The following is a 55,575-nucleotide window of genomic DNA, read 5'->3' on the forward strand; positions in this document are numbered from 1 at the left end:
ACACCACCGACAAGGGCCGGACCCCACCACAAGGGGCCCGGCCCTTCCGGCATCTCCCGCCCCGAACCTGAGCAGATCTTGGACAGTTTCCGTTAGCAGCTAACGGAAACTGTCCAAGATCTGCGGGCTCAGTTGCGCGGTTGGCCGGCGCGGGTCGGCTCCGCGGACGGCAGCGGCTCCGTAGACGGCAGCGCCTCGGCAGGCGGTGTCGGCTCGTCGGCGCTCAGGCGGTGGGCACGTCGACGCAGCCACCACGTGCTGGCCAGGCCGGCGAGCACCGCGAGGACCAGGCCGGCCCAGGAGATGTCCTTGAGCCAGTGTTCGGCGGCCCGGCCAACGGTGAAGAGCAGGTACGTCGTGCCGAACGCCCAGACGAGCCCGCCGGCGGCGTTGGCCAGCAGGAACCGCCGGTACGGCACACGCAGGGCTCCGGCGAGAGGACCGGCCAGGATCCGCAGCAGCGCCACGAACCGACCGAAGAACACCGCCCAGACACCGTGCCGGGCGAAGCTCTGCTCGGCGCGGGCAAGTTGGGCGGGGCCGAGATGGCGTGGGAAGCGTCGGCCCAGCCGGGCGAGCAGTGGACGGCCACCGCGACGACCCACGGCGTACCCGATGGAGTCCCCCACTATCGCTCCGGTGGCGGCGGCTGTCGCCACCCACTCCGGCTCCACCACTCCGGTGGCCGCGAGCAGGGCGGAGCTGACCAGGACGATCTCACCGGGCAGGGGTACGCCCATGCTCTCCACGCCGATCACCCCGGCCACCAGCAGGTAGACCGCGATCGGCGGCAGCGACACGAGCCAGTGCTGGACGTCGAACACGGATGACCCTCCTCCGACCGGGCCTCGAACCCTACCTGTGGCGGGCGTCCGTGACCTGCCTTGCCGGCGCTCACACCCTGTAGCGCGTCCTAGGAGGCTAGGGATAAGGCGGAAGGCGGACCCCGGCCGGGTTGCGGAAATAGCAAGACGGACGTACGGTTTTGTTGAGAGCGGAATCGGCGGTAAGTGTCACCTAACCTCGGCGGCACCCCAGCCGGTGCGACAGACTGCTCAGGACTACTCACGGTCGCTGGTGTGAAGGAGTACGACGTGGCGAGCCTCGACACCTTCGGTGCGAAGACCCAGCTACGCGTCGGAGACGCGAGCTACGAGATTTTCAGGATCGACAAGGTGGACGGCCACGACCGGCTGCCGTACAGCCTGAAGATCCTGCTGGAGAACCTGCTGCGGACCGAGGACGGCGCGAACATCACCGCCGACCACATCCAGCAGCTCGGCGGGTGGGACCCCACCGCCGACCCGAGCGTGGAGATCCAGTTCACCCCGGCGCGGGTGCTCATGCAGGACTTCACCGGTGTCCCCTGCGTGGTCGACCTGGCCACCATGCGCGAGGCCGTGCGTGACCTGGGCGGCGACGCCACCAAGGTCAACCCTCTCGCCCCCGCCGAGCTGGTCATCGACCACTCGGTCATCGCCGACCTGTTCGGCCGCGAGGACGCGTTCGCCCGCAACGTGGAGCTGGAGTACGAGCGCAACAGGGAGCGCTACCAGTTCCTGCGCTGGGGCCAGACCGCGTTCAACGAGTTCAAGGTCGTCCCGCCGGGCACCGGCATCGTGCACCAGGTCAACATCGAGTACCTGGCTCGTACGATCATGGAGCGTAACGGCCAGGCGTACCCGGACACCGTCGTCGGCACCGACTCGCACACCACTATGGTCAACGGCCTGGGCGTGCTGGGCTGGGGCGTCGGCGGCATCGAGGCCGAGGCCGCGATGCTCGGCCAGCCGGTCAGCATGCTGATCCCCCGCGTCGTCGGCTTCAAGCTCTCCGGCGAGATGCCGGCCGGCACCACCGCCACCGACCTCGTGCTGACCATCACCGAGATGCTGCGCAAGCACGGCGTGGTCAGCAAGTTCGTCGAGTTCTACGGCCCCGGCGTGAGCGCCGTGCCGCTGGCCAACCGGGCCACCATCGGCAACATGTCCCCGGAGTACGGCTCCACCGTGGCGATCTTCCCGATCGACGCCGAGACCATCCGCTACCTGGAGCTGACCGGCCGGGACGCCGCGCAGGTCGCGCTCGTCGAGGCGTACGCCAAGGAGCAGGGCCTCTGGCACGACCCGGCGGCCGAGCCGTCGTACTCGGAGCGCCTGGAGCTTGACCTGGGCACCATCGAGCCGTCGCTCGCCGGCCCGAAGCGCCCCCAGGACCGGGTGCCGCTGGGCAGCGCCAAGACGCTGTTCCGCTCGGCGCTTACCGACTACGTCGCCGACGACTCCACCGACGGGGGTGACCTCAAGCCGAGCGTGGCCCGCGAGGAGCTTCCGCGCGGCGCGAACGGCCCGGCCGACGAGGCCAGCGCCGAGTCGTTCCCGGCCAGCGACCCGCCGGCCAACGAGTTCAGCGACCCGGCCGACGAGCCGCGCGACCTGGAGACCGCCGCCGCGGGTGCCGGCGGCCGGGCCAGCAACCCGATCCGGGTCACCGGCACCGACGGCGCTGAGTACGAGCTGGACCACGGCGCCGTGGTGATCGCCGCGATCACCTCCTGCACCAACACGTCCAACCCGCAGGTGATGATCGGGGCGGCTCTGCTGGCCCGCAACGCGGTCGAGAAGGGCCTGACCCGTAAGCCGTGGGTGAAGACCACGCTGGCCCCGGGCTCGAAGGTCGTCATGGACTACTACGAGCGGGCCGGTCTCACGCCGTACCTGGACAAGCTCGGCTTCAACCTGGTCGGCTACGGCTGCACGACCTGCATCGGCAACTCGGGCCCGCTGCCCGAGGAGGTATCGGCCGCGGTCAACGAGCACGACCTGTCGGTCGTCTCGGTGCTCTCCGGCAACCGGAACTTCGAGGGCCGGATCAACCCGGACGTCAAGATGAACTACCTGGCGTCCCCGCCCCTGGTCGTCGCGTACGCCCTCGCCGGCACGATGGACATCGACCTGGCGAACGAGCCGATCGGTGAGGACACCGACGGCAACCCGGTCTACCTGCGGGAGATCTGGCCGAACAGCGCCGAGATCCAGGACGTCATCGCCCAGGCGATCGGTGCGACCGGCTTCAGCGCCGCGTACGCCGACGTCTTCGCCGGTGACGAGCGCTGGCAGTCGCTGCCCACCCCGACCGGCGACACCTTCGCCTGGGCCAGCGACTCGACCTACGTGCGCAAGCCCCCGTACTTCGAGGGCATGCAGCCGGAGCCGAGCCCGGTCGTCGACATCTCCGGCGCGCGGGTGCTGGCCAAGCTGGGTGACTCGGTGACCACCGACCACATCTCGCCGGCCGGCTCGATCAAGGCCGACTCCCCCGCCGGCGCGTACCTCGCCGAGCACGGGGTGCCGCGTCACGAGTTCAACTCGTACGGCTCGCGCCGGGGCAACCACGAGGTGATGATCCGGGGCACCTTCGCCAACATCCGGCTGCGTAACCAGCTGGTGCCCGGGGTGGAGGGCGGCTTCACCGTCAACCACCTCACCGGCGAGCAGACCTCGATCTACGACGCGTCGACGGCCTACCAGGAGGCCGGCATCCCGCTGGTCATCCTGGCCGGCAAGGAGTACGGGTCGGGCTCGTCGCGGGACTGGGCGGCCAAGGGCACCATGCTGCTGGGCGTCCGGGCGGTCATCGCCGAGTCGTACGAGCGGATCCACCGCTCCAACCTCATCGGCATGGGCGTGCTGCCGCTGCAGTTCCCGGTCGACGTCACCGCCGAGTCGCTGGGCCTGACCGGCACCGAGATGTTCACCATCACCGGTGTGACCGCCCTGAACGACGGCGACACCCCGCGCACGGTGACGGTCACGACCGACACGGGCGTGGAGTTCGAGGCCGTCGTGCGGATCGACACCCCGGGTGAGGCCGACTACTACCGGCACGGCGGCATCCTGCAGTACGTGCTGCGCCGCATGATCGCCAACTGACGTCGTACTCCTCAGAAGGGCCGCTTCCCGCGCTGGCGGGGAGCGGCCCTTCCACGTCGCTGCCTTGCCGTGCCCCGGGTAGCTGTCGCGCGCCCTTTGCTCTGCTTCACACGGCGCAACACTGACCGTGCGGTGCCGTTGCGCCCGTTGAAGCAGAGCGAAGGGCAAGAACGGGGTACGGCCAGCGAAGGATCCGGACCAGGTCCCGCTCAGCGCAGCCGCAGCGCGACGGTACGGGGGTGCAGTGGCCCGATCGTGCGGGGAGGGCTCGGTCGAGGCGGCGTTCCGGACAGCCTTCCCGGAAAAATTTCGGTCAGTCTCCGCTGGCGCCGCGGCGACGAGCCTCGCGGGTCTTCATGGCGTGCTCCATCAGGGTCACGAGCACCTCCTTGCTGGACTCGCGCTGACGCGCGTCGCAGAGCAGCACCGGTACGCCCGGGTCGAGGTTCAGCGCGGTCTGCACCTCGTCGAGCCGGTACTGGCGGGAACCCTCGAAGCAGTTCACGGCCACGACGAACGGGGTGCCCCGGCCCTCGAAGTAGTCGATCGACGGGAAACAGTCGGCCAGGCGACGGGTGTCGGCCAGGACCACCGCGCCGATCGCGCCGAGCGCCAGCTCGTCCCAGACGAACCAGAACCGGTCCTGCCCGGGCGTGCCGAACAGGTAGAGCACCAGGTCGTCGCTGATGGTGATCCGACCGAAGTCCATCGCCACGGTGGTGGTGGTCTTACCCTCCACCCCGGACAGATCGTCGATGCCGACGCCGGTCTCGGTCAGCACCTCCTCGGTGCGCAACGGCCGGGTCTCGCTCACTGCTCCGACCATGGTGGTCTTACCCACGCCGAAGCCACCGGCGACCAGGATCTTGATCGCGGTGGGCAGTGGCGTCGCTCCCGCCGGCCGGTCAGAGTGCCCGTAGTCCATTGATTACCGCCTCGAAGATGCTGTTGTCGGGAAGACCGGCCGTGGTCTGGGGTTCGCGTACCTGCACGAGGTTGCGGGCCGCCAGGTCGCCGAGGAGCACCCGGATGGTCCCCACCGGCAGGTCGAGGTGGGCGGCGATCTCGGCGACGGACTGTATTCGCTGGCACAGACCGACGATCGCCAGGTGCTCGGGACCGAGACCGACCTCCGGCGTCACGTCGGCGCGGGTCGCGGTGACCAGGGAGATCAGGTCGAACGTGCCGGTGATCGGGCGGGCGCGCCCACGTGTCACCGCGTACGGGCGCACCACCGGGCCCGCATGGTCATCCACCCACTGATGCTCTGCGGACTCCCCCTGCACCGTCATGGCCGTTACCTCTCGCCAGCCGACTGTTCGGTGCCCCGCGATGGGGAGGCCACGTACTTGCCGACGCGGGTGACGAGCATCGCCATCTCGTACGCGATGAGACCGACGTCGGCGTCCTCGGTGGCGAGGACCGCCAGGCAGGCGTTGCGGCCGGCGGCGGTGACGAACAGAAACGACGACTGCATCTCGATGATGGTCTGCTGCACCTGCCCGCCGCCGAAGCGCTTGCCGGCGCCCCGGGCCAGGCTCTGGATGCCGGCAGCCATCGCCGCGAGGTGCTCGCCGTCGTCCCGGCTCAGCCCCTGCGAGGAAGCCATCAACAACCCGTCGGTGGAGAGCGCCACCGCATGCTCGGCCTGCTTCACCCGGCCCACCAGATCATCCAGCAACCACGTCAGGTCGGCACTCGAAGCCGTCTTCTGGGCCACTTCGTCGTCCTCTTCTCGCCCGGCAGTTGCGCCGTATTCGTCTTGGGCTTGACCGTCACACCGCGCGGAAACCCGCAGCGCCGGCGCTCGGTCAGGTGGCTTGTGGTTCCTCGTCGGTCGGCTCGGGCGTCGCGCCCGACGGGCCGCCGAGCAGCCGCGCCGCGTCGGTCCTACCGCGCCGGGTGCCGGTCTGATAGGAGCTCATCATCCGGCGTACCTGCTCGGGGGGCCGTACCACGTCCTCCTCGTCGGACTCGGTCGCCGCCGGGTCGTCGCGCAGCTCGGGCACGATGTTCGCCTGGCGGACCCGGACCGGCAGGCCGGAGCCGGTCTGGTCCGTCTCGGTCCGTGCCGGAACCGGCCCGCCGCCGGTGCCCGGCTCGCTGCCGCCGCCCGTTCCGGCCCGGTCCACCGCGGGCAGGCCGGTGGGCACCGTCGGCCCCTCCAGGGCCGGCTGGCCCAGGACACGACGCGCCCGGGTGGGCAGGTCCGCGGCTGCGGTGCCCGCCGCCGTCCGCTTGCGGGTGGGGAGTACGACCTCCTTGTCGCTCCCGTCCGTCTGCTCGGTGGTGGTGCTGTTCCCGGTCAGCGCCGAGGCGACCGGGGTCACCGGCTGCGGCGCGCCTGCGGCGCTGGTCTCCGTTGCCGTGGTGGCCACCGCGACCGTCGAGAGGCCGGCGGGACGACCGCCCTCGACGGGACCGACGGTCGTCGGACCGGCGGGCAGCGCGATGGCTGGCGGGCCGGCCGGGATCGCGCCGGAGTTCTCCGGGTCGGTGCCGTTGGCCGTGATCAGCTCCGTCGGGATGAGGACGACGGCGGTGGTGCCGCCGTACGCGGACTCCTTGAGCCGGACCCGGACGCCGTGCCGCTCGGTCAGCCGGCTCACCACGTAGAGGCCGAGCCGGGCGGCGTTGGCGAGGTTCAGCTCGGACCGGTCGACGATGCGGTGGTTCGCGGCGGCCAGGTCCTCCTCGCTCATGCCGAGGCCCCGGTCCTCGATCTCGATGGCGAACCCGTTCGCCACGAGCTGGCCGCGGACCTCGACAGTGGTGTGCGGCGGCGAGAACGACAGGCCGTTCTCGATCAGCTCGGCGAGCAGGTGGATGATGTCGCCGACCGCCCGGCCGGCGAGCGAGACGGCTCCCAGCGGCAGCACGTTCACGCGGGTGTAGTCCTCCACCTCGGCGACCGCGCCGCGCACCACGTCGACCATGGGGACGTTGCGCCGCCAGGCCCGACCCGGGGTGGAGCCGGAGAGCACGATCAGGTTCTCCGCGTTGCGCCGCATCCGGGTGGCCAGGTGGTCGACCCGGAACAGGTCCTCCAGCTCCTCCGCGTCGTGCTCCCGCCGCTCCATCGCGTCGAGCAGGGTGAGCTGGCGGTGTACCAGCGCCTGCGTACGCCGGGCCAGGCTGAGGAAGACCTCGCGGACGTTGCGACGCAGCTCGGCCTGCTCGACGGCGGTCCGCAGAGCGGTCTCCTGGACGGCGTTGAACGCCTTGCCGACCTGGCCGATCTCGTCGGTGCCGAACTCCAGCGGGGGCGCCTCGGTGGCGACGTCGACCTCCTCGCCGCGGCCGAGCCGGTCGACCACGCGGGGCAGCCGCTCGTCGGCGAGCTTCCAGGCGGCCAGTCGCAGCCGGTCCAGCTGGCGCAGGAGGGTACGGGCCGTGGTGATCGAGACGACGACCGAGGCGATGACGGCGAGCAGACCCAGACCGGTGGCCAGGACGAGCCGGACGACGACCATCACGGCCACACCGGTGGCCCGGCCGACGATGCCCTCGCCGCCGTCGACGACGGTGTCGTTCACCTCGGCCAGGGCCGGCTCGACGGTGCCGCGCCACTGTTCGGCGCTGACCGGGAGCTGGGTCGCCGGGCGGCCCTCGCGGATGATGCTGTCCTGTACGGTGCGCAGCCGGGTGAACGCCTCGCCCTCGACGAGCTGCCGGTAGCGGCGCTGGTCGGCGTCGGCGAGCCGGGCCTGGGTCTCCTCGCCGAGGAACCGCTCGGCGCCGACCAGGCTGACGTAGCGGGCGTACTCCGGACCGCTGATCCGGCCCGTGCCGAAGAGGCCGCTGAGCAGCGCGTCCTCCTGCGAGATCAGCTCCTTCATCCGGTTGAGCTGGATCAGGGCCGCCGCGTCGGCGGCGATCTCCTTGTCGTCCAGGCTGCCGGTGACGTCGTAGATCCGGAAGATCGATTCGATGGCGTTCGTGTAGGCGTCGGCGGCGGAGACCCGGTCGACCTTGCGACCGAGCACGTCCGCGCGGGTCTGCTGGAGCCCGTTGACCTGCGCGATCGTGGCGTCCAGCTGGGCGTCGAGGGCCGAGCTGCCGGCCATGTCGACCTGCCAGTTGCGGACCGAGCCGGCGAAGTCGTCCGCCAGCTGGGCTGCCTTGCGCTGCTCGATCTCCAGCGCCGCACGCTGAGCGGCGTCGGGGTCGCTCAGGTACGCCTGGGTCAACCGCCGCTCGAGCTGCAACTCCTGCAACAGCGGCTCGCTGGGCGCGTAGACCTTGCTGTTGAGCAGCTGGACACCGAGCAGGTTGAAGCCGTCCCGCAGGGTGACCCATGCCGCGAACATCCAGAGCGCGACCAGGGAGAGCAGCAGGGCGACAACCTTGGTGCGGATACTCGTACCGCGAGAACGCATTGAACCGTCCCAGGCCGGGCGTTGACTCAGCTCATCAACGGGTGATCATGGAAGACGACGTCCCGCCATGGCGGGGCATCGGGGCTGAGGCTCTGCGTACGCTAGCAGTGTCCACACAACCCCTCAAGTCGCTGTTTTTGTTGTCTGGTAACCACAATCCACCACCGAACGGTCGACCCCCGTCAGATGTACCGAGGCGAGACGACAGGCGGCCAGGACCGCCGCGCGAACGATCGCGGTAGGACAGTACAGCTCTTTGCCGTACCACAGTGGAGGGTCCGTTCGGCCGGACGGTTGGTGCAGGTAGGCGTGGCCGCGCGCCACCGCGTCGTCGACCTGCGGCGCTCCGGTCGGCGCGGCCAACAGCACCTGTAGGGCGTACGCGGTCTCCTCGACCGTGCCATCCCACCGCCCCCACGAACCGTCGGGGCGCTGGCTGTCCAGCACCCAGCGGGCCGCCCGGTCGATCGACTCGGCCGCCGTGCCGCCGCGACCGAACTCCGCCAGGGCCAGCACGCAGCAGGCCGTGGCGTAGTACGGCGAGGCGTGCCACCGGTCCTGCCAGAGGCCGTCGGCGTGCTGGTGTGCGGGCAGGACGGCGCTGAGCCGGTCGACCGTCCGGTGGTACCGCGCGTCCGCGTCGGGGTGCGCCGCCACGTGCTGGCCGAACGCGTCCAGCACGTGCGCGTTGGTGGTGACCGAGAAGCCGTCCTCGCTCCCCGGCCAGGTGCAGAAGCCCTCGGCCGTCTCGTACGCCCACAGGCTGGCCGGGTCGGCGGGGTGGCCGAGCCGGGCCAGCGCGTCCAGTGTGACCGAGGTGGTGTCGGCGTCGGTGGGCAGGCCCTCGCCGGTGGCGACGCCCTCGGCGGCGGTGGCGGTGGCCAGGGTGCGCAGCACGGTGGCCGGTGGGTCGACGGCGACACCGGCGCGGCACAGCCCGCCGAGCACCCACGCCCGCTCGAACACGGTGATCGGCGTCGGACAGGGCACCGGACCGTCACCGTCACGGATCAGGTGCCGTAGGAAGGCGTGGGCGGCGGGGCCGGCGTCCGGGCCGGCGGCGCTCAGCCAGGCGGCGGTCGCCGCAGGTGACGCGCCGACGGCGGTGAGGGTCGGTCCGGCGTCGGCCGGCGTCGCGTCCAGCACCTCGTAGAAGTGGGCCAGCTTCGGTGGCAGCGTCACCCCGGCGGCGACCGCGGCGCGTACCGCGCGCAGCCGGTCCGGGCGGAGCCCCGCGGGCAGCTCCAGCGGGAGGCGGGGCAGCCGGTCGCCGGTCGTCCGGTCCAGCCGGGACAGGCGATCGTTGATCGACTCGACCAACGCGGGGACGATGAGATCCAGCGCCGGGGTGTCCGGCAGGGCCCGCGCGTGCGTGGCGAGCAGCCGGCCGGCGAGCGCGTGCAGCCCACGCCCCGCCGGTGCGAGCAGGTCCGCATCGGCCGATCCAGCCGCGAGCAGTGCGTCGGTGGCACTCAGCGTGGGCACCAGCGCGTACCCCTCGGGTGGGCCCCACGCTCCGTCCGGGCGCTGCTCGCGCAGCAGAAACCCGATCCGCTGGTGGTGTCCCGGCAGCCAGGGCGCGTCGGCGACCAGCCGAGCGCTCTCGTACACCGAGGGGGCGACCTGCCCCCACGGTCGCAGCGCAAGGCCGGCGATCAGCTCGCGCGCGGCGTCGGTGGCCGGTTCGGCCAGTACGTGCCCCGGGGTCTCACTCATCGCGTGCTCCCCAGAAGTCCGACAGCTGGTAGAAGCCACCCGTGAAGGAGATCTGCCGGTGCAGGTAGTCCGCCTGGCGCGGACACCGCTCGGCGAGCGCGGCCAGGTCGCCACGGGCACGGTTGGTCAGCTCGGTGAGCCGGGCGTGCACCCGCGCCGGGTCGTCGACCAGCAGCAGGGCGTTGAGATCACCCCACTCGGCGTCCCGCTCGTGCGTGGCGAGGTCGTTGACCAGCCGCAGCACCCGCTGCACGCCACGTCCGGTATCGAGCAGGTCGGTCAACTGGGCGAGGGTCCTGTCGTCGCCGGTGGCGATCCAGTGCGTGACGTTGACGAAGGAGCAGGCCAGGTTGTCGGCGTTGTCCAGGTAGCGGTCGAGGTCTGGCAGACGCTTGCCGGTGGTCGGGTCGGTGGGCAGGTTCTTCCAGTCCCACTCGCGCGACACGGCGGCGAGCATCCGGGCCAGCTCGTCACGCCAGATCGGGCGCAGCCGGAGGAACGCCGGCACGGTCGTCAGTTCGTCGCGCAGGTCGGCCAGCAGCCGCGCGAGGTGCCGGCCGGGCGGAGGCGCGCCCCCGTCGGCGACCGCCAGGCAGTCGGTCACGATCGTCCGGACGTCGTCGGCGGACCGGGCGAGGTAGTCGACCTGCCAGTCGGCGGCGAAGACCCAGAGCAGGGTACGGGTGGTGATCCGCAGTTCGGCGGCGGTGTGCCACGGCGCGGTGAACGCGATGGCGGTGGCCACCGAGCTGAGCAGCGCGGCGTCGAACGGCGCGGCGTCGAAGAGTTCCGGGTGGGCGGCGGTGACGCCCTGCAGGTCGCGGACACCCCGTACGGCGAGCGCGCACACCCGGCCCTGCTCGGCGACGGCGTCGGGCCCGGCCTGCACCGGCCACGGAGCGCCGGTCACGAGGCGACCGGACGCTCGACCGGAGTGACGATCAGCTCGGCCCGCTGCTTGGGTTGCAGCGAGGCGCCGAGCCGGGGTGTCAGGCCGACGGGCTCCCGCAGCCGGAAGCGGTAGCGGCTCAGCACGGTGCTGACGATGAGCTGCGCCTCCAGCAGGAACAGGTACTGCCCGAGGCACTGGTGCGGGCCGCCGCCGAAGGGGAAGTACGAGTAGCGGTAGCGCCGGCGGGGCTTCTCCGGCGCGAAGCGCTCCGGGTCGAACAGCGTCGGGTCGTCCCAGAAGGTCGACATCCGCTGGGTGACGTACGGGCTGACCAGCACGGTGCCACCCGCCTTGATCCGCACACCGCCCAGCACGTCGTCGTCCACGGCGGTGCGGGGGATCATCCAGCCGGCCGGGTAGAGCCGCAGCATCTCGTCGAGCACCATGCGGCCGTAGCGCAGCTGCGGCAGATGCTCGCGGCCGACCCGCTCGGCACCGACCACCCGCTCGATCTCGTCGGTCATCAGCTCGGCCACGTCGGGCCGGGACGCCAGCACCGGCCACAGCCAGGAGAGCAGGGCGATCGTGGTCTCGGTGGCGGTGGAGAACATGGCCACCACGTCGCCGCGGATGGCGTACTCGTCGGGCTCACTGCCGTCGGCGCGCGGGCGGCAGAGAGTGGAGATGATGTCGTCGCCGTCGCCTGGCCGCGCGCGGGCCTCCCGGATGATCGGCAGCACCACCTCGTCGATGGTCCGCACCGCCTCGCGGAAGGGCCGGTCGCCGGGCATCGGCACCGCGTACGGCACGAAGGGCACCAGCAGGCGTGGAAGCATGGCGGTGGTGACGGTGTCCAGCGCGGCGCTGATCCGCAGCGCGTCCGGCACCGAGATGCGGTCGGCGAAGAGCACCCGCATGGTGGTCCGCAGCACGATGCGGGTCAGCTCGGCGCCGCCGTCGATCGGGCGGCCGTCGAGGGCCGGCTCCAGCCACTCGTCGACGGCCTCGTTGATCGCGTCGGCCATCCGGTCGACGAGCGTCTCGGCCCGCTTGGCGGTGAACAGCGGTTGCAGCGCGCCCCGGCTGGACTCCCAGATCTCGCCCTCGGCGACCAGGATGGCGTCGCCGACGATCCGGCGGACCGGCCGCCACAACAGACCCTCGCCGTCGCGCGTGTAGTTGGCAACGTTGTCCCTCAGCACTCGTTGCAGATGCTCGGGATGACTCACGAGGTACGGGCGGAACGAGCCGAGGTTCAGCCGGACCACCTCGCCTGCGGCGGCCTCCGCGAAGCCGACGAGCGCGCCGAGCGGGTCGCGGACCAGCGCGGGCAGGGCACGACGGAGTGGGATCATCCGGGGTTCGGTGCTGACGGGGGCGGGGCCGGCATCGGACACCTGGGACATGCAACGTCTCCTCGTCGTCCCACCGGCCATGTCGGTCCACTTCGGCCGGTCGAGACTGTGAAATCTTCACCTTCTGGGCGTCGGAAGCATCTCACCAATTGCAAGCCACCTCTAGACCTGTGACCGGTGAGATTCCACCCACGCCCCAGACGAACATCGATGCCCCTGGCAGGCTCAAGTCCTGAGTGCATAGTCAGGATGAGGCACCCGCGCAGGTCGCACCCGTACACGCGGGGGGCGCCGCCGCCGACCGGCCCGGACGGCGGCGGACCGTCGACCCGGTCGAGCGCCGGACCGCCCGCCGGCTCACGTCCGTGCGATCCCAGAAGCCGGGCAACGCAGTGAGCAAGGACGCACCGGTCCCTGCGAATCCGGGCGATGGCGGGCACCCTGTGCCAGGCTCTGTGGCATGGACGACAAGACCATCCTGAACCGGATCTCCGAACTGGTCGACGAGGAGCACCGGCTGCGCGCGGACGCCCAGGCCCACGAGTCCGGCACCGAGGGCGAGGCCAGCGAGCGGCTACGCGCCCTGGAGGAATCCCTCGACCAGTGCTGGGACCTGCTACGCCGCCGCCGGGCCGCCCGTGCCACCCACGGCGACCCCGACTCGCAGGGCGAACGCCCCAAGCCGGAGGTGGAACGCTACCTCCAGTGACAGGCACGGGCGGGTCGGGCAGCGCTCAGGCCACCCGACCCGCTCCGCTCCGCTCCGGTCAGCGGATGCCCGCCTCGCGCAGCAGCTCCCCGGTCAGGGCACCGGGGTCGGCCTGTTCGGCGCTCAGTCCCCGGGCCACGAACCAGGCGCCGACCACCCGCACGTCGCGGGCCAGGAACTCGGGCCCCTGCGGGTTCGCCACCACGTCGACCACCTGCGGCAGGTCGATCACAACCAGCCGCCCGGAGTGCACGAGCAGGTTGTACGGCGACAGGTCACCGTGGGCGTAGCCGGCCCGGGCCAGGACGCGCAGCGCCTCGACCAGTTGGTCCCACAGGTCGCGCAGCTCGACCGGGCCGGGCCGTAGCTGGGCCAGCCGGGACGCCGCCAGGCCCGACTCGGCGTCGCCGACGAACTCCAGCATCAGCTCGGTGCCCCGCAACTGCACGGGGTACGGCACGGCGATCCGGTCGTTGCCAGCGCCGATCTCCCAGAGTCGCGCCAGCGCGGCGAACTCGGCCGCCGCCCACTGCCCGGCGATCATCTGGCGGCCGAAGGCCGTCCGGCCGGCCATCGCCCTCATCTCCCGGGAGCGCCGCACCCGGCGACCCTCCAGGTAGCCGGCGTCGCGGTGGAACAACCGGTGCTCCGGGTCCCGGTATCGCTTGACCGCCAACAGGCAGGACCGGTCCGTGTCCGGTACCGCGCGGCGGACCAGGTGGACGTCCGCCTCCTTGCCGGTCTTCAGCACACCCAGCTCGGTGTCCTTGGCGGCCAGCTCGGTGACCAGCCAGCCCGGGTGCGGGTGTGGCCCGTGCACCGCGTCGTCCCACGACGACCAGCGTTCGCCGGTGTCGGGGTCGGGTTGGGTGTCGGGGTCGGCGGGCGGCTCGGTGGGCCGGGCCCGCCTCAGGAACTGCGGTTCGTCGTCGTCGAAGCGGCGCTTGCCGCGGGTCCGGCGCTCCAGCGCCGGAAGGTCATGATCGCGCACTGTGGTGAGATTCCCTTGATCGAGGCTGAGATAGGCAGCTGGTAGCGACCTGCGAAGACGGCCACGGCCGACCTCCTCTCCTCGATCGGGCGGTACGCCCGGTGCACGATGCGCCGCCCATCCTCGCGGCAGCCCTGAGCACGGGTCAACCGAATTACGGCAGGGACGCGACGGGCGCGCACGCCTCAGCTCGCGAGCACCGTGGCGACAGCGGCGATCAGCCCGTCCACGGTGCGGCTGGGCGCGAAACGGACGTCCGACCAGGTCCGGCCCCGGTGCAGCCAGACGCTGGGCAGCCCGACCGCGGCGGCGCCGCCGATGTCCGCCTCCGGGCTGTCGCCGACCACCCAGGCACCCCGCAGCGGCATCCGCACCCGCTGCGCGGCGAGCGCGAAGATCCGCGGGTTGGGTTTGCTGACCCCGGCCTCCTCGGAGATCACCCAGTCGGCGACGTAGCGGTCCAGGCCGGTACGACGGATCTTGGCGTCCTCCAGGCGTACCGTGCCGTTGCACACCACCACGGGCACCCAGCCCGCGTCGTCGGCGATGCGCAGCGCGCAGGCGGTCAGCGGATCGAGCCGGGTCTGCGCCACCACCCCGTCGTGCAGCTCCTCCACCAGGTCGATCGAGGGGATACGCAGCTCGTAGCGGTCCCGGATCGCGTCGGCCAGGTCCCAGCGGTCGGTCAACCCGTCCGCGTCGATCGAGATCAGCCAGTCGATGTCGGTGGGGGGCGCGCCGATGCCGTCCAGGAAGCGCTCACCCCAGCGTCGGAACGGCCCGGCCCGATCCAGCAGGGTGTTGTCCAGGTCCAGCAGGAGCAGTGGCACTCGGGCACCCTACGGGACCGACGTGTCCGCCAACAGACCACGCGTGCTTCGACCTGGCGGTGGGCTCAACCGGTCAGCGACGTCCGCGGGCCGCCCTGGCTCGGCAGCAGATCGGCGAGCATCGAATGGGCCGACCGGGTAGCCGTGAGCGCGGCCGGATCGAGCGTCGCCACCAGCACGTCCGTGCCCTCGTCGACGCCCCGGACGAGCGGCCGTCCCTCCGGGTCGTAGATCGCCGCGCCGCCGTTGAACCGCCACGGGTCGCTGCCGCCGACGGCGTTGGCGAAGACCACGAACATGGTGTTGTCCAGGGCTCGCGCCGCGTAGTACAGGTCCCGGCGGTGCTCCGAGCCGGCCAGGTAGCCACTGGGGCACAGGTAGGCGTGCGCACCGTCGAGGGCGGCGGCGCGGCCGTGCTCGGGGAAGCAGCCGTCGTAGCAGATGCCCAGCCCGAGCCGCCAGTCGTCGACGAGCAGCGTGGCACCCCGGCCGCCGGGGCTGAACAGCTCGCGTTCGTCGCCCCACAACTGCTGCTTGTCGTACCCGACCCGGACGGCACCGGTGCGGTCCACGACCAGCGCGGCGATGGTCCGCCGCTCGTCCGGGTGCCGGACCGCCGCGCCGACCACGACGGTGACCCCGGCGGTCCGCGCCGCGGCGCGCAGCGGGTCGAGCCGACCGTCGGCGACCATCCCGGCCGGGTCGGCCTCCACGTGGGTGCCGACCGGATCGGCGGCGAGGGTCGGCGGGTGGTAGGCGCACAGGTACAGCTCGGGGAGGACGATCACCCGGGCGCCCTGGCCGGCGGCAAGCCGGACCAGCTCGGCGGCTGCCGCCGCGTTGCCGGCGACGTCACCCGGCGTGGGGGTGGCCTGGACGGTGGCGACGGTCAGCGGGCCGGACGGCGCGGGGTGGGGGCGGATCACCGGGGGATCGTAAACGGTACGTTACCAAGCCGTACGTACGGTTTGCACGGCTCGGGGTGACCTGCGACGATCCAGGTGTGCCCAGAGTAAGTCAGGACCAGCTCGACGCGCGCCGGCAGGAGATCCTTGCCGCGGCTCGGGCGTGTTTCGCCCGGCTCGGCTACGAGGGGGCGACGGTACGCCGCCTCGAGGAGGCCACCGGGCTCTCCCGGGGCGCCATCTTCCACCACTTCCGCGACAAGGACTCGCTGTTCCTCGCCGTCGCGGAGGACGACGCCGCCGCCATGGTCGAGACGGTCGCCCGCAACGGTCTGGTGCAGGTGATGCGCGATCTGCTGGCCCGCGCCGTCTCGCCGGACACCACCGGCTGGCTGGGCAGCCAACTGGAGGTCTCCCGCCGGCTGCGCACCGATCCGGCGTTCGCCAAGCGCTGGGCCGAGCGGTCGGCCGCGATCGCCGAGGCGACCCGGGACCGGCTGGCCCGCCAGCGTGACGCCGGGGTGCTGCGCGAGGACGTACCGATCGACGTGCTGGCCCAGTTCCTGGAGCTGGCCTACGACGGCCTCGTGCTGCACCTGGCGATGGGCCGACCGGCCGGTGACCTGGGCCCGGTCCTCGACCTGGTCGAAGAGGCGGTCCGCCGCCGCTGAGGTGCTTTCGCCGCCGCCGACAGCGCGGGTCCCCCGGCCCGGCCGCGTGGCGACGGTGCTCCACACTGGGGCCGCCGACCCCTCCGGCGACAGGAGCAGCCGATGATCGTCCACGCCGCCTCGGGCGACACCTGGGGTGTCCCCGGTACGACCTTCCTCCGGCTCTACCTCGTGGCGGCCGTCGTGGTGGCCGCCCTCGCGGTCCTGCACCGGGTACGCCTCGCCACCGGCGCGGAACCCCTCGTCACCGCGCCGCTCGGTCCGCAGGAGGTCGCCTACCTCAACGGGGGACCGGCCCTCGCGGTACACGCCGCCCTCGGCGGTCTGCGGGGCAGCGGCGCGATCGACGTCGGTCCGGATCGCCGGCTGCTGACCACCGGTCCGACCCCGACCGGACTCACCCCGCTGGAGCAGGCGATCCACGGGGCCGCCCACCAGGGCGTCCGGGCCCGGGACCTCGGCCAGGACCAGCGGGTGGCCGCCGCGCTCGACCAGCTCCGCACCAGCCTCGAAGGGCGTGGACTACTCGTGAGCCAGGCGCGCCTGGCCACCGCACGACAGTGGCGGCTGTTCCTCGCCGCCGTCGGGGTGTTCGGCGTCGTACGGCTGTTCGCCGGCCTGGCCAACGGGCGACCGGTGGGCTTCCTGCTGCTCACCCTCGTCGGTGTGTCGGTGGCGGTGCTGCTGCTCTGGCGGGTACCGGAGACCACGCGGGCCGGTCGCCACGCCCTGCGCGACCTGCGGACCCGACACCACCATCTCGCCCCCGACTCGTCCCCCGCGTACGCCACCTACGGCGCGGCCGGCGCGGCGATGGGCGTGGCGCTGTACGGCACGGCGTCGCTGTGGGCGATCGACCCGGGCTTCGCCGAGCAGGCCGAGATCCAGCGCCAGGCGATCGCCAGCAGCGGCTGGTCGGGTGCCAGCGGTGGATCGTCGGGTACAACCGGCAGCTCCTGCGGCGGTGGCAGCTCCTGCGGTGGCGGTGGCGGTGGCGGGTGCGGCGGCGGTGGGTGCGGCGGATGACCGGCCCGTACGGCGTCGGCATCGGCTGGCGTCCCGAGATCGCCGGTTTCGTGGCCGAGCTGCCCGGCCTGCGTTTCGTCGAGGTGGTGGCCGAGTCGGTGGCGTCGACCGGACCACTCCCGGTCGGGCTGACGCAGTTGCGGGAGCGCGGCGTGACGGTCGTACCCCACGGGGTGCGGCTCTCCCTCGGTGGCGCCGAGCCGGTCGACCCGGCCCGCGTCGCCCACCTGGCCGCGGTCGCGCAGCGGGTGGACGCGCCGCTGGTCAGCGAGCACATCGCGTTCGTGCGGGCCGGCGGGCTGGAGGCCGGGCACCTGCTGCCGCTGCCGCGCAGCCGGGAGGCCGTCGACGCGATCTGCGCCAACGTGACCCGCGCGCAGGCCGAGCTGCCGGTGCCGATCGCGCTGGAGCCGATCGCCGCCCTCTTCGACTGGCCCGACGACGAGCTGGACGAGGCGGACTTCCTCACCGAGATCCTGGACCGGACCGGCGCTCTGCTGCTGTTGGACGTCGCCAACGTGCACGCCAACGCGCGCAACCGGGGCACCGATCCACTCGCGCTGCTCGACCGGCTGCCCCTGGACCGGATCGCCTACGTGCACGTGGCCGGTGGGGCCGAGCACGGCGGCTTCTACCACGACACGCACACCCATCCCGTACCCCCGGAGGTGCTGGAACTGGTCGGCGCGCTCTGCGCCCGACAGCGGCCACCGGCGCTGCTGCTGGAACGCGACGGCGGCTACCCACCGGCCGCCGAGCTGCGCGCCGAACTCGACGCCCTGGCCACCGCATCCGGCTTCCCGGCCGTGACATGACCGGCGCTGCGCCCCGCGACGACCTCGCCGCGCGGCAGGCGGAGCTGGTCGCGGCGCTGGTCGCCGGAGGGCCGGCACCGGCGGGCTTCGCGGCCGGACCGCTGGCCGCCGCCCGGGCTGCACTGTTGGGCAAACGCGCCGGCGAGGTGGCCCGGCACTGGCCGCTGCTCGCCGCCGGCCTCGGCGCGGCGTGGCTGTCGACCTTCGCCGCCTGGGCCGCCGGCCGCCCCACCGCCGGGTCGCTGCGCGACGGCTGGGACCTGGCCCGCGACCTCCGGTACCGCGGGACGCTGCCTCCGTCGGGCGCCGACGAGCTGGCCGTCCGCGAGGCGGGACTGCGCTACGACGGGCACACCGCGCCACGTCCGCGCCGGCTGCCGGCCGTGGCCCGCGCCGACGGCGCCGTCGCGGTGCAGGTAGCCGGTCGGGTACGTCTGCTACGGCCCGCCCGCCGCTGACCCGCCGCTGACCCGCCACCTTGGCGGTGGCGCACCGGATGCGGCAGGATCGGCGGTATGGATCTCGGACTGACCGACCGCGTGTACGTCCTCACCGGCGCCTCTCGTGGCCTGGGCTACGCGACGGCGCAGTGCCTGGTCGCCGACGGCGCACGGGTGGTGCTCTCCGCGCGGGACCCGGAGGCGGTGGCGGCCGCCGCGCAGGCACTGGGCGGCCCGGACAAGGCGGTCGGCGTCGCCGCGGACCTGTCCGACCCGCAGACGCCGGAGCAACTCGTCGCGACGGCCCGCACGCACTTCGGCCGGGTCGACGGCGCGCTGATCTCGGTCGGCGGCCCGCCCGCCGGCAACGCGGCGACGATCAGCGACGAGCAGTGGCGCATCTCGTTCGAGACGATCTTCCTGGGCACCGTCCGCGCGGTGCGGACGATCGCCGGGGCGCTCGGCGAGGGCGGCGCGATCGGGCTGGTGCTCTCCACCTCGGCCCGTGGCCCGGTGCCCGGTCTCGGCATCTCCAACGGCCTGCGGCCCGGCCTGGTCGGCGTCGCCAAGGACGTCGCCGACGACTACGGCCCCCGCGGCGTACGCGTCGTCGGCCTCCTGCCCGGCCGGATCCTCACCGACCGCAACCGGGAGCTGTTCGCCGCGACCGGCGACCCGGAGCGCGCCCGCGCCGAGGCGGAGGCGACCATTCCGTTGCGCCGCCTCGGTGACCCGACCGAGTTCGGCCGGGTGGCCGCGTTCGTGCTCTCCCCCGCCGCGAGCTACCTGACCGGCCTCACCGTACCTGTCGACGGCGGCGCGCTACGCGGCCTGTGACAGCCGCTCCGATTCCAGGCACCGGCGGCCGAGCCGGCGCTGCGCCACCGGCGCTGGGCAGTCGTGGCGGCGCGGGCGATGCGCCACCAGCGCTGGGCAGTCGTGGCGGCGCGGGCGCTGCGCCACCAGCGCTGGGCAGTCGTGGCGGCGCGGGCGCTGCGCCACCGGCGCTGGGCAATCGTGGCGGCGCGGGCGCTGCGCACCCCCGGCCTACCCGGGCGGACCTGGCGGCGGCCGCCGACCGGACCATTCCCGATGTGCTCGCCCCAGGCTTGGCGGTGCTGTTCGTCGGCATCAATCCCGGCCTCTGGTCGGCGGCCACCGGCTGGCACTTCGCTCGACCCGGCAACCGGTTCTGGCCGGCGCTGCACCTGGGCGGGTTCACCCCCCGGCTGCTGCACCCGAGCGAGCAGACCGAGTTGCCGGCCCTCGGGCTCGGCATCACGAACATGGCCGCCCGGGCCAGCGCCCGTGCCGACGAGCTGAGCGCCGAGGAACTGCTCGACGGCGCGGCGATCCTGACCGACAAGGTGGCCCGACATCGGCCGCAGTGGGTGGCCGTGGTGGGGGTGACCGCGTACCGGATCGGTTTCCGACGACCGAAGGCCACGTTCGGGCCGCAGCCGGAGTCGCTGGCCGGAGCACGCCTGTGGGTGCTGCCGAACCCGAGCGGCCTGAACGCGCACTTCACGCCGGTGACGCTGGGCGCAGCATTCGCCGACCTACAAACAGCCACCCGACCACCCAAACTAACCCTGCCCCCCCCAGTGCGTCGATCATGAAGTTGTTGCCACGAAACGCCGATGCAGATGGCAATAACTTCATGATCAACCAGGGTGGGGTGGGGGTGGGATGGGGTGGGTGGAATGGGGGGCGACCGGTACTTTGCGCGCGTGGACGGGAATCGCCTTGCGTTGCTCGCTCTGCTCCTGCTGGTCGTGTGCGCGTCGGTCGTCGTCGTGGCAGTGCGCCGTCGGCGCCGGGACGCCCGGTCGGACGACCGGCAGGCGGGGCTGGATTCCGCGCGCAAGGCGATCCGCCAGAGCGCGCGCGAAACCCGCAAACGTCGCCGGGGCAGTCTTCGCGGCAAGGGCGGCGGCGGTGACCAGAACCTGGCCTCCGACGCGGGCTCGACGAGCGACTCCGGCGGCACTCCGTAGTCGACCAGCCCGCCTGTCGATCGACTCGACGTCGGGGAAGTCGGGCTTTCGAAGCGACCGGGAGACCGCGACTTCCAGCAACCCGGGTCGATCAACCAACTGACGGGTCAGTTGGCGGCGGCGGGAGGCATCGCCTCGTCGGCGACGTACGTGCCCAGGGGCATGACCACCGGCTCGGGGCCGGTCGCGTCCACGAAGGGACGGGGCGAGTCGGCGACCGCGAACTGGGTCCGGTACAGCTCGGCGTAGAGGCCACCGACCGCGACCAGCTCGTCGTGCCGGCCACGCTCGACGATCCGACCGCCGTCGAGCACGAGGATCTGGTCGGCGTCGCGGACGGTGGAGAGCCGGTGCGCGATCACCAGGGCGGTACGTCCGGCGAGCGCCACCGACAGCGCGCGCTGCACCGCGGCCTCGCTCTCCGAATCCAGGTGTGCGGTCGCCTCGTCGAGGATGACGATCGACGGTGCCTTGAGCAGCAGCCGGGCGATGGCGATGCGTTGCTTCTCACCGCCGGAGAAGCGGTAGCCGCGCTCCCCCACCGTCGTGTCCAGCCCGTCGGGCAGCGACCGGACCAGGTCGGCGACCTGGGCGCCGGCGAGCGCGGCCCAGATCTCGTCGTCGGTGGCGTCCGGCTTGGCGTACCGCAGGTTCTCGGCGATCGTCTCGTGGAACAGGTGCGAATCCTGCGTGACCACGCCGATCTCGTCGCGCAGAGAGGCGAGCGTGGCGTCGCGGACGTCCACCCCGCCGACCAGCACCTGCCCGTCGGTGACGTCGTAGATCCGGGAGATGAGCATCGACAGCGTCGACTTGCCGGCTCCGGACGGGCCGACCAGGGCGACCATCTGGCCCGGCTCGACGCTGAACGAGACGCCCTTGAGCACCGGCTCGTTGACCGTGCGGTCGAGGGTGGCGACCTCCTCCAGCGAGGCGAGGGAGATCTCGGCGGCGCTCGGGTAGCGGAAGCGCACGTCGCGGAAGTCGACCCGGCCGGCGCTGCGGGGCACCGGCACCGCGTCGGGCTTCTCCACGATGCCGGGCTTGAGGTCGAGCACCTCGAAGACGCGGTCGAAGGAGACCAGCGCGCTCATCACGTCCACGCGGACGTTGGAGAGCGCGGTGAGCGGCCCGTACAGGCGGGTGAGCAGCAGCGCGAGGGTCACGACGGTGCCCGCGCTGACGCCGCCGGTGACGGCCAGCCAGCCGCCGAGACCGTAGGTGAGCGCCTGCGCCAGCGAGGCGACCAGCAGCATCGCGACGAAGAACGTCCGCGAGTACATGGCGGACTGGATGCCGATGTCGCGGACCCGCTCGGCCCGGCCGGCGAACCGACGGGCCTCGATCTCGGGCTGGCCGAAGAGCTTCACGAGCAGTGCGCCGGCCACCCCGAACCGCTCGGTCATCGTCGCGTTCATCTTGGCGTCGAGGTTGTACGCCTCGCGCGTGATGTCGGCCAGCCGCCGGCCCACCCGACGGGCCGGGATGATGAAGATCGGCAGCAGCACCAGCGAGAGCGCGGTGATCTGCCAGGACAGGGTGAACATCACGGCGGCGGTGAGCACCAGTTGGATGACGTTGCTGACCACACCGGACAGGGTGGAGGTGAACGCCCGCTGCGCGCCGAGCACGTCGTTGTTGAGCCGGCTGACCAGGGCACCGGTCTGGGTGCGGGTGAAGAACTGCAACGGCATCCGTTGCACGTGGTCGTAGACCCGGGTGCGCAGGTTGAGGATGATGCCCTCGCCGATGCGGGCGGAATACCACCGCTGGGCCAGGGACAACAGGGCGTCGGCGACCGCCAGGGCCGCGATGAACAGGGCCAGTCGGATGACGAGCTGACCGGCCTCGGTGCCGCCCCGGTTGATCGCGTTGATCACGTCACCGGCGAGCACCGGGGTGGCGACGCCGATGATGGCGGCGAGCACGACGGTGGCCAGGAACACGACGATGTCGCGCCGGTAGGGCTGGGCGAAGGCCACGATGCGGCGGGCCACCCCGCGCTTGAGCCGGTGGGCGGAGACCTCGTCGCGGTTGCGCATCGACCGGAGCATGCTCCACCCGGCCATGCCACCGCCGGACATCGGGTTGGACACCAGTCACCTCCGGGTCGTCGGGTAGACCACGCTGTCAGGTCAATTCTCCCGACAGCTGTGACAACCTCGGTCGTAACCCGGATCTTCCCGTGCGGTCCTTACTATTCGCCCCGATTGGCGAGATCGCGCAGGCGACGGGTCTGCGCCTCCCGCTCGGCCCGCTGCTGGTCGGCGTGCGACCGCCCGCCCGCGCCGGCGAGCAGGGCCTTGATCTCCACCACCGCGTCGCGCGCGCCGGCCAGCAGGCCCGCCGTGAGGTCACGGACCGCGTCGTCCAGCTCCCCCGGGGGTACGACGAGAGTGGCCAGACCGATCCGGTCCGCCTCGGCGGCGTCCAGCCGGCGGCCCGTCGCGCAGATCTCGAGCGCCCGGGAATAGCCGACGAGTTCGACGAGGCGCTTCGTGCCGGCCAGGTCAGGCACCAGCCCGAGCCCGACCTCGGCCATCGAGAACTTCGCGTCGGTGGCGACGACCCGCAGGTCACAGGCGAGGGCGAGCTGGAAGCCGGCGCCGATCGCGTGCCCCTGCACCGCAGCCACGGAGATGACGTCCGGGCGGTGCAGCCAGGTGAAACCGGCCTGGAACTCGGCGATCCGGTCCGCGCACTCCTGCTCGGGCAGCGTGGCCAGCTCGGCGAACGACCCCGGGCCGGACGCGCCGGCCACCGCGAGGTCGAGGCCGGCGGAGAACGCACGCCCCTCGCCCCGCACCACCACCACCCGTACGTCGCCGGGCAGGTCGCGGGAGAAGTCGCTCATGGCGCGCCACATCGCGGGCGTCTGGGCATTGAGCACGTCGGGCCGGCACAACGTCACCGTGGCAACCGGCCCGTCGCAGGTCAGCCGAACCCCGGTCGCCTCGGCGGTCACCGGGCTGCCCGGGGCGCGGCGCTGATGAACGACGCGGAGGGGCGGGTCACGCCTTCTTGCGGCGCCGGGCACCGCCGCGTTGACGCAGCTGAACCCCGGACTCGGTGAGCACTCGGTGGATGAACCCGTAGGAACGGCCGGTCGAGGCCGCCAGCGCGCGGATGCTCTCCCCCGAGGTGTACCGCTTTACCAGGTCCTTGGCGAGCGTCTGACGCTCGGCTCCGACGATCCGGCGACCCTTCTCAGTGCTGGTGGCTGTGCCAGTGGCTGCCATGCTGTGTCCTCACGTCCCAGACTGTGCGGTTCGGATACGGTCCCACCTATTAGACCGCCTCGAACGATCATGCGCCAGATATCAACTCTTCGCCAACCGACACGCTATGCAATGTCAGGTTCCCGATAGAGTGATCCTCGCGATGGGCCCCGAGTCGGCCCCTCCGGCGTGGTGACGCCCCCGCCCGTACGCTCCCGGGGTGATCGACCTGTTCGGCACCGCGGCCGGCGCGGCCGTGGTCTTCGCCGCCACCGACATCGACGACATCGTCATCCTCACGCTGTTCTTCGTCGCGGCCCGCACCACCGGCCGTCCCCGCACCTGGCAGATCGTCACCGGCCAGTACCTCGGCATCGGCGCGCTCGCGCTGGCCAGCGCGGTGGTCGCCGCCGGGCTGCTGGTGGTGCCGGACCCGTGGACCGGCCTGCTGGGCCTGCTGCCGATCGCGCTGGGCGTCCGCGCGCTGTGGCACGGTGACGACGACGAGCCCGCCACCGTGGTCACCGGCACCCTCGGCGTCGCCGGCGTGACCATCGCCAACGGCGCCGACAACGTGGCCGTCTACGTACCCGTGTTCCGGGCCCTCGGCCCCGGCGACAGCGCGGTCTTCCTGCTGATCTTCGTCGTGCTCATCGGCCTGTGGTGCGCCGTCGCCGCCTGGCTCGGCGGTCACCGGCGGGTGGTAGCTCTGGTGGAACGTGCGGGGCACTGGCTGGTACCGGCGATCTTCGTCGGCATCGGCGTGGTGATCCTGGTCAGCTCAGGTGTGCTCGCCCGGCTGGTCGACCTGCTGGGCTGAGACCGGCCCGCCCCGACCGCCGCGCGGTCAGGCCAGCTCGACCAGTTCGAGGAGGTCGTCGCTCCAGGCGTCCTCGTCGCCGTCGGGCAGCAGGATCGCGCGGTCCGGCTTGAGCGCGAGCACCGCCCCCGGGTCGTGCGTGACCAGCACGATCGCGCCCGGATAATTGGCGATCGCGTCGAGCACCTGCTCGCGGCTGACCGGGTCGAGGTTGTTGGTCGGCTCGTCGAGCAGCAGCACGTTGGCGCCCGAGCAGACCAGCGTGGACAGGGCCAGCCGGGTCTTCTCGCCGCCGGAGAGCACACCGGCCGGCTTGTTCACGTCGTCGCCGGAGAACAGGAACGCGCCGAGGATCTTGCGCAGGTCGGTGTCGGACTGCTCGATCGCGGCGGCGCGCATGTTCTCCAGCACCGTCCGCTCCACGTCCAGTGTCTCGTGCTCCTGCGCGTAGTAGCCCAACCGCAGCCCGTGCCCGGCGTGCACCTCGCCGGTGTCGGGGTTGAGCAGGCCACCGAGCATCCGCAGCAGCGTCGTCTTGCCGGCGCCGTTGAGCCCGAGGATGGCCACCCGGGAACCCCGGTCCACGGCGACGTTGACGTCGGTGAAGATCTCCAACGAGCCGTACGACTTGGACAGGCCGGTCGCGGTCAGCGGCGTCTTGCCGCACGGTGCCGGGCTGGGGAAACGCACCTTCGCCACCCGGTCGGCGACGCGTACGTCCTCCAGGCCCGAGATCAGCTTCTCGGCGCGGCGGGCCATGTTCTGCGCGGCGACGGTCTTGGTGGCCTTGGCCCGCATCTTGTCGGCCTGCGCCATCAGCGCGCCGGCCTTCTTCTCCGCGTTGGCCCGCTCGCGGCGGCGGCGTCGTTCGTCGGTCTCGCGGGCCTCCAGGTACGCCTTCCAGCCCAGGTTGTAGACGTCGATCACGGAACGGGTGGCGTCGAGGAACCAGACCTTGTTGACCACCGACTCCAGCAGTGCCCCGTCGTGGGAGATCACGATGAGCCCGCCCTTGTGGTTGGCGAGGAAGCCACGCAGCCAGGTGATCGAGTCGGCGTCGAGGTGGTTCGTCGGTTCGTCGAGCAGCAGGATGCCGCCGCCGTTCTCACCGGCGTCGCGGAACAGGATGCGGGCCAGCTCGATGCGGCGGCGCTGACCGCCGGAGAGGGTGCCGATGGTCTGGGCGAGCGCGCGGTCCGGCAGACCGAGGTTGGCGCAGATCCGGGCGGCCTCGGCCTCGGCAGCGTACCCACCCAGGGCGGCGAACTGGTCCTCCAGCGCGCCGTAGCGGCGGACCAACTTGTCGGTGGCGTCCTCGGCGAGGCGCTCCTCGACGTCCTTCATCTGGGCCATCAGCACATCGAGACCGCGGGCGGAGAGCACCCGGTCGCGGCCGGTGACCTCCAGGTCACCGGTGCGCGGGTCCTGTGGGAGGTAACCGATGGCGCTGCGCTGGTCGATCTGGCCGCCGTACGGCTGGCCCTCACCGGCGAGCACCTTGAGCGTGGTGGTCTTGCCGGCGCCGTTGCGGCCGACGAGGCCGATCCGATCACCGGGCTGCACGCGCAGGGTGGTGTCGGACAGCAGGATCCGGGAGCCGGCACGCAGCTCCAGGCCGGTGGCAGTGATCATCTCGTGGGACTCGCTCTCGGGGTCTGGAAGGCTGACTCAGGGCACGCGAAAGCGCCGGCGGGCGTTGGGCCCGTCGGCGCGGGGCGGTTCAGCCTTCGCAGCGCGGCACGGCGACAAGTGTACCGGGCACTCACGTACGACCCGCTCGGATTACCAATCAAGATCATCGGGTACCGGAACGCCTGTCCGGACCCCGTCCGGCACTCAGGCGACGAAACGACATACAGACGACATTCACCGGCACCAGGCGATCGGGGTCACCATGGAACTCAACGAGCAGGCCGAGCTCGACACCTCCCAGGCCAAAGACCTGGGTCGCGGCAGCGGCGGCGGGTCGGGCGGCGGCATCGGCATCCCCATCCCGGGAGGCGGCGGCCGGGGCGGCATCATCGGCATCGTGGTAGCCGTGCTCATCGCCCTGCTCGGCGGAGGCTTCGGCCTCAACGCCATGACCAACGGGGACGACGGTGGACAGGCCGGAGGCGAGGACCTGGACCAGGTGTGCTCCACCGCGAACCCGGACCGTCTCCAGGACGCGCGCTGCCGCAACCTGCTCTACGTCAACAGCATCCAGGGGTACTGGCAGAAGGCGTACCCGGAGCTGGGCAAGGGTGAGTACGAGCCCACCATCACCAACTTCTTCCAGCAGGCCGTGAACACCGGCTGCGGGCAGGCCGACTCGGGTGTCGGCCCGTTCTACTGCCCCGCCGACCAGAAGGTGTACATCGACCTGAGCTTCTACGACGAGCTGGCCAACCGGTTCGGGGCCAAGGGCGAGTTCGCCCAGCCGTACGTGCTCGCCCACGAGTACGGCCACCACGTCCAGGACCTGCTCGGCACCAACGCCAAGGCCGGTCAGGGCGACCAGAGCGGGCCCAGGTCCGCCTCCGTGCGGCTGGAGTTGCAGGCCGACTGCTACGCGGGCGCCTGGGCCAAGCACGCCAGCGAGAGCAAGGACAAGAGCGGCGAGAAGCCACTGTTCAAGTCGATCACCCAGGCCGACGTCAGTCAGGCCATCGACGCCGCCGAGGCGATCGGTGACGACAGCATCCAGGAGCGCTCCGGCGGTCAGGTCAACCCCGACCAGTTCACCCACGGCACGTCGGAGCAGCGCAAGCGCTGGTTCAGCCGGGGTTACGAGGGCGGCGACCCGAAGACCTGCGACACCTTCGGCACCGACCAGCTCTGACATTCGACAAGAAGCGACGTGGCAGGCCCCGCGGGGCCTGCCACGTCCATGTTCGGTGTCGGTCGGGCCGAGGCCCGGCAGCGCTTCGGGTGCAGACGTCGGGACGGGGAGGCTTCGTCGACGGCACCGCACCTGACGACAGACACGCTGATCGAGAGCAATGCGCCTTACGACTGTCAATTACTCTCGACCATCAATTGCTGTGTCAGTTCTACCGCCGACCTCCACCGGTCCAGGACGGTCCGCAGGATCTCCATCTCGCTGCCGGCCATGGTCACCTCCCTGCCTGCCGGGGCGGCTGACCCGGGTCGTTCGGGTGCGGCGTCAACGGGGTGACCGTCTCACGCCGCCAGGCGCGCAGCGGCATCGAGGCGAGCGCCGCCTCCAGCTCGTCCGCGTCGGCGGCCTCGAACAGCCCCCACGTACGCCACTCCCCCGGCGCCAGCGGTGGCCGCCACAGGCGCAGCAGACTGCCCTGCGCCGTCAGCTCGGCCGAACGCGCCGCCTCGCGCGCCCGCAGCTCGGCAACCCCGTCCTCCGACGTGCCCCTCGGGCACCGTCGTCCTCATGTCCACCAGGAACTCCACGCGCCCATCCTCGGACCGGCGACGCCACGCCACGCCGGGAACCCCGATCGGGGTGGCTGCCGTCTCCCCGATCACTCCGCGACGTCGGGTGCCGGGTCGCGCAACCGGATCCGTACCGCCCGGGCCGCGCCCACCGCCGCCACCAGCACCGCGTGCCGAGGCTCCGGCACGTCGAGCAGCCGCTCGGCCCGCAGCGGTACGAGGGGGGCCAGCCGACGGTCCGCCAACACCGTGTCCACGGCTCGTCGGTCACCGCCGCAGACGAGGGCCGCCAGCTTCGCCGCCTCCGGCAGCAGCAGCCGTACGGCCAGGTCAGCCGCGTCACCCAACGCCGCCTTGGCCTGGTTGTCGCGCCTGCGGGCGAACCGGTGCTGCGACCACCCACCGGCGGCGGTGCGCCCCTGCACGTACCGGGTGTCCACCTTGGAGACCACCAGGTCGGCACCCTGTGCCACGCCGACCGCCACCGCGCCCTTGCGAGCCAGCAGCAGGCCGATCCGGCGGGGCGCGACGGCCGAGGCCACGAACCCGACGACGTCGTCGCGGGCCGGCGCCCCGGGTGGGGCGTACACCTCGGCGGTCGCCCCGTCGGCGGCGGTGAGCAGCAGCCCGTACCCCTGCACGGTCGTGGTGTGCGGGCCGTGCCGGTCGACGAAGCCCTCCACCCAGCGGGCGACGCGGGCCGGGTCGACCTCGACCCACCGGCCTCCCCCGGCGGCGGGTCGACTGGTCATCGCCCGACCGTACGCCACAGCGGGCGAGGGCCGACCGTCAGCCCGGCAGCAGCGCCGCCACCGCCAGCATCGCGATCAGGACGCTGGAGAGCACTCCGGTGACCAGCCGGCCGCGCGGGCCGGTCAGGGCGCGGCCGACCACGGTGCCGCCGCCGGCGATGAGCAACTGCCAGCTCGCCGAAGCCAGGAACACACCGGCCACGAACAGTGCCGCCGGAAGCACGCCCGCGTCGGCCGTGTCCGGACGACCGAGCACCAACGCGACGAAGTAGAGCACCGTCGTCGGGTTCAGCAGGGTCAACCCGAGCAGCGCCGCGTAGGCACGGCCCGGACTACCCATGCCGCCCCGACTCCCCCGCGCCGTCGGCGCCTGGCGTGCGCGGTGGGCCGCCCAGGTGCGCCAGAAACCGTGCACCGCGAGCGCCACCAGGACCACGGCGGCGACAACCCGCAACGGACCGGCGGCCGGTGCGATGATCCCGGCCAGGCTGGCACCGCCCAGCGCGGCCACCGCCGCGTAGAGCCCGTCGGCCGTCGCCACCGCGAGGGCCGCCGCCGCACCGACCCGGAACGAGGTACGGGCACTGAGCCCCAGGATCAGGATCGCGATCGCCCCGACGGGGATCGCGACGCCGTAACCGGCCACCAGGCCGGCGAGGAACGCCGCGCTCACGGCCGTCGGCACCGGATCGAGGCCCGCTCCGGCACCGGCCGCTGTCGACGACCGGCAGTCGTCGCAGGGACCAGGACCTTCGTCGCGTACGCCTCAATCACAGTCGGCATCCTGCGCCCCGCCCGCACACCCCCGCAACGAATTTCCCCACGCCCCCACGCGGCCGTTAAGCCCGGCCGGCGAGCCGCGCACGCCACGTCGAAGATCGTGCTCGAACCAGGATGTAGTTGCCTCGATGACGCACCGAGGCAACTACATCGATGATCGAGCACGATCTTGGGCTGATCAACGCCGCGACGCGGCCCACCGGGGGTCGCGGCCGAGGTAGGCGAGCAGGACACTGACCTCGTCGGCCTCCTCGCCGGGGTCGAGCGCTGCCGCGTACGCGCCGTAGGCCCGCAGTGGCTCGACGATCTGCCGTGCGACCTTCAGCAGGGGGCGGGCCAGGTCGTCGTGCAGAGGCGACGGCTGGCCGGTGGCCACCGCGATGTCCCAGGCGTGCACCGCGGCGTCGAGGGCGCAGGCCACGGCGGCCACCGGGGCCGGCAGCGCGCCCTGCGGCAGCGGCGTCGGCACCTGCGGATCGTCCTCGTCGACACCTGCCCAGGCACGGGCGGACGCGTCGAGGGCAGCGTTCAGCCCGCTCAGCTTGTCCCCCTCGATCCGCCCGGAGGGCGCGAACGGGTCCTCCTCGGGCCCCGCCCCGCCGGTGATCGCCGCCGTGTAGCCGATCTGGTCACCGGTCGCGTGCTGGAGCACCTGGGTGACCGTCCACAGCTCACAGGGTGTGGACCGGTCCCAGGCATCGGCCGGCACCCCCTCGGCGATCGTTCGCAGCGCACTGTGCGCCTGGTCGAGCACATTTCGCCACTGCCCCGCCGCCAACTCGTCCATTGTCCCGACCCTCTCCGCCGACCCCGCCAGGCGAGCGCATTCGCTCACTTGCGAAACGGAATGTTCCGCTCCGTTCCGAGATCAGCCTAGCAGACCGGAACGATCCGTTCCACTAACGATTGTCGCGCAACCCACAACGAATCGAGCGCGGCACCCGGAGGGCGCCGCGCTCGAAGACTGTGGAACGTAATCGGGTCAGACGTTGAACCCGAGGGAACGGAGCTGGTCCCGACCCTCGTCGGTGATCTTGTCCGGGCCCCACGGCGGAAGCCACACCCAGTTGATCCGGATGTCGTTGACCAGACCGCCACCGGGACCGGTGGTCAGCGCCTGCCGGGCCTGGTCCTCGATCACGTCGGTCAGCGGGCAGGCCGCCGAGGTGAGCGTCATGTCCAGGGTCGCGACGTTCTCGTCGTCGACGTGCACCCCGTACACCAGGCCCAGGTCGACCACGTTGATGCCCAACTCCGGGTCGACGACGTCCTTCATCGCCTCCTCGATGTCGGCGATCATCGCCTTGCTGACGCCGCCCGCCGAGGCGGCGGCGTCGTCGCCGGCACCGGCGGTCGCCGCGTCGTTGGTCGTCGCGGCTTCGTCGGTCGCCACGGCGTCGGTCTGCGGTGCCGCGGTGGCGTCACCGGCCTCCGGCGTCGCCGCGGTAGCGGTGTTCTCGCTCATGCCGTCCCTCCGGATCGCTTCGTGATGCCACCAGACAGCACGGTGCTGCTGGAAATCGCTCGCTGGCGCTCGCTCACGCCGTCACCTCCGGGCTCGCGCCCACGCCGGCGCGTGCCGCGGCGTCCTTGAACGCCATCCACGGCAGCAGCGCGCACTTGACCCGGGCGGGATAGCGGGCGACGCCCGCGAAAGCCACCCCGTCACCGAGTACGTCCTCGTCCGGCGTGACCTGGCCACGGCCGGACATCAACTCGACGAACGCCTCGTGCACCTCGAATGCTTCCCCGGCGCCCCGGCCACGCAGCAACTCGTGCAGCACGCTCGCCGACGCCTGGCTGATCGAGCAGCCCATCCCGTCGTACGAGATGTCGTGCAGCACGGTGCCGTCGGTGGCCACCCGGACGGTGACCTCGTCGCCGCAGGTCGGGTTGACGTGGTGCGCCTCGGCGACCTGGTCGCCCGGGTCGTCGGCGTCACGCAGGCCCCGCCCGTGCGGGTGCTTGTAGTGATCCAGGATGATCTCCTGGTAGAGCTGGTCGAGCTGGACCATCAGTCGAACACCTTCCGTACCTGCTCCAGACCGCCCACCAGGGCGTCGATCTCCCCGGTGGTGGTGTAGAGGTAGAACGACGCCCGGGTCATCGCCGGCACGCCGAACCGGCTGCACACCGGCTTCGCGCAGTGGTGGCCCACCCGCACCTGCACGCCCAGCGAGTCGAGCACCTGGCCCACGTCGTGCGGGTGTACGTCGCCCAGGGCGAACGAGATCGTGCCGCCCCGGCCGACCGGGACGGTCGGGCCGAAGATCCGCAGGTCGGGCACCGCGCCGAGGGCGTCCAGCGCGTACGCCGTCAGCTCCTTCTCGTGCCACTGGATCGCCGGCATGCCGATGCCGGTGAGGTAGTCGACCGCCGCGCCGAGCGCGACCGCCTCGGCGATCGGCGGGGTGCCCGCCTCGAAACGGGCCGGTGGCGCGGCGAACGTCGACCGGGCCATGGTCACCGTCTCGATCATCGAGCCGCCGCCCATCACCGGCGGCATGGCCGCCAGCAGCTCACCCCGACCCCAGAGGACGCCGATGCCGGTCGGGCCGAGCATCTTGTGCCCGGTGAACACGATGTAGTCGGCGTCCAGGTCGACCACGTCGATGGGCAGGTGCGGCACCGACTGCGAGCAGTCAAGCAGCAGCAACGCGCCCACCTCGCGGACCCGCGCGGTGATCCGGGAGGTGGCGTTGACGGTGCCGAGGATGTTCGACATGTGCACGAGCGAGACGATCTTCGTCCGTTCGGTGATCAGGTCTTCCAGGCCGGACTCGTCCAGCCGACCCTGCTCGGTGACTCCGAACCAGCGCAGGGTCGCGCCGGTGCGCTCACAGAGCAGCTGCCACGGGACGATGTTGGAGTGGTGCTCCATCTCGGAGATCACCACCTCGTCGCCGGGGCCGAGCCGGAACCGGGGGTCGGCGTCCGCGCGCAGCGAGGCGTTGGAGAAGGCGTACGCCACGATGTTGATCGCCTCGGTCGAGTTCTTGGTGAACACCACCTCGTCGACGCTCGGCGCGTTGATGAACGCGGCGATCGTGGCTCGCGCCCCCTCGTACGCCTCGGTGGCCTCGGTGCCCAGCGTGTGCACCGAGCGCGACACGTTGGCGTTGTGCCGCGCGTAGTGCTCGTCGAGAACGTCGAGCACCTGGCGCGGTTTGTGCGAGGTGTTGGCGCTGTCGAGGTAGACCAGCGGGTGCCCGTTGACCTCCCGATCGAGGATCGGGAAGTCGGCGCGCACCCGGGCCACGTCGAAACGTGGCACGTCGTCGTACTGCGGCATCCCCTCGGGGATCGCGATGCTGGTCATCTCGACTGCGCCTCTCCCGCTCAGGCCTTGGCCGTGCCGGCCCCGGCGGCGTACCGCTCGTAACCCTCGGCCTCGAGCTTGTCGGCCAGCTCCGGGCCGCCCTGCTCGACGATCCGGCCGGCCACGAAGACGTGCACGAAGTCCGGCTTGATGTAGCGCAGGATCCGCGTGTAGTGGGTGATCAGCAGTACGCCGGTGTCACCGTTGTCGCGGACCCGGTTGACGCCCTCGCTGACCACGCGCAGCGCGTCGACGTCGAGGCCGGAGTCGGTCTCGTCGAGGATCGCGATCTTCGGCTTGAGCAGCTCCAGCTGGACGATCTCGTGCCGCTTCTTCTCACCGCCGGAGAAGCCCTCGTTGACGTTGCGCTGGGCGAACGCCGGGTCCATCTGGAGGCGCTCCATCGCGCCGCGCAGCTCGCCGCCCCAGGTGCGCAGCTTCGGCGCCTCGCCGTCGATCGCGGTCTTGGCGGTCCGCAGGAAGTTCGCCACCGAGACGCCGGGCACCTCGACCGGGTACTGCATGGCCAGGAAGAGGCCGGCGCGGGCGCGCTCGTCGACGGTCATGGCCAGCACGTCCTCGCCGTCGAGGGTGACCGTGCCGCCGGTGATCTCGTACTTGGGGTGCCCGGCGATCGAGTACGCCAGGGTGGACTTGCCGGAGCCGTTCGGACCCATGATCGCGTGAGTCTCACCGGACTTCACGGTCAGGTCGACACCGGCCAGGATCGGCTTGAGCTCACCCTCGGGCAGCTTGACCGACACCTTCAGGTCGCGGATCTCCAGGGTGCTCATTATCGGGTCACTCCATTGCTCGGCGTCAGGCTCAGGTAGATGTCACCGTCGCGGACTTCGACGGGGTAGACGGGGACAGGTTCGGTGGCGGGCAGCCCGCTCGGCTCGCCGGTACGCAGGTCGAAGCGGGAGCCGTGCAGCCAGCACTCGAGCGTGCAGCCGTCGACCTCACCCTCGGAGAGGGCGACCGAGGCGTGCGAGCACTCGTCGTACGCGGCGTAGAACTGACCGTCCTCGGCGTGCACCACCGCGATCGGCGTGCCGTCGACGTCCGCCCTGATGGCGGTGCCCTTCGGCACGTCCTCGGTGGAGCAGATCCGGACCATCAGGCGCCGGCCTTGGCGGTGAAGTCCTCGCTCGCGAGTGCGGGGCTCGCAAGCTCACTCCTCGCGCTCGCCAGCCGGGCCTCGATCGCGTCGCCCAGGCGCTCGCGCAGCGGCTCCACCGGGATCTTGTTGATCACCTCGGCGAAGAACCCACGGACCACCAGGCGGCGGGCCTCACCCTCCGGGATACCCCGGGCCATCAGGTAGAACAACTGCTCGTCGTCGAAGCGGCCGGTCGCGCTGGCATGGCCAGCGCCGGCGATCTCGCCGGTCTCGATCTCCAGATTGGGTACGGAGTCCGCGCGCGCGCCGTCGGTGAGCAGCAGGTTCCGGTTGATCTCGTACGTGTCGGTGCCGGTCGCCTCGGCCTGGATCAGCACGTCGCCGACCCAGACGGTGTGCGCGTCCGCGCCCTGCAGCGCGCCCCGGTAGCCGACGTAGCTGCGGCAGTCCGGCACATTGTGGTCGACGAGCTGCCGGTGCTCGAGGTGCTGGCCTCCGTCGGCGAAGTAGACGCCGTACAGCTCGGCCTCGCCACCGCGGCCCGTGTACTCCACGGAGGTGAACTGCCGGACCAGGTCGCCGCCCAGGGACACCTGGATGTGGACGACCTTGGCGTCCCGACCCAGCTTGATCTTCAGGTGCTGGGCCTGGACCGCGTCGTCGGCCCAGTCGGCGACCGTGACCAGCGTCAGCTTCGCGCCGTCGGCCACGGCGACCTCGACGTTGTCGGCCAGGGTGGTCGACCCGACGTGCTCGAGCACCAGGGTCGCCTCGGCGAAGCGGCCGACCTCGACGAACGTGTGCCCGAACGCCGGCTCCTCCGCGCCCGTGCCGACCACTCGCAGGCTCACCGGCTCGCCGAGCACCACATCCTGCGCCACCCGCACCAGCAGGGCGTCGGGAGCCGCGCCGTACGCCAACGCGCTGACCCGGTCCACCGGGGTGAGCACGCTGCCGACCCGCTCGTCGTCCCGGCCGATCCGGGTGACGGAGACGCCCTCGGGCAGGTCGCCGTGCTCGTGCCGGACCGTGCCGCTCGCGGCCGGAGCGTCACCGACGAGACCGCGGAGGCGCTTGAGCGGGGTGAAACGCCAGTCCTCCTCCAGGCCGGTGAGGGCCGGGAAGTCGGCGACGTCGTACGAGCGCAGCGCCTGCGACTTGGTGCTGGGCGGCGGCGCGGAAGCCTGGGTAGTCATGTCTTCCTTGGTCTGTCTGTTCCGTGACGACGAGGTTGGAGCGGGGTGCGGGCGGGCCGAGGTTCCGGCCCGCACCGCGGGCGGAGGCGGCGTCAGCCGACCGCGCCCTCCATCTGGAGTTCGATCAGCCGGTTCAGCTCCAGGGCGTACTCCATCGGGAGCTCCTTGGCGATCGGCTCGATGAAGCCACGGACGATCATGGCCATCGCCTCGTCCTCGCTCAGACCCCGGCTCATCAGGTAGAAGAGCTGGTCGTCGCTGATCTTGGAGACGGTCGCCTCGTGCCCCATCGACACGTCGTCCTCGCGGATGTCGACGTACGGGTACGTGTCCGAGCGGGAGATGGTGTCGACAAGCAGCGCGTCGCACTTGACCGTGCTGCGGCTGTGGTGCGAACCCTCCAGCACCTGCACCAGACCCCGGTACGAGGTGCGGCCGCCGCCACGGGCGATCGACTTGGAGATGATCGACGAGGAGGTGTGCGGCGCGGCGTGCACCATCTTGGCGCCGGCGTCCTGGTGCTGGCCCTCGCCGGCCATCGCCACCGAGAGCACCTCGCCCTTGGCGTGCTCGCCGGTCATGTAGACCGCCGGGTACTTCATGGTCACCTTCGAGCCGATGTTGCCGTCGACCCACTCCATGGTGGCGCCCTCGTGGCAGACGGCGCGCTTGGTGACCAGGTTGTAGACGTTGTTCGACCAGTTCTGGATGGTCGTGTAGCGGCAGCGCGCGTTCTTCTTCACGATGATCTCCACGACGGCGCTGTGCAGCGAGTCGGAGGAGTAGAGCGGCGCGGTGCAGCCCTCGACGTAGTGCACGTACGCGCCCTCGTCGACGATGATCAGCGTCCGCTCGAACTGGCCCATGTTCTCCGTGTTGATCCGGAAGTAGGCCTGCAGCGGGATCTCGACGTGCACACCCTTCGGCACGTAGATGAACGAGCCACCGGACCACACGGAGGTGTTCAGCGCGGCGAACTTGTTGTCGCCGACCGGGATCACCGTGCCGAAGTACTCCTTGAAGACGTCCTCGTGCTCCTTGAGCGCCGTGTCGGTGTCCAGGAAGACGACGCCCTGCTCCTCAAGGTCCTCACGGATCTTGTGGTAGACGACCTCCGACTCGTACTGCGCCGCGACACCCGCGACCAGCCGCTGCTTCTCCGCCTCCGGGATGCCCAGCCGGTCGTACGTGTTCTTGATGTCCTCGGGCAGGTCCTCCCAGCTGGTGGCCTGCTTCTCGGTGGACCGCACGAAGTACTTGATGTTGTCGAAGTCGATGCCGGTGAGGTCCGCGCCCCAGGCCGGCATCGGCTTGCGGCCGAACAGCCGCAGACCCTTCAGGCGCAGGTCGAGCATCCAGGCCGGCTCGTTCTTCTTGGCCGAGATGTCCCGCACCACCGCCTCGTTGATGCCGCGCTGGGCGACCGCCCCGGCGGCGTCCGGGTCGGACCAGCCGTACTCGTAGCGACCCAGGGCGGCGAGCTGCTCTTCCTGGGTCAGGGGCTGGACGATCTGCTCGGTCATCTATCTGTCCTCACAGTGGTGACGGGATTACCGGATGAAGCACGGCCCGGCTGGGTCGGGATGTGCGTCGTGCACACCCCGTCGCCGTGCGCGATGGTGGCCAGGCGCTGCACGTGGGTGCCGACCAGACGGGAGATCACCGCGGTCTCGGCCTCGCACAGCTGGGGAAACTCGGCGGCCACGTGCGCCACCGGGCAGTGGTGCTGACAGAGCTGGCCGCCGGAGGCGATCGTGGTCGCGTTGGCAGCGTAACCCTCGGCGGTGAGCGCTCCGGCGAGCGCCTCAGCCCGCGCCAGCGGGTCGTCGCCAGCGTCCTCCATCGCGGCGCGGCAGCGCGACTCCAACGCGGAGACCTGCTCGGCGGCGAACGCGTCGACCGCGTCCGCGCCGCCGTTGTGGGCGATCCAGCGCAGCGCGGCGGTGGCCATGTTGTCGTAGTGGTGTGTGCCACAGCGGACCCGAGCCGCCTCGGTCAGCACGAACACCTTGGCCGGACGTCCCCGGCCACGGCTGCCCTGCACCGCCTGCTCGCGGGCGACCACGTCACCGTCGGCGAGCATCGCGTCCAGGTGCCGACGGATCGCGGCGGGGCTCAGGCCGAGCGCCTGACCGAGCTGCGCGGCGGTGGTGGCGCCCCGCTCCAGCAGCAACTGGGTGACGCGGTCACGGGTGGAGATCTCCGTCGCGGCACTGGACAGCGCGGACGACGAGGCCCCGACGAGGGCGGACGCGGACGCGCCGACGGCCTGGGCGGCCGTCGACTGGTGCCCGGAGAGCGCCGCCGCGTTTTTCACAACGCCAACGTTACGTAATTGCCCGAGGGGTGGCAAACCCGGGCCCCGGTGATCCGAACCACCGCGTCGTCGGAGTCGGACGAACCTCGATCACTACGGTGCGTAGGATTTGCGCCGTGAACCGAATCGTCCGTCCGGTCTCCGGCACCCTGCTGCGCCGCCTCGCGCTCACCTCGATCATCGCGAACGTGGGCATCGTCGTCACCGGCGGGGCGGTCCGGTTGACCGCATCGGGCCTCGGCTGCCCCACCTGGCCCCGGTGCACCGACGACTCGTACGTCACCACGCCCGAGATGGGTGTGTACGGGGTGATCGAGTTCAGCAACCGGATGCTGACCTTCGCGGTCGGTCTCGTCGCACTGGCCACCGTGCTGGCCGTGCTGGTCCACCGACCCCGCCGACCCGGGCTCCTCGCGCTGGCCGTCGCCGTGTTCTTCGGTATCCCCGCCCAGGCGGTGGTCGGCGGCATCACGGTGCTCACCAACCTCAACCCGTGGGTGGTGGGGCTGCACTTCCTCGCCTCGATGGCGGTGATCGCCGCCGCGTACGCCCTCTGGCGCCGGATCGGCGACCCGGACGGCCCCGCGATCGCCGTGGTGCCCACTCCCCTGCGCACGCTCGCCCGGATCACCACCGGCGTCACCGTCGCGGTGCTGGTGATCGGCACCTGGGTCACCGGCAGCGGGCCACACGCCGGCGACCACGGCGCGGCCCGCAACGGCCTGGACCCGGAGTCGATCTCCCAGGTCCACGCCGACGGGGTCTTCCTGCTGATCGGCCTGTCCGTGGCACTCGTCTTCGCATTCCGCGCGGTGGGCGCGCGACGGGCCACCCGGGCCGCCGTCGTCCTGTTGGCGGTGGAGCTGGGCCAGGGACTCATCGGCTTCGTGCAGTACTTCACCCACGTACCGGCACTCCTGGTCGGCGCGCACATGCTCGGCTCGTGCCTGGTGCTGCTGGCCGCCCTCGCGGTCCAGTGGTCCACCCGCGAACGCCTCCCGGCCAACGGCGAACACATCGCGCCGGCGGCCGAGACGGCGGTCGCGGTCACCGCCTGACCGTCGCGTACACGCGGCAGCACCGGCGGGACGTCGACGGTGTCGACTGGTTGCTACCCTGCGATCACGAAGCTCGATCTAGGGGTGTCGATGGTCTTCAGTGATGCCGTCTCCGTCTTCGCGCTCCTGGTGTCGCTCGGGTCAGGCGCGGTCGCCCTGCGCTACACCCGTACGGACACCCGATTCGCCGCGTACGACCGGAGCACCGACCTGTTCCTGGAAGTCGACCGGCTCTTCCTGGCCCAGCCGGACCTGAGGCCGTACTTCTACGACGGGGTGCAGCTCGCCGAGGACGACGTCGACCGGCACCGGGTGGAGGCGGCCGCCGAACTCGTCCTGGACGTCTTCGAGTGGATCTGGCGGCGGCAGGAGGAACTCAGCCACCGCGACCAGGAAGGCTGGCGGCACTACATCCTCGAGATGCTCGACGCCAGTCCGGAGCTGTGCCGCTTCCACCACCGTCATCCGGCGTGGCATCCGTGGGTCAACGAGATCCTTCTGAGCAGGGCCAAGAACGCGTGAGGGCGCAGGAACTCGTCGCCGACCCGGATGAGGTGCGTCGCCGGGTGCGCGAGGCGGGCTACGCCTTCGTCCCGTCCTCCGCGTTCCGGGTGCAGGAGACGAGGCAGGCAGCCCTGGAGGACCTGCTGGCCGCGTGGTCGACGCTACCGCTGGATCCCTATCTGCGGGGCGGTGCCTACCGGCGCCGGCGGCACGGCGTCGCCGTCACCGGAGGGTGTGCACCGCGACGGCTTCGACTTCATCGCCCTGCACCACATCGGGCGGCAGGGGGTCACCGGCGGCACCACCTCGCCCTACGACCACGACGGGTCACTGGTGGGGCAGCTACACGCCGATATAGGTCGACCCGGGTTCCCCCGGGTCGGCTGGTGGTGGTTGGTCGATTCAGCTATCTGTCTCAGCGGGCCATCGTGCGCCGGGCCATCGACCGCCAGAGGTCGTTGCTCGGTCGCATCTGGTCCATCAGTTCACGCTCCCAGGCGTTCTCGACGGTGACTCCCGCCTTGGCGCACGCCTCCCGGGCCGTGACGGTGTCCTCGGCGAACTGGTCGCCCCACTCACCGTCGGTGCCCACGAGGACGATCCGCGCGCCGCGCTTACCGACGTACTCGATGACGGCCTTCGCGCCGCCGTGTTCGGCGGCGAACGACTTGAGACCCGCGACCAGGCCCTGCGGGGCCTGCTCGCCGGAGGTCTGCTCGGCCGTCAGCGTCGTATCGGAACCATCTGCCATGACGCGAAGCCTAAGCAGAGTTCCACTCGCCCGGGCGAGAACCATGAAGCTTTTGTGATGCCAATTACGTACAGGTTTAGCGAGAACCAGGTAGTTCCTGTCCGTTTAAATCCTGACTTTCCCGCTGTAAACACGAAGGCACATCAGCTCGCAACTCCCCCAGGTTGAGCCGATACGACTCATGCCGAAAGTTACTCTGATGTGACGTTAAACAGGGACAACTCATCCACGATGGTGACTGTTAACAGGATTGCCGGCGAAACCCAGAGGCCGCGCGCCGGCCAGGGTCAGATCAGCGCGTCGAGCGCGACGGCCACGAACACGATCGTCAGGTACGTCGTCGACCAGTGGAACAGCCGCATCGGCTTGACCGCCTCGCCACGCGTCGCCCGCCGGCAGAGCTTGTGCGCCTCGACCACGAAGATCGCGCCCACCACCAGGGTCGGCACGCCGTAGATCGCGCTCAGGCCCAGCGGCCAGACCGCGAGGGAGGTCAGCACGGTGAGCCAGGCGAAGATCAGAATCTCGGCGTTCACGCGGCGGATCGAGGCCACCACGGGGAGCATCGGGATGCCGGCCCGGGCGTAGTCGTCCTTGTACTTCATGGCGAGCGGGTAGAAGTGCGGCATCTGCCAGAAGAAGACCACCGCGAACAGCGCCCAGGCCGCCGGGGCCAGCCCGCCGGTGACCGCCGCCCACCCGATGAGCACCGGCGCGGCACCGCAGGCGCCACCCCAGAAGGTGTTCGTCGGCGTGGAGCGCTTGAGCCACATCGTGTAGACGACGTCGTAGTAGACGATCGCGGCGAGCGTCAGGCCGGCGGCGAGCAGGTTGGTGAACGCCGCCATCAGGACGATCGAGACGGCCGCCAGCACCAGCCCGAAGACCAGGGCGCTGCGCGGCGACACCGTGTGCGCCGGCAGCGGACGCCGCTTGGTCCGCCGCATCAACTGGTCGATGTCCCGGTCGATGTAGCAGTTGAGGACGCTTGCCGCCCCCGCGGCGAGCGAGCCACCGATGAGCACCACGGCCATCAGCCACAGCGACGGCAGGCCACCCTCGGCGAACATCATCGCCGGGATGGTGGTGACCAGCAGCAGCTCGACGATGCGCGGCTTGGTCAGCGCCACGTACGACGACACGATCGCGCGCACGTCCCGCCGCGCCACCGGACCCTCGGCCGCCCGCGCCGGGGACTGCCCGGCGGGGTTGCTCGCGGGGCGCTCGGTGATCATGCTCACGGATTGCCACCTTCCGGCATCGGCACGGGGAGATCGGGTCGGCCGAGGGCCGCACACCGACCCACACACTACGCGTTGTCGTTTTGGCTGCCCGGCCGACCCGACAACGGTGCGGGCCGTCACACAACCGGGTTGAACGACTCGGCCCGCCGTCACGTACCGCACACCATGCGAGATCCCCGGGCGGACGTTTAGTCACGCTCGATAGGGTCACCACTGAGGGTTCCGCCCATCTGCCGAGGAGCACAACCATCGTGGCTGCCAACCGACCCGAGCACTCCGAACTCAACTGGTCCGACCTCGATCGCCGGGCCGTCGACACCGTCCGCGTCCTGGCCATGGATGCCGTGGAGAAATCCGGCAACGGTCACCCGGGCACCGCGATGAGCCTCGCGCCCGCGGCCTACCTTCTCTTCAACCGGGTCATGCGGCACAACCCGGCCGACCCGAACTGGCCCGGCCGGGACCGGTTCGTCCTCTCCGCCGGCCACTCGAGCCTGACGCTCTACATCCAGCTGTTCCTGTCCGGCTACCCGCTGAGCCTGGACGACCTGAAGTCGCTGCGGCAGTGGGGCTCGATGACCCCGGGCCACCCGGAGCACGGGCACACGCCGGGCGTCGAGACCACCACCGGTCCGCTCGGGCAGGGCCTGGGCAACGCGGTCGGCATGGCCATGGCGGCCCGTCGCGAGCGTGGCCTGTTCGACCCGGAGGCCGAGCCGGGCACGTCGGTCTTCGACCACAACATCTGGTGCATCGTCTCCGACGGCGACATCGAGGAGGGCATCAGCCACGAGGCCAGCGCCCTCGCCGGGCACCAGCAGCTGGGCAGCCTCACGGTGATCTACGACGACAACGAGATCTCGATCGAGGACGACACCCGCATCGCCAAGAGCGAGGACGTCGCGGCCCGCTACGAGGCGTACGGCTGGCACGTGCAGACCGTCGACTGGCGCAGCGGCGACGCCGACCAGGGCGACTACCACGAGAACGTCGAGGCGCTGTACGACGCGCTGGTGGCCGCCAAGGCGGAGACGGCTCGCCCCTCCTTCATCGCGCTGCGCACCATCATCGGCTGGCCCGCCCCCAACAAGCAGAACACCGGCAAGATCCACGGCTCGGCGCTCGGCGCCGACGAGGTGAAGGCCACCAAGCGGATCCTCGGTTTCGACGCGGAGCAGACCTTCCAGGTCGACGACGAGGTGCTGGGGCACGCCCGCACCGTGATGGGTCGCGGCTCCGACGCCGAGCAGGAGTGGACCGGCGCGTTCGACGCCTGGAAGAAGGCCAACCCGGAGCGCACGGCGCTCTACGAGCGGCTCGCCGGCCGGGTGCTGCCCGACGGCTGGACCGACGCGCTGCCGGTCTTCCCCGCCGACGCCAAGGGCGTGGCCACCCGGGCCGCGTCCGGCAAGGTGCTGGAGGCGCTCGCGCCGGTGCTGCCGGAGCTGTGGGGCGGCTCGGCCGACCTGGCCGAGAGCAACAACACCACCATGAAGGGCGAGCCGTCGTTCATCCCGGCGGAGCACGCGACCAAGGACTTCCCGGGCGACGAGTACGGCCGCACGCTGCACTTCGGCATCCGTGAGCACGCCATGGGCGCGATCCTCAACGGCATCGCCCTGCACGGCGGCACCCGCCCGTACGGCGGCACGTTCCTCGTGTTCAGCGACTACATGCGCCCGTCGGTGCGGCTGGCCGCGCTGATGAAGCTGCCGGTGACGTACGTCTGGACGCACGACTCGATCGGCCTGGGCGAGGACGGCCCGACCCACCAGCCGGTGGAGCACCTGACCGCGCTGCGCGCCATTCCGGGCCTGGACGTGGTCCGTCCGGCGGACGCCAACGAGACGGTGTGGGCCTGGCGGCTGGCGCTGGAGCACACCGACCGGCCGACCGCGATGGCGCTGAGCCGCCAGGCCCTGCCGACCCTGGACCGCGACGTGCTGGGCGACGTGGCGGGTGTGGCCAAGGGTGGTTACGTGCTGGCCGAGGCGTCCACCGGCAAGCCCCAGGTGATCATCGTGGGCACCGGTTCCGAGGTGCAGCTCTGCCTGACCGCCCGGGAGCGGCTGGAGGCCGACGGCACCCCGACCCGGGTGGTCTCGATGCCCTGCCAGGAGTGGTTCTACGAGCAGGACGAGGCATACCGGGAGTCGGTGCTGCCGCGCGGGGTAAAGGCACGGGTGAGCGTGGAGGCGGGCATCGCGATGTCCTGGCGCGGGGTCGTCGGCGACCTGGGCGAGAGCGTCAGCATCGAGCACTACGGCGCGAGCGCCCCGTACACCGTGCTCTTCGAGCAGTTCGGGTTCACCCCCGACCGGATCGTCGCGGCGGCACACGCCTCGCTGGCTCGGGTGGGCGACATCACCGGTTTCACGACCGGCAACTGAGGGAGCGTGGACGGCATGACCGACAAGCTGAATGAGCTCACCGCCGCGGGTGTGGCGGTCTGGCTCGATGATCTTTCCCGGGTGCGTCTGAGCTCCGGCGGGCTGGATCAGCTCCGCCGTGAGAAGCACGTCGCCGGGGTCACCACCAACCCGACGATCTTCGCGAAGGCCTTGAGCGACGCCGACGAGTACAACTGGCAGCTGCGCGACCTGGCCATCCGAGACGTCGACGTGGAAGAGGCCGTACGGATGCTCACCACGTACGACGTACGGTGGGCCTGTGACGTGATGCGCCCGTCGTACGACGGCAGCGCCGGCGTGGACGGCCGGGTCTCGATCGAGGTGGACCCGCGCAGCGCGCACGACGCGGACAAGACGGTTGCCGAGGCCAAGGGGCTGTGGTGGCTGGTCGACCGGCCCAACCTCTTCATCAAGATCCCAGCCACCGAGGAGGGCCTGTCGGCGATCACCGACACGCTCGCCGAGGGGATCAGCGTCAACGTGACGCTGATCTTCGGTCTGGACCGCTACTCGGCGGTCATGGAGGCGTTCCTGACCGGTTTGGAGCAGGCCAAGGCGAACGGTCACGACCTGTCGACAATCGGCTCGGTCGCGTCGTTCTTCGTCTCCCGCGTCGACTCCGAGGTCGACAAGAGGCTGGAGAAGGTCGGCTCGGATGAGGCCAAGGCTCTGAAGGGCAAGGCCGCCGTGGCCAACGCCCAGCTGGCGTACGAGCGCTACACCGAGGTCTTCTCCTCGGACCGCTGGAAGGCGCTCGAGACCGCGGGCGCGCACCCGCAGCGGCCGCTGTGGGCCTCCACCTCGACCAAGAACCCGGACTACCGGGACGTCATCTACGTCGAGGAGCTGATCGCCCCCGGCACGGTCAACACCATGCCGGAGTCGGTCATCCACGCGTACGCCGATCATGGCGAGACCCGCGGTGACACCGTCACCGGGTCCTACGACGCGGCCCGGAAGGTCTTCACGGACCTGGAGTCGGTCGGGGTGGACATGTCCGACGTGATCGCCACCCTGGAGCGCGAGGGCGTGGAGAAGTTCGAGGCGAGCTGGCAGGAGCTGCTCGACGGCGTCACCAAGTCGCTCAAGGCGGCCGGCGCCGGCAAGGGCGCTCCGAACGAGGCCGCCAAGGGCAACGCCAAGGCCGCCGAGAAGGCCGGTGGCGCGTGAACGACCGAATCAGCACGCAGCGAAGCGGAGTGGCGGCATGAGTGACCTTCTCGCAGGGCCGGTGGAGGCCGCTGCCGGGCTCGCGGTGTACGGCGCGGACGCGGTCGACAAGTCCGCACCCGCCTCGACCCGGGAGGCGCTGGTCAAGGCCGGCGTCCCCGGCCGGCTGGCCGCCAAGGAGACGGGCCTGTGGGGCCCCGACGCCGAGGCCGAGGCGAAGATCCGGCTCGGTTGGGTGGACACCCACCGGCGCAGCCGGGAGCTGCTGGCGCAGCTCGCCGAGCTGAAGGCCGAGCTGGCCGACCTGGACCACGTGGTCCTCGCCGGGATGGGCGGCTCGTCGCTCGCCCCCGAGGTGATCACGCGGACGCTGGGTCGGCCGCTGACCGTGCTGGACACCACCGACCCGGGCCAGGTCCGCGCGGCCCTCGGTGACCGGCTGGAACGCACCGTCGTCGTGGTGGCCAGCAAGTCCGGCTCGACGGTGGAGACCGACAGCCACCGCCGCGCCTACTGGCAGGCGTTCCTGGACGCGGGGATGACCGAGGCGGAGGCCGGCCGGCACTTCGTCATCGTCACCGACCCGGGGTCGCCGTTGGAGACGACCGCGACGGAGATGGGCGCGTTCACCGTGCTCGCCGACCCGAACGTGGGCGGCCGGTACTCGGCGCTGACCGCGTTCGGGCTGGTGCCGTCCGCGTTGGCCGGTGTCGAGGTGGCGGAGCTGATCGACCAGGCCGACGCGTTGGCCGAGTCGCTCGCCTCCGACCGTGACAACCCGGCGCTGGCGCTGGGTGCCGCGCTGGGCGCCGCCGCCACGCTGGCCCGTGACAAGGTCGCCCTGGTGTCCGACGGCACCGGCATCGACGGCCTGGGCGACTGGGCCGAGCAGCTCATCGCCGAGTCGACCGGTAAGGCCGGCGTGGGCATCCTGCCGGTGGTCGTGGAGTCCCCGCAGAGTCCCGGCGCGACCGGTGCCGACGTGTTGACCGTCAGCTACGGCGGCGCGTTGGCGGCCGGTGACGTGCCGGGCGGCGGCGCGGACCCGGACGTGGCCGTCAACGGTCCGCTGGGCGCGCAGTTCCTGGCCTGGGAGTACGCCACCGCGGTGGCCGGCGTGGTGCTCGGCATCGACCCGTTCAACCAGCCGAACGTCACCGAGTCCAAGGAGAACACCAACAAGATTCTCGCCTCGGGCCTGCCGACGGAGTCGCCGTCGTTCACCGAGGGCGCGATCGAGGTGTACGCGCCGCAGGGCGCCCCGGGTGACCTGGCCGGCGTCCTGCGCTGGCTGCTCGACGGGCTGGGCGACGACGGCTACCTGGCGGTCATGGCGTACCTCGACCGGTTCGCCGACGCCGACACAGCAGGCCTGCGGCCGCTGCTGGCCGAGGCGTCCGGCCGGCCCGTCACCTTCGGGTGGGGACCGCGGTTCCTGCACTCGACCGGCCAGTACCACAAAGGCGGCCCCCAGGTGGGCAGCTACCTGCAGGTGACCGGCGCGGTCGCGGAGGACCTGGACGTTCCGGGCAAGCCGTACACCTTCGGCGAGTTGCAGGCGGCGCAGGCCGCCGGCGACCGGCAGGCCCTCGCCGGCCGGGAGCGGCCGGTACTGCGGCTGCACCTGACCGACCGGGCCGCCGGGGTCGCCCAACTACTCGACGCGGCCGGTCAGCTGCGCACGTGAGGATGGACGACGTGACCCAAGGCGTGAACCCGCTACGCGACCCGCAGGACCGCCGGTTGCCCCGGATTCCGGAGCCGTGCGCTCTGGTGATCTTCGGGGTGACCGGCGACCTGGCCCGTAAGAAGCTGCTCCCCGCGGTCTACGACCTGGCGAACCGGGGGCTGCTGCCGCCCGGCTTCGTGGTGCTCGGGTTCGCCCGCCGTGACTGGGGTGACGGCGACTTCGAGACCCTCGCGTGCGAGGCGGCCCGCAAGCACGCTCGCACCCCGTGGCGGGAGGAGGTGTGGGCGCGGCTGGCCGGCAACATCAAGTTCGTCGGCGGGTCGTTCGACGACGACGACGCCTTCGACCAGCTCGCCTCGACCCTGGACGACCTGCGACAGACCCACGGCATCGCCGGCAACGCGGCGTTCTACTTCTCGATCCCGCCCGCCGCGTTCCCCGTCGTGCTCAAGCAACTCGCCCGCACCGGGATGGCCGACAACGAGAAGTCGGGCGGCTGGCGGCGGGTGGTGGTGGAGAAGCCGTTCGGCAACGACCTGCCCTCGGCGAAGGCGCTCAACGACCTGGTCGACGACGTGTTCACCCGGCAGGACGTCTTCCGGATCGACCACTACCTGGGCAAGGAGACGGTCCAGAACATCCTCGCCCTGCGGTTCGCCAACAACCTGTTCGAGCCGCTGTGGAACTCCAAGTACGTCGACTCGGTGCAGATCACCATGGCCGAGGACGTCGGCATCGGCACCCGGGCCGGCTTCTACGACACCGTCGGCACCGCCCGCGACGTCCTGCAGAACCACCTCCTCCAGCTCCTCGCCCTGGTGGCGATGGAGGAGCCGACCAGCTTCGACGCGGACGAGATCCGCGCCGAGAAGCTGAAGGTGCTCAAGGCGATCACCCTGCCGAAGGACGTGGCCCGGGACACCGTCCGCGGCCAGTACCTGCCCGGCTGGGTGGGTGGCGAGCGCGCGGTCGGCTACCGGGAGGAGCAGGACGTCCCCGCCGACTCCACGACGGAGACGTACGTGGCGGTACGCCTCGGCATCCAGAACCGCCGCTGGGCCGAGGTGCCGTTCTACATCCGGGCCGGCAAGCGCCTGCCCCGGCGGGTCACCGAGGTCGCCATCATGTTCAAGAAGGCGCCGCACCTGCCGTTCAACGACGCCGACATGGAGTCGCTGGGCAACAACCAGCTCGTCATCCGCGTACAGCCGGACGAGGGCGTGGTGCTCAAGTTCGGCTCGAAGGTGCCGGGCACCACGATGGAGGTCCGCGACATCGCGATGGACTTCCAGTACGGCGAGGCGTTCACCGAGTCCAGCCCGGAGGCGTACGAGCGCCTCGTCCTGGACGTGCTGATCGGCGACCGCACCCTGTTCCCGGACGCGGCCGAGGTCGAGCAGAGCTGGCAGGTCATCGACCCGCTGGAGCACGCCTGGGTGGGCACCACACCGGAGCCGTACCGCGCCGGCGAGTGGGGTCCACGGGCCTCCGACGAGATGCTGGCCCGCGAGGGTCGCGCTTGGAGACGAGCATGATCGGGCTGTGGGACACCACCGGCAACGAGGTGGTCAAGGCGCTGGCCGCCGAGCGGCGTAGCGCCGGTGGTGTGGCCAGTGGCATGGCGCTCACCCTCATCGTGGTGGTGGACGAGAAGCGGGTCCGCGAGGCGGAGGCGGCGGCGACCATCGCCGCCGCCGCCCACCCGTGCCGGCTGGTGGTCGTGGTCCGCTCCGACATCGAGCGGGAACGCAACCGGCTGGACGCGGAGATCGTGGTCGGCGGTCGCCTCGGCCCGTGCGAGGCGGTGGTCACCCGGATGTACGGGCGACTCGCCCTGCACGCCGAGTCGGTGGTGATGCCGCTGCTGGTGCCGGACGTACCGGTGGTGACCTGGTGGCACGGTGAGCCGCCCGCGGAGATCGCCACCGACTTCCTCGGTGTGGTCGCCGACCGGCGGATCACCGACACGGCGCAGGCCGCCGACCCGGTGGAGGCGCTGCGCCAGCGGGCCCGGGACTACGCACCGGGCGACACCGACCTGGCGTGGACCCGGATCACCCCGTGGCGGACCCTGGTCGCCGGGGCGTTCGACACCACCAGCGAGCAGGTCACCGAGGCGACAGTCGTCGCGCCACCCAGCGACCCGACGGCAGCCCTGATGGTCGGTTGGCTGTCCAGCCGGCTCGGCATCACGCCGCGCCGGGTGGACACCGACGAGTTTCCCCGGATGCGGGAGGTGCAGTTGACCTGCGCCAACGGCGACAAGCTGACGCTGACCCGCGAGGACAGCCTGGCGGTGTTCCGGCGTACCGGCCAGGACGACCGGACCCTGCCGCTGGTCCGTCGGCCGCTCGGCGACGAGTTGGCCGAGGAGCTGCGCCGCCTCGACGCCGACCAGGTGTACGCGGAGGCGTTGGGCGCCACCGCCGGCCTGCGCGGTCTGGAACAGCGCCCATCGCAGCGGGTGCACGTCTGGAAGGATCCGGCCACGGCCCAGCGCGCCGAGGCCGGGGTCACCGCGCACACCGGCACGAGCGGCGAGAGCTGAGCAGTACGACACCGGAGGGCCGGGACGTCACGTCCCGGCCCTCCACCGCCAACTCCGGACGTCCCGTCCGGGCACGACGCGACAGCGACCGCACAGCGGTCCGGAAACGAAGGCACACCCCATGAGTGAGGCGAGTGTCGCCGTCCACGCCGACGCCGATCTGCTGGCGCAGGCCGTGGCGGCCCGACTGCTGGTGAAGGTTCTCGACGCCCAGGCCGACCGGGGTGAGGCCGCGGTGGTGCTCACCGGTGGTCGCGTCGCCGCCGCCGTCTACCGGGCCGTCGCGCAGTTGCCGGCCCGCGACGCGGTCGACTGGTCCCGGGTCGACGTGTGGTGGGGCGACGAACGGTTCCTGCCCGCCGGCGACCCGGAGCGCAACGAGACCCAGGCCCGGGCCGCCCTGCTGGACTCGGTGCCGCTGGACCCGGCCCGGGTGCATCCCATGCCGGCCTCCGACGGTCCGGCCGGCAACGACCCCGAGGCGGCCGCCGCCGCGTACGCCGAGGAGCTGGCTCGCGCCGCCCGGCCGGGGCACGCCACGCTGCCGCACTTCGACGTGCTGATGCTCGGTGTCGGCGAGGACGGGCACGTCGCCTCGGTCTTCCCGGAGCATCCCGTGCACCACGACACGCGGCCGGTCAGCGCGGTGCGGGGCAGCCCGAAGCCGCCACCGGTGCGGACCACCCTCACCCTGGCGGCGATCAACACCGCCGAGGAGGTCTGGCTCGTGGCCGCCGGCACCGACAAGGCACGCGCGGTGGGCATGGCGCTGGCGGGCGCCGGCCACGTGCAGGTGCCGGCCGCCGGAGTGCGCGGCGTCGACCGCACCCGCTGGCTGCTGGACCGCGCGGCCGCCGCCGACGTGCCCGCCCGCTTCCGCAGCCTGCGCTGAACGAACGACGGGAGGGCCCCTGGACGGGGTCCTCCCCCTAGCTTTCGCCGCGTCGGCGACGCAGCGCGGCGAGCGCCTCGGCCAGTAGCGCCTCCCCCTCCTCGGCGGTGCGCCTCTCCTTCACGTACGCCAGGTGACTCTTGTACGGCTCGGCGCGGACCCGCCCGGGCGGATTCTCGGCGTCCAGGCCGGCGGGGAGCCCGCAGCGGGGGCAGTCCCACAGCGGCGGCGCCGTGGCGTCGGCCGCGATCCTGATGTCGGTCTGGTGGTCGTTGCGGCACCAGTAGGTGACGGCCTGTCGGGGTGCGGGTTGGTGCCGCTCGTCCGGGCGCATGGGCGCGGACCCGACCCGGGCGCCACGGATGACGTTGCCACTGGGCACGGCTGCTCGCTCCTGTCGTCGGAGGGGACCCGCCGCTTTCGGGGATGGGCGGCGGGCGACGCGGTGCAGCGGAGAAAAGACTGCGCGCGGCCCGTCGAGTGACGGACCGCGCGCAGATTGTACGACTTGGCGGGCCTGCTCAGGTGCCGCTGTTCATCTGGAGACGGAGCCAGAGCCCCAGCCCGACGATCGCCGCGAACCAGACGACACCCACCAGAACGGTGTAACGATCCAGGTTCTTCTCGGCCACCGAGGAGCCGGCGAGGCTGGAGCTGACGCCACCGCCGAACATGCTGGACAACCCGCCGCCCTTACCGCGGTGCAGCAGGATGAGCAGGGTGAGCAGAACGCTCGTGATGACCAGCAACACGATCAACGTGTATGCGAACCAGATCGGCATGGCTGGGGGCAGTCCTCTCGTAGCGATCCTCGCCCGGACAGGTCGGGCACTCCGGCACCGGCCGGTGGACGGGCGGTGTCCAGGATAGCGAGCGATCAGCGAGCGATGTGCTCGGGGAACCGGCAGATCTGCGCGAATTCCTCCGCGTCCAGGCTCGCGCCGCCCACCAGGCCGCCGTCGACGTCCGGCTGGGCCATGATCGAGGCGACGTTCGACGCCTTGACCGAGCCGCCGTAGAGGACCCGTACCGCGTCGGCGGTCTCGGAGTCGAAGCGCTCCGCCAACCTCTGGCGGACCGCCCCGCAGACCTCCTGGGCGTCCTCGGGCGTCGCCGTCTTGCCGGTGCCGATCGCCCAGACCGGCTCGTACGCGATGACGACCTGGCGTACCTGCTCGGGGGTGAGCCCGGCGAGGCCACCGTCGAGCTGGTCCGAGCAGTGCGCCACGTGGGTGCCCTGCTCGCGTACGTCCAGCCCCTCCCCCACGCAGAGGATGGGGGTCAGGCCGTGCGTGAGCGCCGCCTTCACCTTCGCGTTGACCACCGAGTCGTCCTCGTGGTGGTAGGCCCGCCGCTCGGAGTGCCCGACCACCACGTACGTGCAGCCGAGCTTGGCCAGCAGCGGACCGGAGATGTCACCGGTGTACGCGCCGGAGGCGTGCGGCGACAGGTCCTGCCCGCCGTAGCCGATCAGCAGCTTGTCGCCGTCCACCGCCGTCTGCACCGTGCGCAGGTCGGTGAACGGCGGCAGCACCACCGTCTCGACCTCGGTGAGCTGCTTCTCGGTGAGGCTCGCGGCCAGCTTCTGCACGAGCAGGTTGGCCTCGAGGTGGTTGAGGTTCATCTTCCAGTTGCCGGCCATCAACGGCCGGCGGGTCGTGCTCGCCATGCTCAGTTCTCCAGGGCCGCGATGCCGGGGAGGGTCTTGCCCTCCAGGTACTCCAGGGAGGCGCCGCCACCGGTGGAGATGTGACCGAAGCTCGACTCGTCCAGGCCCAACGCCCGCACGGCCGCCGCGCTGTCACCGCCGCCGACGACGCTGAACGCGTCGGCCTTGGTGATCGCCTCGGCGATGCCCCGGGTGCCGGCAGCGAAGGCGGCCATCTCGAACACGCCCATCGGCCCGTTCCAGAAGATCGTCTTCGCCGGGGACAGGGCGGCGGCGAAGCCGGCGACCGTCTCCGGGCCGATGTCCAGGCCGAGCCGGTGGCTGGGGATGCCGTCGACGCGGACCGTGTCGTGCGCGGCGTCCGGCGCGAACGCGTCCGCGACCACCACGTCGACCGGGAGCAGGATCTTGCCGTCGGCCCGCTCCAGCAGGTTGCGGCAGGTCTCGACCATGTCCTTCTCCAGCAGCGACGTGCCCACCTCCAGGCCCTGGGCCTTGAGGAAGGTGAAGCACATACCGCCACCGATGAGCAGCCGGTCGACAGTCGGCAGCAACGCCTCGATCACGGCCAGCTTGTCGGAGACCTTGGACCCGCCGAGCACCACCACGTACGGCCGCTCGGGCTCGCTGGTCAGCTTGGAGAGCACCTCGACCTCACGCAGCACCAGCCGGCCCGCGACGTGCGGCAGTCGCGCCGGCACGTCGTAGACGCTGGCGTGCTTGCGGTGCACGGCGCCGAACGCGTCGTCGACGTACGCGTCGCCGAACGCGGCGAGCTGGTCGGCGAACGCGCCACGCTCGGCCTCGTCCTTGCTGGTCTCACCGGCGTTGAAGCGCAGGTTCTCCAGCAGGGCGACCTGGCCGTCGGCCAGGTCGGCGACGGTCGAGCGGGCGGAGTCGCCGACCGTGTCGGTGGCGAAGTGCACCGGCGCGCCCAGCAGCTCACCGAGCCGGCCGGCGACCGGGCTCAGGCTGAACTGCGGGTCCGGAGCGCCCTTCGGGCGGCCCAGGTGCGAGCAGACGACCACCTTCGCGCCGGCCTCGACCAGCGCGCCGAGGGTCGGCAGCACCGCGCGGATCCGGCCATCATCGGTGATCTGACCGGTCTGCTTGTCGAGCGGGACGTTCAGGTCGGCGCGCACCAGCACGCGCCGACCCGACACCCCCTCGGCGAGCAGGTCGTCGAGGGTCCGGATGCTCACAGAGCTAGCCCTCCGTTCGTGACTGCGGGGCTCGCAAGCTCACTCCTCGCACTCACAGCGAGGTACCGACCAGCTTCACCAGGTCGACGAGGCGGTTGGAGTAGCCCCACTCGTTGTCGTACCAGCCGACGACCTTGACCTGGTTGCCGATGACCTTGGTCAGCGGCGCGTCGAAGATGCACGACGCCGGGTCGGTGACGATGTCGGAAGAGACGATCGGGTCCTCGTTGTAGACCAGGATGCCCTTGAGCGGGCCCTCCGCGGCGGCCTTCAGCGCGGCGTTGACCTCGTCCACGGTGGTCTCGCGGCCAACCTCGACGGTGAGGTCGGTGGCCGAGCCGGTCGGGATCGGCACCCGCAGCGCGTACCCGTCGAGCTTGCCCTTCAGCTCCGGCAGCACCAGGCCGATGGCCTTCGCGGCGCCGGTGGAGGTCGGGACGATGTTCAGCGCGGCGGCCCGGGCGCGACGCAGGTCCTTGTGCGGCGCGTCCTGCAGGTTCTGGTCCTGGGTGTACGCGTGGATCGTCGTCATCAGACCCTTGGTGATGCCGAACGTGTCCTGCAGGACCTTCGCCATCGGCGCGAGGCAGTTCGTCGTGCACGAGGCGTTGGAGATGATGGTGTGCTTCGCCGGGTCGTAGGTGTCGTGGTTGACACCCATGACCACGGTGACGTCCTCGTTCTTCGCCGGAGCGGAGATGATGACCTTCTTGGCGCCGCCGTCGACGTGCGCCTTGGCCTTGGTGCCGTCGGTGAAGAAGCCCGTCGACTCGATGACGACGTCCGCGCCGACCTCGCCCCACGGCAGCGCCGCCGGGTCCTTCTCGGCGAACGCCTTGATGGTCTTGCCACCGACGGTGATCTCGTCGGCGGTGGCCTTGACCTCGTACGGCAGGCGGCCGAGGATGCTGTCGTACTTGAGCAGGTGGGCGAGCGTGCCGTTGTCGGTCAGGTCGTTGACCGCCACGACCTCGATGTCGGCGTCGGACGCCAGCACTGCCCGGAAGAAGTTACGGCCGATTCGGCCGAAGCCGTTGATGCCAACCCGGATGGTCACAGGTCCCATCTCCTTGCGTTCTGGTCCGCCGGCTTGACTCAACGGGCCGGCGGGAATGGTGTGCGCCGACCGTTGGAACCGGCCGTCGACTGTTCATCTCGGCCACCCCGCCGCGCGGTCTGAGGACCTGACCGCCCGAGGCGGTGGGCACGACGAGAAGTACCGGTGTCGGCCCCCTTGCCGTACTCAGCGACCCTATCCGAGCGCGCGGGACCACGCTGCGCCGGGTCGAGTTCCCGGCGCACCGTACGGCCCCACCGTCCTATCAGACCACGAGCATGTCGGGCGTGACGGCTGCTTCGGTATCCGGAATGCCGAGGTCCCGGGCCCGCTTGTCGGCCAGCGCCAGCAGACGGCGGATCCGCCCGGCGATGGCGTCCTTGGTCAGCGGCGGGTCGGCGAGCGCTCCCAACTCCTCCAGCGACGCCTGCCGGTGCTCCAGGCGCAGCCTCCCCGCGTCGGTGAGGTGGTTGGGCGCCTCCTCGGCCAGGATCTCCAGCGCCCGGGTGACCCGGGCGGCGGCGGCCACCGCGGCACGCGCCGAGCGCCGCAGGTTCGCGTCGTCGAAGTTGGCCAGCCGGTTGGCGGTGGCCCGCACCTCGCGGCGTACCCGACGCTCCTCCCACGCCAACACGCTGGAGTGCGCGCCGATGCGGGTGAGCAGCGCGGCGATCGCGTCGCCGTCCTTGACCACCACCCGGTCCACCCCGCGTACCTCACGGTTCTTGGCCGTGATGCCGATCCGGCGGGCCGCGCCGACCAGCGCGAGCGCCGACTCCGGCCCCGGGCAGGTGATCTCCAACGCGCTCGAGCGGCCGGGCTCGGTGAGCGAACCGTGCGCCATGAACGCGCCCCGCCACGCGGAGACCGCGCAGCAGACGTTCGCCGCCACCACGTGCGGGGGCAGCCCCCGCACCGGCCGGCCGCGCACGTCGAGCAGGCCGGTCTGCCGGGCGAGCGCCTCGCCGTCCTTGACCACCCGGACGATGAAGTGGCTGCCCTTGCGCAGCCCGCCGGAGGCCAGCACGTGGATCTCGCTGGGGTAGCCGTAGACCTCGGCGATCTCCCGGCGCAGCCGGCGCGCCACCGCCCCGGTGTCCAGCTCCGCCTCCACCACCACGCGTCCGGAGACGATGTGCAGCCCTCCGGCGAAGCGCAGCAGCGCGGCCATCTCTGCCCGCCGACAGCAGGGCTTGGGCACGTCGACCCGACTCAGCTCGTCCTTGACCGCAGCCGTCATCGCCATTGTGCGTCCCCTCACGGACCTGTTCCGGCGTGTCGCCGGTGATTACGTACGTGTCTAACGATCGGCACCCAGGACAGGCACCAGCGCGGCGCCCAGGGCAGCCGGATCATGGCGGGGAGTGCCGTCGGTGACGGCGACGGGGGCGAGGACCAGGCGGGCACCCAGCGATTCTGCCGCACGTTCGACCGGTTCCGGGTCACCCACCGCCTTGGCGTCCGCCAGCACGAGATCCACCTTCAGCTCGGGCAGGTACCAGTGCAGCGCCGCCAGATGATCGGCGACCGAGAGGCCGAGGGTCTCCTTCTCCGCGGCCAGGTTGAGCGTGACCAGGCGTCGGGCCGAGCTGGACACGATCGCGTCGGCCAACTGCGGCACCAGCAGGTGCGGCAGGACGCTCGTGTACCAACTGCCCGGCCCGAAGATCAACCAGTCCGCCGCGCCGATCGCGGCCAGGGCCTCGGCGCAGGCGGCCGGGGCGGCCGGCGTCAGCCGCAGCGACTCGACCCGCCCGGTGGTGACCGCCACCTGGTGCTGGCCGCGCACGGTCCGCACCTCGTCCG

General features: G+C 71.5%; 57 protein-coding genes (1 of these 57 only partly in view). 21 read left to right on the plus strand and 36 right to left on the minus strand.

From position 1 onward, the window contains the following. Positions 1-128: 128 nt before the first annotated feature. Positions 129-824, minus strand: a complete 696-nt coding sequence (locus ACGFH9_RS27895) for a DedA family protein (protein WP_393224928.1) — start codon at positions 822-824, stop codon at positions 129-131. 255 nt (positions 825-1,079) lie between these two features. Here ACGFH9_RS27895 and ACGFH9_RS27900 point away from each other — a divergent pair, with 255 nt between their 5' ends. Beyond that, on the plus strand, positions 1,080-3,932 hold the full coding sequence (locus tag ACGFH9_RS27900) for an aconitate hydratase (protein ID WP_393224931.1): 2,853 nt from the start codon (positions 1,080-1,082) through the stop codon (positions 3,930-3,932). 313 nt (positions 3,933-4,245) lie between these two features. Here the strand turns inward: ACGFH9_RS27900 and ACGFH9_RS27905 are convergent, their stop codons facing one another. The 7 genes from ACGFH9_RS27905 to ACGFH9_RS27935 all read right to left on the minus strand — a co-directional run bounded on the left by ACGFH9_RS27905 (position 4,246) and on the right by ACGFH9_RS27935 (position 12,271). Then, positions 4,246-4,857 carry an ATP/GTP-binding protein gene (locus tag ACGFH9_RS27905; protein ID WP_393224934.1) on the minus strand — a complete coding sequence of 204 codons (612 nt, stop codon included), beginning with the start codon at positions 4,855-4,857 and terminating at the stop codon, positions 4,246-4,248. Further along, a complete protein-coding gene (locus tag ACGFH9_RS27910; protein WP_393224935.1) occupies positions 4,838-5,224 on the minus strand; it encodes a DUF742 domain-containing protein in 387 nt (128 codons plus the stop codon). Before ACGFH9_RS27910 ends, ACGFH9_RS27905 begins: the two co-directional genes overlap by 20 nt. 5 nt (positions 5,225-5,229) lie before the next feature. Next, positions 5,230-5,652: a roadblock/LC7 domain-containing protein gene (locus ACGFH9_RS27915; protein WP_355248851.1), complete on the minus strand. Its 423-nt coding sequence runs from the start codon at positions 5,650-5,652 to the stop codon at positions 5,230-5,232. Between the two features lie 91 nt (positions 5,653-5,743). Then, the gene (locus tag ACGFH9_RS27920) at positions 5,744-8,311 is read right to left on the minus strand and encodes a nitrate- and nitrite sensing domain-containing protein (protein WP_393224938.1); all 2,568 of its coding nucleotides are present in this window, start codon (positions 8,309-8,311) and stop codon (positions 5,744-5,746) included. Between the two features lie 123 nt (positions 8,312-8,434). Further along, complete coding sequence (locus ACGFH9_RS27925) at positions 8,435-10,027, minus strand: prenyltransferase/squalene oxidase repeat-containing protein (RefSeq protein ID WP_393224940.1); 1,593 nt, start codon at positions 10,025-10,027, stop codon at positions 8,435-8,437. Further along, positions 10,020-10,937 (minus strand): terpene synthase family protein, encoded by a 918-nt coding sequence (locus tag ACGFH9_RS27930; protein WP_393224943.1) that lies wholly within the window; start codon positions 10,935-10,937, stop codon positions 10,020-10,022. Before ACGFH9_RS27930 ends, ACGFH9_RS27925 begins: the two co-directional genes overlap by 8 nt. Then, on the minus strand, positions 10,934-12,271 hold the full coding sequence (locus ACGFH9_RS27935; protein ID WP_355248878.1) for a cytochrome P450: 1,338 nt from the start codon (positions 12,269-12,271) through the stop codon (positions 10,934-10,936). The genes ACGFH9_RS27930 and ACGFH9_RS27935 overlap by 4 nt, the downstream gene beginning before the upstream one ends. A 463-nt stretch (positions 12,272-12,734) precedes the next feature. On the opposite strand from ACGFH9_RS27935, the gene ACGFH9_RS27940 reads away from it, so the two are divergent. Continuing rightward, positions 12,735-12,983: a DUF2630 family protein gene (locus tag ACGFH9_RS27940; protein ID WP_355248839.1), complete on the plus strand. Its 249-nt coding sequence runs from the start codon at positions 12,735-12,737 to the stop codon at positions 12,981-12,983. 58 nt (positions 12,984-13,041) lie between these two features. Here ACGFH9_RS27940 and ACGFH9_RS27945 read toward each other — a convergent pair whose 3' ends face one another. From ACGFH9_RS27945 to ACGFH9_RS27955, 3 genes are all read right to left on the minus strand, one after another. Further along, a complete protein-coding gene (locus tag ACGFH9_RS27945) occupies positions 13,042-13,974 on the minus strand; it encodes an RIO1 family regulatory kinase/ATPase (RefSeq protein ID WP_393224946.1) in 933 nt (310 codons plus the stop codon). A gap of 185 nt (positions 13,975-14,159) precedes the next feature. Beyond that, a complete protein-coding gene (locus tag ACGFH9_RS27950; protein WP_355248834.1) occupies positions 14,160-14,804 on the minus strand; it encodes an HAD family hydrolase in 645 nt (214 codons plus the stop codon). A 65-nt stretch (positions 14,805-14,869) separates the two neighbouring features. After that, a complete protein-coding gene (locus ACGFH9_RS27955) occupies positions 14,870-15,730 on the minus strand; it encodes a carbon-nitrogen hydrolase family protein (RefSeq protein WP_393224949.1) in 861 nt (286 codons plus the stop codon). Between the two features lie 77 nt (positions 15,731-15,807). On the opposite strand from ACGFH9_RS27955, the gene ACGFH9_RS27960 reads away from it, so the two are divergent. The 7 genes from ACGFH9_RS27960 (at position 15,808) to ACGFH9_RS27990 (ending at position 20,658) form a co-directional block, all read left to right on the plus strand. Continuing rightward, the gene (locus ACGFH9_RS27960; RefSeq protein ID WP_234591495.1) at positions 15,808-16,380 is read left to right on the plus strand and encodes a TetR/AcrR family transcriptional regulator; all 573 of its coding nucleotides are present in this window, start codon (positions 15,808-15,810) and stop codon (positions 16,378-16,380) included. Positions 16,381-16,482: 102 nt separating this feature from the next. Continuing rightward, positions 16,483-17,406 carry a TIGR04222 domain-containing membrane protein gene (locus ACGFH9_RS27965; protein ID WP_393224952.1) on the plus strand — a complete coding sequence of 308 codons (924 nt, stop codon included), beginning with the start codon at positions 16,483-16,485 and terminating at the stop codon, positions 17,404-17,406. After that, positions 17,403-18,221 (plus strand): DUF692 domain-containing protein, encoded by an 819-nt coding sequence (locus ACGFH9_RS27970; RefSeq protein WP_393224955.1) that lies wholly within the window; start codon positions 17,403-17,405, stop codon positions 18,219-18,221. The genes ACGFH9_RS27965 and ACGFH9_RS27970 overlap by 4 nt, the downstream gene beginning before the upstream one ends. Further along, entirely contained in the window at positions 18,218-18,679 is a 462-nt protein-coding gene (locus ACGFH9_RS27975) for a hypothetical protein (RefSeq protein WP_393224958.1), read from the plus strand. The genes ACGFH9_RS27970 and ACGFH9_RS27975 overlap by 4 nt, the downstream gene beginning before the upstream one ends. A 57-nt stretch (positions 18,680-18,736) precedes the next feature. Beyond that, positions 18,737-19,498 (plus strand): SDR family oxidoreductase, encoded by a 762-nt coding sequence (locus tag ACGFH9_RS27980; protein WP_355625407.1) that lies wholly within the window; start codon positions 18,737-18,739, stop codon positions 19,496-19,498. A 170-nt stretch (positions 19,499-19,668) separates the two neighbouring features. After that, positions 19,669-20,280: a G/U mismatch-specific DNA glycosylase gene (gene mug / locus ACGFH9_RS27985; RefSeq protein WP_393225043.1), complete on the plus strand. Its 612-nt coding sequence runs from the start codon at positions 19,669-19,671 to the stop codon at positions 20,278-20,280. A 111-nt stretch (positions 20,281-20,391) separates the two neighbouring features. Continuing rightward, positions 20,392-20,658, plus strand: a complete 267-nt coding sequence (locus ACGFH9_RS27990) for a hypothetical protein (protein ID WP_393224961.1) — start codon at positions 20,392-20,394, stop codon at positions 20,656-20,658. 107 nt (positions 20,659-20,765) lie between these two features. Here the strand turns inward: ACGFH9_RS27990 and ACGFH9_RS27995 are convergent, their stop codons facing one another. Together ACGFH9_RS27995 and ACGFH9_RS28000 are read right to left on the minus strand one after the other, a co-directional pair. Continuing rightward, entirely contained in the window at positions 20,766-22,742 is a 1,977-nt protein-coding gene (locus ACGFH9_RS27995) for an ABC transporter ATP-binding protein (protein ID WP_393225046.1), read from the minus strand. 113 nt (positions 22,743-22,855) lie between these two features. Further along, positions 22,856-23,569 carry an enoyl-CoA hydratase/isomerase family protein gene (locus tag ACGFH9_RS28000; RefSeq protein WP_393225048.1) on the minus strand — a complete coding sequence of 238 codons (714 nt, stop codon included), beginning with the start codon at positions 23,567-23,569 and terminating at the stop codon, positions 22,856-22,858. Here ACGFH9_RS28000 and ACGFH9_RS28005 point away from each other — a divergent pair. Further along, positions 23,511-23,648 (plus strand): hypothetical protein, encoded by a 138-nt coding sequence (locus tag ACGFH9_RS28005; RefSeq protein WP_355248881.1) that lies wholly within the window; start codon positions 23,511-23,513, stop codon positions 23,646-23,648. The two genes, ACGFH9_RS28000 and ACGFH9_RS28005, sit on opposite strands and share 59 nt — an antisense overlap. Positions 23,649-23,669: 21 nt before the next feature. Here ACGFH9_RS28005 and ACGFH9_RS28010 read toward each other — a convergent pair whose 3' ends face one another. After that, positions 23,670-23,897 (minus strand): helix-turn-helix domain-containing protein, encoded by a 228-nt coding sequence (locus ACGFH9_RS28010; protein WP_007462679.1) that lies wholly within the window; start codon positions 23,895-23,897, stop codon positions 23,670-23,672. A 199-nt stretch (positions 23,898-24,096) separates the two neighbouring features. Between ACGFH9_RS28010 and ACGFH9_RS28015 the strand changes: the two genes are divergently transcribed. Then, positions 24,097-24,696 carry a cadmium resistance transporter gene (locus ACGFH9_RS28015; RefSeq protein WP_393224966.1) on the plus strand — a complete coding sequence of 200 codons (600 nt, stop codon included), beginning with the start codon at positions 24,097-24,099 and terminating at the stop codon, positions 24,694-24,696. 27 nt (positions 24,697-24,723) lie between these two features. Here ACGFH9_RS28015 and ACGFH9_RS28020 read toward each other — a convergent pair whose 3' ends face one another. Next, positions 24,724-26,328 (minus strand): ABC-F family ATP-binding cassette domain-containing protein, encoded by a 1,605-nt coding sequence (locus ACGFH9_RS28020; RefSeq protein ID WP_355248811.1) that lies wholly within the window; start codon positions 26,326-26,328, stop codon positions 24,724-24,726. 262 nt (positions 26,329-26,590) lie between these two features. Here ACGFH9_RS28020 and ACGFH9_RS28025 point away from each other — a divergent pair, with 262 nt between their 5' ends. After that, positions 26,591-27,517, plus strand: coding sequence for a neutral zinc metallopeptidase (locus ACGFH9_RS28025; RefSeq protein WP_393224969.1), 927 nt, complete (start codon positions 26,591-26,593; stop codon positions 27,515-27,517). A gap of 274 nt (positions 27,518-27,791) precedes the next feature. On the opposite strand, the gene ACGFH9_RS28030 is transcribed toward ACGFH9_RS28025, so the two are convergent. From ACGFH9_RS28030 to ACGFH9_RS28085, 12 genes are all read right to left on the minus strand, one after another. Then, on the minus strand, positions 27,792-28,037 hold the full coding sequence (locus tag ACGFH9_RS28030; RefSeq protein ID WP_393225051.1) for a muconolactone Delta-isomerase family protein: 246 nt from the start codon (positions 28,035-28,037) through the stop codon (positions 27,792-27,794). Positions 28,038-28,175: 138 nt separating this feature from the next. Then, positions 28,176-28,838: an acVLRF1 family peptidyl-tRNA hydrolase gene (locus ACGFH9_RS28035; RefSeq protein WP_393224972.1), complete on the minus strand. Its 663-nt coding sequence runs from the start codon at positions 28,836-28,838 to the stop codon at positions 28,176-28,178. A gap of 37 nt (positions 28,839-28,875) precedes the next feature. Further along, positions 28,876-29,511, minus strand: coding sequence for a LysE family transporter (locus tag ACGFH9_RS28040; protein ID WP_393225053.1), 636 nt, complete (start codon positions 29,509-29,511; stop codon positions 28,876-28,878). A 285-nt stretch (positions 29,512-29,796) separates the two neighbouring features. Next, positions 29,797-30,405 carry a TIGR03086 family metal-binding protein gene (locus ACGFH9_RS28045; protein ID WP_393224975.1) on the minus strand — a complete coding sequence of 203 codons (609 nt, stop codon included), beginning with the start codon at positions 30,403-30,405 and terminating at the stop codon, positions 29,797-29,799. Between the two features lie 195 nt (positions 30,406-30,600). Then, positions 30,601-31,083, minus strand: a complete 483-nt coding sequence (locus ACGFH9_RS28050; protein WP_393224977.1) for a metal-sulfur cluster assembly factor — start codon at positions 31,081-31,083, stop codon at positions 30,601-30,603. A gap of 73 nt (positions 31,084-31,156) precedes the next feature. Next, positions 31,157-31,633 carry a Fe-S cluster assembly sulfur transfer protein SufU gene (sufU, locus tag ACGFH9_RS28055; protein ID WP_393224980.1) on the minus strand — a complete coding sequence of 159 codons (477 nt, stop codon included), beginning with the start codon at positions 31,631-31,633 and terminating at the stop codon, positions 31,157-31,159. Beyond that, positions 31,633-32,937 carry a cysteine desulfurase gene (locus tag ACGFH9_RS28060; protein WP_393224983.1) on the minus strand — a complete coding sequence of 435 codons (1,305 nt, stop codon included), beginning with the start codon at positions 32,935-32,937 and terminating at the stop codon, positions 31,633-31,635. The genes sufU and ACGFH9_RS28060 overlap by 1 nt, the downstream gene beginning before the upstream one ends. 20 nt (positions 32,938-32,957) lie before the next feature. Next, on the minus strand, positions 32,958-33,731 hold the full coding sequence (sufC, locus tag ACGFH9_RS28065) for a Fe-S cluster assembly ATPase SufC (protein WP_112677399.1): 774 nt from the start codon (positions 33,729-33,731) through the stop codon (positions 32,958-32,960). Continuing rightward, positions 33,731-34,057 (minus strand): non-heme iron oxygenase ferredoxin subunit, encoded by a 327-nt coding sequence (locus ACGFH9_RS28070; protein WP_393224987.1) that lies wholly within the window; start codon positions 34,055-34,057, stop codon positions 33,731-33,733. Before ACGFH9_RS28070 ends, sufC begins: the two co-directional genes overlap by 1 nt. Beyond that, positions 34,057-35,256 carry a Fe-S cluster assembly protein SufD gene (gene sufD / locus ACGFH9_RS28075; RefSeq protein WP_393224989.1) on the minus strand — a complete coding sequence of 400 codons (1,200 nt, stop codon included), beginning with the start codon at positions 35,254-35,256 and terminating at the stop codon, positions 34,057-34,059. The genes ACGFH9_RS28070 and sufD overlap by 1 nt, the downstream gene beginning before the upstream one ends. 92 nt (positions 35,257-35,348) lie before the next feature. Next, a complete protein-coding gene (sufB, locus tag ACGFH9_RS28080) occupies positions 35,349-36,779 on the minus strand; it encodes a Fe-S cluster assembly protein SufB (RefSeq protein ID WP_393224992.1) in 1,431 nt (476 codons plus the stop codon). Next, complete coding sequence (locus tag ACGFH9_RS28085) at positions 36,776-37,477, minus strand: helix-turn-helix transcriptional regulator (RefSeq protein ID WP_393225056.1); 702 nt, start codon at positions 37,475-37,477, stop codon at positions 36,776-36,778. The genes sufB and ACGFH9_RS28085 overlap by 4 nt, the downstream gene beginning before the upstream one ends. A gap of 194 nt (positions 37,478-37,671) precedes the next feature. Here ACGFH9_RS28085 and ACGFH9_RS28090 point away from each other — a divergent pair, with 194 nt between their 5' ends. The 3 genes from ACGFH9_RS28090 to ACGFH9_RS28100 all read left to right on the plus strand — a co-directional run bounded on the left by ACGFH9_RS28090 (position 37,672) and on the right by ACGFH9_RS28100 (position 39,648). After that, on the plus strand, positions 37,672-38,631 hold the full coding sequence (locus ACGFH9_RS28090) for a heme A synthase (RefSeq protein ID WP_393224995.1): 960 nt from the start codon (positions 37,672-37,674) through the stop codon (positions 38,629-38,631). Between the two features lie 90 nt (positions 38,632-38,721). Further along, complete coding sequence (locus ACGFH9_RS28095; protein ID WP_355248598.1) at positions 38,722-39,153, plus strand: hypothetical protein; 432 nt, start codon at positions 38,722-38,724, stop codon at positions 39,151-39,153. Positions 39,154-39,180: 27 nt separating this feature from the next. After that, complete coding sequence (locus ACGFH9_RS28100; protein WP_393224998.1) at positions 39,181-39,648, plus strand: 2OG-Fe dioxygenase family protein; 468 nt, start codon at positions 39,181-39,183, stop codon at positions 39,646-39,648. Here the strand turns inward: ACGFH9_RS28100 and ACGFH9_RS28105 are convergent. Next, positions 39,551-39,886: a hypothetical protein gene (locus tag ACGFH9_RS28105; RefSeq protein ID WP_393225001.1), complete on the minus strand. Its 336-nt coding sequence runs from the start codon at positions 39,884-39,886 to the stop codon at positions 39,551-39,553. The two genes, ACGFH9_RS28100 and ACGFH9_RS28105, sit on opposite strands and share 98 nt — an antisense overlap. A 287-nt stretch (positions 39,887-40,173) precedes the next feature. Further along, a complete protein-coding gene (locus tag ACGFH9_RS28110; RefSeq protein ID WP_393225004.1) occupies positions 40,174-41,127 on the minus strand; it encodes a heme o synthase in 954 nt (317 codons plus the stop codon). Between the two features lie 254 nt (positions 41,128-41,381). On the opposite strand from ACGFH9_RS28110, the gene tkt reads away from it, so the two are divergent. The 6 genes from tkt to pgl all read left to right on the plus strand — a co-directional run bounded on the left by tkt (position 41,382) and on the right by pgl (position 49,841). Beyond that, entirely contained in the window at positions 41,382-43,520 is a 2,139-nt protein-coding gene (tkt, locus tag ACGFH9_RS28115) for a transketolase (RefSeq protein ID WP_393225006.1), read from the plus strand. Positions 43,521-43,535: 15 nt separating this feature from the next. Next, a complete protein-coding gene (gene tal / locus ACGFH9_RS28120; RefSeq protein WP_393225009.1) occupies positions 43,536-44,711 on the plus strand; it encodes a transaldolase in 1,176 nt (391 codons plus the stop codon). Between the two features lie 37 nt (positions 44,712-44,748). Then, a complete protein-coding gene (locus ACGFH9_RS28125; protein ID WP_355248580.1) occupies positions 44,749-46,398 on the plus strand; it encodes a glucose-6-phosphate isomerase in 1,650 nt (549 codons plus the stop codon). Positions 46,399-46,400: 2 nt separating this feature from the next. After that, positions 46,401-47,936 (plus strand): glucose-6-phosphate dehydrogenase, encoded by a 1,536-nt coding sequence (zwf, locus tag ACGFH9_RS28130; RefSeq protein WP_393225059.1) that lies wholly within the window; start codon positions 46,401-46,403, stop codon positions 47,934-47,936. Further along, positions 47,933-48,949, plus strand: coding sequence for a glucose-6-phosphate dehydrogenase assembly protein OpcA (locus tag ACGFH9_RS28135; protein ID WP_393225013.1), 1,017 nt, complete (start codon positions 47,933-47,935; stop codon positions 48,947-48,949). The genes zwf and ACGFH9_RS28135 overlap by 4 nt, the downstream gene beginning before the upstream one ends. Before the next feature lie 121 nt (positions 48,950-49,070). Next, entirely contained in the window at positions 49,071-49,841 is a 771-nt protein-coding gene (gene pgl / locus ACGFH9_RS28140; RefSeq protein ID WP_393225016.1) for a 6-phosphogluconolactonase, read from the plus strand. A 37-nt stretch (positions 49,842-49,878) separates the two neighbouring features. Here the strand turns inward: pgl and ACGFH9_RS28145 are convergent, their stop codons facing one another. From ACGFH9_RS28145 to ACGFH9_RS28175, 7 genes are all read right to left on the minus strand, one after another. Beyond that, positions 49,879-50,223, minus strand: a complete 345-nt coding sequence (locus ACGFH9_RS28145; protein WP_355248571.1) for an RNA polymerase-binding protein RbpA — start codon at positions 50,221-50,223, stop codon at positions 49,879-49,881. 139 nt (positions 50,224-50,362) lie between these two features. Beyond that, complete coding sequence (secG, locus tag ACGFH9_RS28150; protein ID WP_355049593.1) at positions 50,363-50,623, minus strand: preprotein translocase subunit SecG; 261 nt, start codon at positions 50,621-50,623, stop codon at positions 50,363-50,365. Between the two features lie 95 nt (positions 50,624-50,718). Continuing rightward, positions 50,719-51,510 carry a triose-phosphate isomerase gene (tpiA, locus tag ACGFH9_RS28155; protein WP_355248568.1) on the minus strand — a complete coding sequence of 264 codons (792 nt, stop codon included), beginning with the start codon at positions 51,508-51,510 and terminating at the stop codon, positions 50,719-50,721. A gap of 2 nt (positions 51,511-51,512) precedes the next feature. After that, complete coding sequence (locus ACGFH9_RS28160; RefSeq protein WP_393225020.1) at positions 51,513-52,712, minus strand: phosphoglycerate kinase; 1,200 nt, start codon at positions 52,710-52,712, stop codon at positions 51,513-51,515. 52 nt (positions 52,713-52,764) lie between these two features. Beyond that, on the minus strand, positions 52,765-53,769 hold the full coding sequence (gap, locus tag ACGFH9_RS28165) for a type I glyceraldehyde-3-phosphate dehydrogenase (protein ID WP_393225023.1): 1,005 nt from the start codon (positions 53,767-53,769) through the stop codon (positions 52,765-52,767). Between the two features lie 265 nt (positions 53,770-54,034). Next, positions 54,035-55,015, minus strand: coding sequence for a DNA-binding protein WhiA (gene whiA / locus ACGFH9_RS28170; RefSeq protein WP_030491583.1), 981 nt, complete (start codon positions 55,013-55,015; stop codon positions 54,035-54,037). A 54-nt stretch (positions 55,016-55,069) separates the two neighbouring features. Then, positions 55,070-55,575, minus strand: the 3' portion of a protein-coding gene (locus ACGFH9_RS28175) for a 2-phospho-L-lactate transferase CofD family protein (RefSeq protein ID WP_393225025.1). Its footprint extends 544 nt past the window's final position; 506 of the gene's 1,050 nt are visible here — the last part of the coding sequence; its start codon lies beyond the right edge, outside the window — the gene reads right to left on this strand; its stop codon occupies positions 55,070-55,072.

The sequence above is a fragment of the Micromonospora sp. NPDC049102 genome, assembly GCF_043197485.1.
GTDB lineage: Bacteria > Actinomycetota > Actinomycetes > Mycobacteriales > Micromonosporaceae > Micromonospora.

Excerpts from the sequence above, each read along its gene's own strand:
- whiA (WP_030491583.1), bottom strand. The coding sequence starts at position 55,015 with ATGGCGATGACGGCTGCGGTCAAGGACGAGCTGAGTCGGGTCGACGTG.
- sufU (WP_393224980.1), bottom strand. The coding sequence starts at position 31,633 with ATGGTCCAGCTCGACCAGCTCTACCAGGAGATCATCCTGGATCACTAC.
- ACGFH9_RS28125 (WP_355248580.1), top strand. The coding sequence starts at position 44,749 with ATGAGTGACCTTCTCGCAGGGCCGGTGGAGGCCGCTGCCGGGCTCGCG.
- ACGFH9_RS28050 (WP_393224977.1), bottom strand. The coding sequence starts at position 31,083 with ATGAGCGAGAACACCGCTACCGCGGCGACGCCGGAGGCCGGTGACGCC.
- ACGFH9_RS27940 (WP_355248839.1), top strand. The coding sequence starts at position 12,735 with ATGGACGACAAGACCATCCTGAACCGGATCTCCGAACTGGTCGACGAG.
- ACGFH9_RS27970 (WP_393224955.1), top strand. The coding sequence starts at position 17,403 with ATGACCGGCCCGTACGGCGTCGGCATCGGCTGGCGTCCCGAGATCGCC.
- tpiA (WP_355248568.1), bottom strand. The coding sequence starts at position 51,510 with ATGGCGAGCACGACCCGCCGGCCGTTGATGGCCGGCAACTGGAAGATG.
- ACGFH9_RS27980 (WP_355625407.1), top strand. The coding sequence starts at position 18,737 with ATGGATCTCGGACTGACCGACCGCGTGTACGTCCTCACCGGCGCCTCT.
- ACGFH9_RS27925 (WP_393224940.1), bottom strand. The coding sequence starts at position 10,027 with ATGAGTGAGACCCCGGGGCACGTACTGGCCGAACCGGCCACCGACGCC.
- ACGFH9_RS28035 (WP_393224972.1), bottom strand. The coding sequence starts at position 28,838 with ATGACCAGTCGACCCGCCGCCGGGGGAGGCCGGTGGGTCGAGGTCGAC.
- ACGFH9_RS28025 (WP_393224969.1), top strand. The coding sequence starts at position 26,591 with ATGGAACTCAACGAGCAGGCCGAGCTCGACACCTCCCAGGCCAAAGAC.
- ACGFH9_RS28060 (WP_393224983.1), bottom strand. The coding sequence starts at position 32,937 with ATGACCAGCATCGCGATCCCCGAGGGGATGCCGCAGTACGACGACGTG.
- ACGFH9_RS27965 (WP_393224952.1), top strand. The coding sequence starts at position 16,483 with ATGATCGTCCACGCCGCCTCGGGCGACACCTGGGGTGTCCCCGGTACG.
- ACGFH9_RS27920 (WP_393224938.1), bottom strand. The coding sequence starts at position 8,311 with ATGCGTTCTCGCGGTACGAGTATCCGCACCAAGGTTGTCGCCCTGCTG.
- ACGFH9_RS28020 (WP_355248811.1), bottom strand. The coding sequence starts at position 26,328 with ATGATCACTGCCACCGGCCTGGAGCTGCGTGCCGGCTCCCGGATCCTG.
- pgl (WP_393225016.1), top strand. The coding sequence starts at position 49,071 with ATGAGTGAGGCGAGTGTCGCCGTCCACGCCGACGCCGATCTGCTGGCG.
- ACGFH9_RS28135 (WP_393225013.1), top strand. The coding sequence starts at position 47,933 with ATGATCGGGCTGTGGGACACCACCGGCAACGAGGTGGTCAAGGCGCTG.
- ACGFH9_RS28100 (WP_393224998.1), top strand. The coding sequence starts at position 39,181 with ATGAGGTGCGTCGCCGGGTGCGCGAGGCGGGCTACGCCTTCGTCCCGT.
- ACGFH9_RS28095 (WP_355248598.1), top strand. The coding sequence starts at position 38,722 with ATGGTCTTCAGTGATGCCGTCTCCGTCTTCGCGCTCCTGGTGTCGCTC.
- ACGFH9_RS28045 (WP_393224975.1), bottom strand. The coding sequence starts at position 30,405 with ATGGACGAGTTGGCGGCGGGGCAGTGGCGAAATGTGCTCGACCAGGCG.
- ACGFH9_RS28070 (WP_393224987.1), bottom strand. The coding sequence starts at position 34,057 with ATGGTCCGGATCTGCTCCACCGAGGACGTGCCGAAGGGCACCGCCATC.
- ACGFH9_RS27910 (WP_393224935.1), bottom strand. The coding sequence starts at position 5,224 with ATGACGGTGCAGGGGGAGTCCGCAGAGCATCAGTGGGTGGATGACCAT.
- sufD (WP_393224989.1), bottom strand. The coding sequence starts at position 35,256 with ATGACTACCCAGGCTTCCGCGCCGCCGCCCAGCACCAAGTCGCAGGCG.
- ACGFH9_RS28005 (WP_355248881.1), top strand. The coding sequence starts at position 23,511 with ATGGCGCGCCACATCGCGGGCGTCTGGGCATTGAGCACGTCGGGCCGG.
- ACGFH9_RS27905 (WP_393224934.1), bottom strand. The coding sequence starts at position 4,857 with ATGGACTACGGGCACTCTGACCGGCCGGCGGGAGCGACGCCACTGCCC.
- zwf (WP_393225059.1), top strand. The coding sequence starts at position 46,401 with ATGGACGACGTGACCCAAGGCGTGAACCCGCTACGCGACCCGCAGGAC.
- ACGFH9_RS27975 (WP_393224958.1), top strand. The coding sequence starts at position 18,218 with ATGACCGGCGCTGCGCCCCGCGACGACCTCGCCGCGCGGCAGGCGGAG.
- tal (WP_393225009.1), top strand. The coding sequence starts at position 43,536 with ATGACCGACAAGCTGAATGAGCTCACCGCCGCGGGTGTGGCGGTCTGG.
- sufB (WP_393224992.1), bottom strand. The coding sequence starts at position 36,779 with ATGACCGAGCAGATCGTCCAGCCCCTGACCCAGGAAGAGCAGCTCGCC.
- ACGFH9_RS28010 (WP_007462679.1), bottom strand. The coding sequence starts at position 23,897 with ATGGCAGCCACTGGCACAGCCACCAGCACTGAGAAGGGTCGCCGGATC.
- sufC (WP_112677399.1), bottom strand. The coding sequence starts at position 33,731 with ATGAGCACCCTGGAGATCCGCGACCTGAAGGTGTCGGTCAAGCTGCCC.
- secG (WP_355049593.1), bottom strand. The coding sequence starts at position 50,623 with ATGCCGATCTGGTTCGCATACACGTTGATCGTGTTGCTGGTCATCACG.
- ACGFH9_RS28105 (WP_393225001.1), bottom strand. The coding sequence starts at position 39,886 with ATGGCAGATGGTTCCGATACGACGCTGACGGCCGAGCAGACCTCCGGC.
- ACGFH9_RS27995 (WP_393225046.1), bottom strand. The coding sequence starts at position 22,742 with ATGTCCGGCGGTGGCATGGCCGGGTGGAGCATGCTCCGGTCGATGCGC.